Genomic DNA, 57,253 nt, shown 5'->3' on the forward strand with positions numbered 1-57,253 from the left:
AGCAGGTCGTCGTCGCCGCAGGTGTTGCTACCGTCGGTTCGCCCGTCCCCGCATCCGTGCTCGACCGCGTTCCGCAGCAGGTTCTCGACGAGCTGGCAGAGCCGGCTCTCGTCACCGACGATGATCCGGTCGGTCTCGACGTCCAGCCTCGCCACCTCCGTCCGCACGTTCCGCCAGCACCGTTCGACCAGCACCCGCAGGTTCAGCGGCTCCTGGACACTTATCGTCTCGTTGGCGCGTGCCAGCGTCAGGAGGTCCACGATGAGCATCCGCATCCTGTCGTGTGCCATCGCGACCTCGGCCAGTGCCTCGCTGTCGTTCGTCTCCCTGGCGAGTTCGAGGTAGCCCTCCGCGACGTTGAGCGGGTTCCGGAGGTCGTGCGAGACGGTGGCCGCGAACTCCTCGAACCGCTCACCCGTCCGGCGGAGGGTCTCCTCGCGATGCTTCCGGCCCGTGATGTCCGAGATCGTCCAGAGACGCCCGTACCGGACGCCGGTCTCTCCGCGGACCGGGCCGGCGTAGACTTCGACGTGCCGGCCGTCGCGCAGCTCGTACTCGTCGTGGTGTTCCAGGGTGGGATTCGCGGTGAGGCGCACGGCCATCTGTCGGAAACGGGTGGACTCCACGACCGCCTCTGCAGCCGCCTCGAGGAGCCCAGAGCTGTCGATCCAGTCCCCGGGGCGGGTCCCGTGGAGATTCAGAAGCGCGAGGAACTGCGTGTTACACTCCAGAACGCCCCCGTCGTCGCCGACGACCGCCCGACCGTCGACCGTCGACTCGTTCATCGCGAGCAGGAGCGCCAGTCGGTCGAGCTCCGGGCCGGACGATGACGGGTCGACGGCCGTCCGTTCCACGGGGTCCTCCCGTCGGGGGGTACCGACACGGATCGCCTCGTGGTACGCGACCGCTCTCGTGATGCGATTCGCCAGCTTCGCGAACTGGGTCTTCCCGACGCCCTTCGTGACGACGTCCCAGACGCCCTTTTCGAGGGCATCACCGACGACCTCCTCGTTGCCGGTGAAGAGGACGAACGGCACCGACCCGTCCAGGGACCTGACGTGCTGCAGGAACTCGAGCCCGTTCTGGCGGGGCATCTCGTAGTCCGAGACGATGCAGTCCACCTCGTGGCTGGCCAGTAGCTGCACCGCCGCCGTCACGCTCGTCGCCTGGAGCACCTCGATGTGGTCGAACTCGCGTTCGAGCATCGCGGTCGAGACCGCGAGGAGGTCGGGGTCGTCGTCGACGTGCAGGACGCGTATCGGGTCGTTCCTGGTCGCCTGCGCCGCACGCTCGTTCTCTTCGGACGAGCCCCCGTCCGTCGAGTCCCCACCGTCGGTCGTCGCCTGCTCGGGCATCGGCGAGTCACTCGTCGTCATGGTCAGTCGTGGGCAGCGTAACCGAGACGGTCGTCTCGTCGGTCGAGTCGATTCTGATGGTCCCACCGAGGAGCGTCACCACCCAGTGGACGATCCACAGACCGAGTCCGTCGCTGTGATGCAACGGCGTCTCCTCTCCCTCCCGGAAGACCTCGACGAGGTCGCCGGGGATACCGGGACCGTCGTCCCGGATACGGACCTCCACGTGTCCGACCGTCTCCGGGGCGGCCCGAACGGTGACGGCCACCGTCGGTCGCTCGCTGTCGTTGTGGACGACGGCGTTCTCGAGCAGCTCGAAGAACGCCTCGTCGAGACAGTTCCCGACGACCTGCCACGGGCCGTCCTCGACGTCGAGGGTCAGCTCCGCCTCGGGATGCTGCTCCGCCATCTCCTCGAGCAGTGCAGTCAGCAGGTCGTCCACGAGCACCGGCCGGTGGCCCCCACGGCACCGGTCCAGGGTCCGCTCGGCACGAGAGACCGCGTCACCGAGCTTCTCGAGCTTCTTCGCAGCCGCCTGGATCTCCTCGAGCGGCGCCAGAATCTCGTCGTCCTCGGCGCGCTCGAGCAGGATGTCGGCGTACCCCTCGATGACGTTGATGTCGTTGGAGAGGTTGTGCCGCATCACCCGGTTGAGGACCGCGAGACGCTGCTCTCTGACCTTCTCGTCCGTGACGTCGGTCTGGAACCCGACGTAGTTCACTAGTCGGCCGTGTTCGTCGTACACGGGGGCGACCTCGACGCGGTTCCAGAACCGGGTGCCGTCGTGTCGGTAGTTGACGAGTGTCGTATCCACCGCACGCTCCTCCTCGATTCCCTCCCGCAGCGTCGTGACCGACGATTCGTCGGTCGCCGGTCCCTGCAGGAACCGCATGTTCCGACCGAGCACCTCGGTGCTGTCGTAGCCGGTGATCCGCTCGAACGCCTCGTTCGCGTACACCGTCGGGTTGTCCTCGCCGGTGGGGTCGGTGATGGTGATACCGACTGGGGCAGCGTCCATCGCTCGCTCCTTGCGCTGGAGCTCGGCGACCGTCTGCTCCAACGTCCGCTCTCGCTCGGCGAGCCTGGTGCTGGTCTCGCGACGCTGGAGCAGGTTCGCCAGTCGCGCTCTGAGGTCCGACTTCCTGACCGGCAGCTCCACGATGTCGTCGACGTACTGCCAGACCTCGAATCGCGAGCCGAGGGCGGACATGTCCTCCGCCAGCAGCAGTACCGGGAAGAACTCCCGCTCCGCCAGCTCCTTGCGTCGAACCAGGCGCTCGCGTTCCCGTCTGAACGTCTCCCCGTCGACGAGACAGCAGTCGACGGTGCCGTCGGCCGCCTCCGGCCCGCCACCGATGACGAGCTCGTAGTCGGGCTCGAGCAGCTCGACGAGCAACCGTCTGTCCTCCCCCTCCGTCATGAACAGATGGAGGCGGGGCGGCTGGTCGCCGTCGGCGGCGCCGACGTCCTGTGACGCGGTTGGCGGCGTCATGGGGCGGCTCACCGGTCCACGGCCGACCCGTCGGGCCGACCGTCATCGACGAACTCCGGTGCCCCGCTCAGGATCCCCCGCAACCTCGAGAGCGGTTCACCGACCTTGATGCCGTGTTCGGTGATCTCGAACTCCCTGAGTGCGCGCTCGAAGTCGCTGGTGCGTTTCTTGAGGATACCGATGGCCTTCCGCAGCTCGCCCTCGATCTCCAGATAGCGGAGGAAGACGATGTTGTCGGCGAGGTAGCTGACACCACCCTGGGTGGGCTGGAACTCGCCCGTGACGCCGTCGACGGAGTCGACGAGGATGACCGCCACGCCCATGTTCTTGAGGTACCGCCCGAGGCTGTTGAGTTCGCGTTCGAGGTCGTCCCGCTCACCCTGCATCGAGAGCCGATAGCCGTCGATGCCGTCGATCATGACGATCTGTGCGTCGTTTGCCTCGACCTCGTGGCGGACCATCGAGGCGAACTCGGCCGGTGACTTGTCGAGTGGCTCGACCTGCTCTATGGCCAGCGTCCCCCGGTCCACCATGGTCTCTGCGGGGATGTTGACCGAGCGACACCGCTCGAGGAGGGTGTTGCGACTCTCCTCGAACAGATAGGCGACGGAGCGCTCGCCTCGACCGGCCGCCTCCTTCATGAACTGGACCCCGAGCGTGGTCTTGCCGACGCCGGTCGGCCCGCTCACGATGGTGATGGTGCCTCGCTCCAGCCCTCCGTGGAGTATCTCGTCGATCTCGGGCACGCCAGAGGAGACGACCTCGCTCGTGAAGGACCGTTCGTGGCTCTCGGGCGTGAGGACCGGGAAGACGGCCATCCCCTCGTCCGTGATCCGGACCGTGTGCGCACCGCTCTTCGTGGCCGAGCCGCGGAACTTCGAGACCGTCAGGCGGCGACCCCGTTCGCCGTGTTCGAGTTCGATGGAGCCGTCGCTGATGAACTGCAGGTCGTCGTCCGGCTCCCGCGCCGTCGCCTGCGACGTGAACACGGTGGTCGCGTTCTGGGACGTGAGGAACCGCATGAAGCCGTTCACCTGCTTGCGGAACTGGTAGTCGTCCGGGGAGAGGTTCCGCAACTGCGTGAGCGGGTCGACGAAGACCCGGTCGGGCTCCATCGACAGGACGCGCTCCGAGATGTCGTCTGTGACGTCCTCCCCCTCGACCTCGTCCGGGGTGAAGATCCCGTACTGCTGGCCAGCCGTGAACACGTCCGGTGTGGGTGCCAGGTCGAGGAACTCGACGCCGTCGAGGCTGAGCCCCAGTGTGCTGGCGTTCGTCCGGATGGCCGACTCCGACTCCTCCAGATTGATGTAGAGGCACGACTCGCCGGCCTCGATGCCGGCGGTGAGGAAGTGGAGTCCGATGATGGTCTTCCCGGTCCCCGGTCGACCCGACACCATGTAGCTACGGTTCGGGATGAATCCCCCGTTGAGGACGGTGTCGAGGCCGTCGATACCGGTCGTGGCCCGGTCAACGATCTGGTCGGTCATTGCCGACACCTCCGCCCGGGGGCTGACGCCCGAACAACGTGGCCGGGCGGCCTAGGGTCGTCAGCCTGGTCGTTCAGCATTCGGCGGCCCCGCTCAGGCATCGCTCCAGTGTCGCTCGTCGGTTCCTGCGGGCACGTCCGGAACGATGCGCACGTCGCCACTGGAGTGAATCGTGATCGTGTTCCCGGAGTACCTGAAGGCGAGCTCGCCAGCGTTCTCCCCGTCCGGAATCGACGTGAACAGCTGATTGAGCGCCTCCGGATTGACCGCCTCCGAGATGGGTTCCAGCGTGGTGACGTCCTCGCCGGTGATCTCCTGCAGGGCGAGGACCAACTCTGTACTCAGCTCGGTCGCGTCGTCCCAGTCGTGCTGGAGACGATACACCGACCGTTCTCCGACGTTCTCGGTCGATACGTTCGCAGTCATCGTATCTATATATCAGGCACGCCTCCCGCATACGGGTAATCGCCATTCACGTAGAGAGGCGTCGCGCCCGCCTCTAGTCCGCTAGAGGTCGAACCCACCTGGGGGTTCCAGGACGCCGTTCACGAGCGTCCGCTCAGCCGCCCGCAGGTGGTACTGGTAGGTCGAGGACGCGATGCTGAGCATCTCGGCCAGCTTCTTGCTCTTGATTCCCCGTGGCCACTCGTAGAAGCCGCTGTAGGCCGCGATCTGTATCGCCTGTCGCTGGCGTTCCGTGAGCCTGTCGAGCAGTCGCTCTCGGAACAGGACCCTCGTTTCGACCGGCTCGGGCCCCTGCCGACGCGCGACGAGCTCCGTGTCCGGGTACTGTCCCCGCACCTGCTCGTACAGGGTCCGGACGCCGAGACCGGTCGGCAGGATGCAGACGAGGGTCGAGACGCCGTCCGCCGCCGTGAGTGAGCTGATCCGCACGCCGTGGCGGTCGAGGAGTTCCACGAGCGGTGACTCCGATACAGAGATGTGGTACAGACCCGCACCGCTGTCGGTCGAGAGAGGTCGCACGTCGGCCACCGTCTCGAGCGACTGCAGTCGTTCCTCGATGTCGCCACTGGCCACGTCCGTGAGGTCGATGAAGAGGTGGAGTGCGTCGTCGTCACGGGGGACCGCGCCGACGAACTCGATGCTCGCGTCCAGCTCCGCCGTGATCCGGTTCGTGATCAGTCGGTCGTCCGCCAGCGAGAGCTCGGCCTCCGTCAGGGGACCGGACTGCGAGCCGGGCGACTGGTCGACGGTCCGGAGCGCGAACCCGAGCGTCCGACCCAGCTCGGCCAGGACCTCACGTTCCTGCTCGTCGAAGATGTCGGGGTCGCTCGCGTGGATGACGAGCACGCTGTCGACGTAGTCGCCGGTGCTGATCGGGACGGCGGCGACGGACTGGAAGCCGTAGCCGATGGCCTCGCTCCGTGTCGACTGCCAGTCGGGGTCGTCGAGGATGTCCTGCGCGACCCTGACCTCGTTCTCCCTGAATGCCGCCTCGGCCAGTCGTCGCAGCGGCGTCTCGGCGGGGGATGACCCGATGTGGTCGATGTACTCCGCGTCGACGCCCGTCCAGTACTGCGGGACGGTGCGGTCCTCCGTCCCTGCGTCTTTCCCGATCCAGGTGAACGTGTACTGTTCCGCGTCGGTGATCTGCTCGCACGTCTCGTGCAGGATCTCGGACCGACTCGTCGCCTGGACGAGCGTCTGGTTTATCTCCCTGATGATCTCGTTCAACCGGTTGAGCTGTTCGAGCGCCTCGTTCTGTTGCTCCAGCCGTCTGTCCCGCTTCCGGAGGTCCTGTTCCTGCTCGAACCGGTCGAAGGCGGCGGTCGCGCTCTCGGCGACCAGGTCGAGAATCCGTCGCTGGGCGGTGCTCGTGGTGCAGTCGGTCCCGCCGACGAGCGCGAGGACGCCGTGGTTCTCGAGGGGGACAGCGACGACGGCGTACTCCCCGTCGACCGTCAGCCCCCGGACCGGCTCCCCCTCGACGGTCCGTTCCTCGCCCTCGACGAACGCCTCCCAGAGGACGCCCTCTCTGGCGGCCTCGACCGGTGGTTCGTCGCTTTGCGCCGATTCGAACCCGGCCCAGGCCAACGGTTCGAGGCGGTTGGTCGGGTCGAACTCGTACACACAACAGCCGTCGATGTCGAGGAGGTCGGCAGTGGTCCCGGCCGCGATCTGGGCCGCGCTCCCACGCGTCTCGGCCCGGGTCATGGCCTGGGTCCGTTCGTGGAGCGTCGTCAGCATCTCCTCGAACTGGTGGCGGTCGGTCACGTCCTGGATTATCGTCAGGACCGCCGGCCCGTCCTCGTACGCGATCTGGCGGCCCGTGGTCTCGACGACGCGTTCGGCCCCGTCCAGCGTGACGACGGTCCGTCGTCTATCCGTGGGTGTGTCCTTGCCTCGCTGGGTGCGTGCGGCGACGTCCGCGACCTCGTCGTAGTCCTCCGGCGGCACGAACGTGTTCACGTGGCTCCCCACGACCTGCGTTTTCGTCTCGGCACCGAGCAGTTCGACGAGCGCGTCGTTCGCGTACACCACCTCGCCGTCCCGGTGGACCATGATCGAGTGCGGTGACAGCTCGACCAGGGTCCGGTACCGCTGCTCGTTCTCGCGGAGCTCCCGCTCCATGCGTCTCCGTTCGGTGACGTCCCGGCCGATACCGACGATGCGGTCCGACTCGCCGGGGTCCTGCAGGGGTGAGCTCTTGAACTCGTACCGTCGGTGGTCGCCGTCGCCCGTCAGCAGGTCGGCCTCGACGAACGTCGTTCCGTCCTGGAGCGTCGATTCGAGGGCGTCGAGGATGCGCTGCTGGTCGTCGGGACCGAAGAAGGAGGAGATCTCGGTTCCGGTGAGCTCGTCGGCCTCGGTGCCCGTGACCTCGGGAACCCGGGCGTTCCAGCGCTGGAGCTTGCCACCGTCGTCCACGACGTAGAACAGGTCCCTGAGTTCGTCCAGTGCGTTCCGCACGAAGTCCCGTTCGGACCGGAGCTCCGCCTCCGTCTCGTGCAACAGTGTCGTGTCGAGGACGACCGCCTGTCCGATGGGCTCGCCGTCGAACCGACCGGGGGCGGTCGAGACACGGATCTGCCTGCGTTCCCCGTCGTCGGTCCGGAGCTGCATCGACGTCGGTCCCTTGCGCTCCCCCTCCTCGACGACGTCCCGCATCTCCCCCTGTGCGAGTGCGTGGTCGTCGGTCTCGATGAACTCGAAGATGGAACGGCCGACGAGCTCCTCGCGCTCGTCCAGTCCGAGCAGGTCGAGCGTCGCATCGTTCCCCCAGACGATGGTGCCCTCCTCGTCGAACAGGTTGATGGGGGCCGGCGACGTCTCGATGAGGTTCCGGTATCGCAGCTCAGACCGCGTGAACCGGTCCGTCATCCGGTCTGTCAGGATGAACACGACCGCCGCTGTGAGAAAGACCTCGAAGATTGCGAGCGCGAGTCCGGCCGACTCGGTCGGTGGGAGCCACCCGAACAGGCTCGGGAGGAGCGTCTCGGTGGCTGCTGTCAGTGTCAGACCGAACAGGACGTACAGGGCGGTGATACGACGGGGTGTCAGAAGTTCGGGGTCGAGAGACGAATCAAGGGAGGAATAGTCGGTTGTATTCATGGGTCGTTCATCTCTGTCGGGTCGTCCTAGTTGGTCGTTCCGCCTAAATAGCAGTTCCGTTACCTGTGAGATATGATACATCCCGTCGAGACGAACACCGGGGAAACACCTGGGACTCGGTCACCACCTTCCGACGACTGACGGTCGGCTCGACCCCGTCGGCAGCCGCTCCGTCGACGACCCGTTCGTTCGGTATCACGTCTCGGCCGTTGAACACCGACCGACCACTCCGCTCGGATGGAGATGACACACGATTCAGACCCGTCGGCGTTCGCTGCCGCGACACCCGCACGACTCGATGGTGACCCGGGACCGGTGGCCCCGATGGAGGTCGACGAGAAGAACATGCCCATCGAGGAGGCGCGGTGCTGGCTGCTCAACGGGACCAACCGCGACATCGACATCTACGTCAACTACGACGACCAGCCGCTCGTCACCGACATCCAGTCGCTGAGCATCGGCCCGGTGCTCACCCTCGACGGCACCGTCGACCGGCCGTACGGCACCTACACCCTCGAGGCCCGCGACAAGGGTGACCCGGACGGGCCGGTGCTCGCCTCGGCCTCGGTGCCGCTCGAGGAGGGAGACAGCTACTCCGCCGCCCTCCATCGTGTCGGCCAGGAGGAGTACCAGCTGTCCATCTTCACGAACGACTACTCGCCGTCGGAGGACGCCAGGCTCGTGGCCCGGCACTGTGCGTACCCCGAGGAGGTCGACTGGGAGATCTCCCAGAACGGCGAGACGCCGGAGATACCGGACGACCCGCGGAGCGGCACGCTCGAACGGGGCGAGTGGCAGACGGCGACCGACGTGACCGAAAGCGACTACCTGTTCGAGGTGTTCGTCGACGGCGAGCTGGTCACCGTCGAGGTGAACCTCGAACTGGAGGTGGAGACGACGTACGCGGTCCACATCGTGGGCGAGCCCGAGCCGCTCGACATCGAGTCGTACGAGGAGGCCGAGGACTCGGCGCTCGACGAGGCGAAGTGGCTCCTCGTGCAGGCGTTCGAGGTCGTCCCCGGCGAGGACGTCCTCGACACGGTCACCGCCCCCGCTCCGCCGACGTCGACCACCGACGAGAACGAGGGAATCGAGTTCGACTGCGACCCCGTCGACGTCTACCAGTCGAACCTCGTCGAGCAGGAGGTCTCTGCGACCGATCCCGACGGTTACGTGACGGGGCTCGCCATCGGGGAGGTCGACCCACCGACGGACGGCATCACCATCGTCGACAACAGCGTGGACCGCGCGCAGGTCCTCGGCGACGAGACGACCGCGACGCTCCGCGTCGGCCCCGACGTGCCGGACGGGACCTACGACGTCGAGCTCGTCGCCAACCCGGAGAGCCTGAACGAGCGGGCGACGTGCACGCTGACGGTCGACGTGGACCCGGTGCCGGCGGAACGGCTCTACGACCTCGTCGACGAGTTCCAGCTCTCGGACGACGTCGACCCGGACATCGCCACCGACCTCAACACGCTCGCGCACTCGGCTGGCGTCCACCGCGAGGAGGGTCAGACCACGGAGGCCTGCGCGCTACTCACGGAGTTCCTCGACCTGGTCGGCTCGAACAAAGGCAGCGGTATCAGCGAGGCGGCCCACGACGATCTCCAGGCCGAGGCCCAGTCGCTCCGCGCCGACATGGGCTGCGAGTGATCCCGTAGACGGCACCGGGACCGTCCAGCCCGCTAACAGGGTTCGCCCCCTCTTCTTGCGGTGGGCCGACCCTTCGAGCACGGATGACGAACGAACGACCCATCGAGGACGCCCGCTGCTGGCTGCTCGACACGTCGGACAAGGAAGTTGCCGTCCACGTCAACTACCACGGCTCGCCACTGACGACCATCAAACCCGAGGAGGACCAGCCCGCCTTTACCATCGACTCGGACGCGAGCGGTATCTACGGCACGTACACGTTCGAGGCGGTCGAGAAGGACGACCCCGACGACACGGTGCTCGCCTCGGTTTCGGTGTTGTTCGAGGAGAACGACAGCTACGCCGCCGTCTTCCGACAGGTCGACGACGCCGAGTACGAGTTCTCCATCTACGAGAACGACTTCTCGCCGTCGGGCGACAGCCGCTTCGAGATACGCCACACCGGGTTCGCCGAGGAGATCGACTGGACGCTGGAGCCGAAGCCGGAGGCCGACCCGCGCATCCCGGACGACGACCGGAGCGGGACGCTCCAGCGCGGCGAGTGGCAGCAGGCCATCGACGTCACGGAGAACGAGTACCGACTCGAGATACTCGTCGACGGCGAGGTCATCGCGTTCAGACAGGACCTCGAGCTCGAGGCCAACCGGATGATCGTCGTCTACCTCGTCGGCGACCCGAAGCCGTGGATGGGCTCCGACGAGAAGGAGGGCCACATCTTCCGGCAGGAGTACCAGATACAGACCGGCGAACGCCGCGAGGACGAGGTGACACCGCCGGCGGACCCCTACACGGAGACGGACGACAACCAGACCATCGAGTTCGACCTCGACCCCGTCGAGCTCTACCACACGAACCGCACCGAGGTCGAGATCGCCGCGACCGACCCGGACGGCATCGTGAACGACCTCGCCATCGAGAGCGCGGAACCGTACTCCGACGGCTTCACCATCCCGGACGAGAGCGTCGACCGCGCGTTCGCCATCGGCGGCGAGACGACCGCGACGCTGCTGGTCCAACCGAAGGTCCCGCCCGCCAGCTACGAGGTGGACATCGTCTCGAACCCGGCGAGTCTGGGCGAACGGGCCGTCGCCACGCTCCCGGTCGAGGTCGAACCCGTCACCGTCGACCGACTCCAGGTGCTGGTCGACTCCTACCACGCTGCAGACGAGATGACGGACGCCATCGCGAGCCAGCTCACCGACGACCTCGACCACGCCGGCGAGCACCTCCAGGACGGCGAGACCGCAGCCGCGTGCAGCGACCTCAAGCAGGTGGTCGACACGGTCGGCGAGTACAAGGACGAGGGGATCAGCGAGACGGCATCGCTCGACCTCGAGACGGAGACGAAGGCGCTCCGTGCGTACCTCGGCTGCGGGTGATGCCCCGCCGGCGGCGAACCGGATAGCCCGCTGACCGATTTCGGCGGTTCTTCACGGCGACGGGTCTCGGTCGGGTATGGCACCGCGAACCCACACTTCCAGAGACCTGACTGTCGATGCCGGTCCCGCCACGACGGAGGACGGTGGCGGATGACGGGCGACACCGACGGCCTCGGCGTCGACCGCCCACGCTTCGGACGCCTCACCCACCGCGAGGCGCACCTGTTCGAGCTCGGTATCTGGCCCGGCGCGTCGGTCGCGCTCGCGCTGCTCGCCGGCGATTACCTCCTTGCGCTGGCGACGGTCTCGCTGATCCGCCGACGGATGCAACGCACCGACCGCGAACCCAGCAGACCACCGGAGCGTCCCGCGCTGCTGCGGGCCTACGTCAGGGACGCCTGGTACTTCGCCGTCGGTGCCCTGACGGGGTTCGCCGTCGTGTTCGCCGCCGGACTGGTCGCTGGTGGGGCCGTGCAGCCGTCTGGGTGACCAGCCGCCGCCCGGTCGAGCAGCTGCGACAGTTCTCCACTGCTGCTGTTCTCTGGCCCTCGCTCCGATGGTTCGACATCAGCGAGGCCGGGTGACCATCTTCGCGCGGTTCGACCGTTCTGGGCCGTCATCGATGGTTCGACGCGTCGAAAAAAGGGGGTCTGCCAGCGGAGGTGTGGTCCGTGCGGCTGGGCGGTTCAGTCCGCGCCGCCGCCGCCCTTGCCGCTGTTCGACAGGACCCAGGTGATCGCCACCACGACGATGGCGACGACCACGATGCCGATGAGGAGGGTGGGACTGATGCCACCGCTCGATTGGAGTGCGGTACCGCCGAGCGACGCTGCCATGGACGTGATCATGTCGATCACATCCGTACGGAGGAGACCGGGTGATAAACCTCGGCGAGACTGTCCACGATTGTAGCACGATGGTCGGTCTGCGTGACGCCGCCGCTACCGGTGGAACCGTTCTGGAAGGAGGTGTGGGACGACCTGCAGCCTGTCACTCCGTCTCGGCGACGGCGAGTGCGGTCTGTACGTCCGCGAGGAACTGCTGGAGTTCGTCTACCTCCTCGCCCTCCGCTGCGTTCTCGTCGACGGCCTCCGAGAGGCGTTCGACCTGCTGGAGCGCCGTCTGCACGTCGGTGGTCTCTGCCATAGCGTCCGGTGCGAGGTGACACACGGATAAACGTCCCCAGAGTGTCCAGCTCGATGGACGGTCCCGGGTCGTCAGCCCTCACGTCTCGGCGCGTACTGTCTCGGGAGCACCGCCACGGGGTCACCGCACTGCTCGACCAGCTCCGGCGGGTGTCGGTCGCTGCCCGACTCGTGGATCCGCTCGATGGTGGCGTAGAACCGCCACTCCTCCACGTAGTCGAACAGGAAACAGAGCTGTCCCCAGCGGTCGAGCCCGAGCGACTCGATCGTCATGTCCCGTGCGTCGACGACGTCCTCGTCCCAGCGCATGGAGCCGCCGCTCTCGAACGACTCGAACTCCCCGGGCGACTGGTACTTCACCGGGCTCGCCCAGTAGTCGCGGTCGGTCCCGAAGAACCACCGCCGATCCCCGTCGAACTCGAGCGCAGCGACGATGGCCTCCTGGAACTCGAACAGCGACCGCTCGCCGCCCACGTCGAAGGTCCGCCAGAACGTCTCCGTCGACCGCTCAGGAGTGAGGCGAAGTCGGTAGGAGGACACGCCGTCGACGATGCGCCCCGAACCTGTCGTTCTTTCGATTCAGGGGATGGCCGGGCGGGTCGGTTCCACTCCCTGACCCGGCACCTCACTCGTCGACCCGGCGCTCGCAGTCGGGACAGCGTGGCTCGTCGGGGCTGCTCGCCTCGAGGATGCCGGAGACGAGGATGCTCGACGGGACGGCGGCGACCCCCACCCCGAGGAAGGAGACCACGACGCCGACCAGCCGGCCGAGCGGTGTGACCGGGTAGACGTCGCCGTAGCCGACGGTGGTGATGGTGACGCCGGCCCACCAGAGCGTCGCCGGGATGCTCGAGAACGTCTCCGGCTGGGCGTCGTGCTCGGCGAAGTACATCGCACTCGCTGCGAGCACCCAGAGGACGCCGGTCGCCAGCCCCGAGACGGCGAGGTCGCTCCGCTTGCGCCGGACCACCTGTACGAGGAGGTCCACACCGTCGACGTACCGGACGAGCTTGAGGAACCTGAGGACCCGACCGAAACTGGACGCGTGCAGGCCGCCGATTCCGACGGCCAGGCCGACGTAGAACGGCACGATGGCGAGCAGGTCCACGAGCAGGTAGGGGTCGCGCAGGCTGGCGCGGTCGTCGATCTCGAGCATCCTGCCGGCGACCCTGACCGCGAACTCGACCGTGAACAGGGCGACGGCGACGTACTCGACGGCGTCGAGCAGGGGTCCGTACGTCCCAGCGACGCTGTCGACCGACTCCAGGACGACGGCGAGCGTGTTGGCCACGATGAGACACAGCACCACCGCCTCGACCGCGCTCATCTCCCCATCGCCGTCGAGGCCGGCGGAGATGTCCACGACCAGGCTCCGGAGACGACTCACGAGTAGGTCCCTCCGGCTGTCTCGGTCGTCGGTGCTGGTCCGACCGCCGCCCGTCGCTCGCCGCCCGACGCACGTAACTTCCGTAACACGTCTCGCGGGTACTTCACCCGTTCCTCGCTCCATCCGGTATGGTCTGGGACCAGCTGTTCGGGGCGAGCCTCAGCGCGGTCGCCGGCGTCACGATGGCGTTCACCACCGCCACCCTCGCCGAGCACCGCGAGAAGCGGCGCTGGCTCCGACGGAAGGTGTACCAGCCGCTCTACGGGGAACTCACCGACGCGATCTCCGGCGAGATACCGTCCGACGACCGTGGGTACGCCTCCCTCTGGGCCGGGGTCGACTACTACAAGACCCACCGGGTGGACTCCGAGCTGGCCGAGGCGCTCGACTCCTACGCGAGCGACGTGAACGAGCTCTCCGGGGTCGAACACGAGACCGACCTCGCCGCGTTCGCCGACGCCCTTCCTTCGTCGATCTGCGAGGACGGGAGCACCGTCGCTGAACTGCCCTCGGGTCGACGGGTGGACGTCCACACCTGGCTCCGCCGGAACCTCCTCCTGCTCGCGACGAGCGAGCGGCTCGCGGACCGGGCGTTCGCCGTCGAACCGACGGACCTCGACTACCTCTGGCTGGAGGTCACCGACATGAGCCCTGCGCAGGTCCGCGCCGGCCAGTTCGACACCGCGGCGGCCCTGACGAGCGTCTCGAAGGAGTTCAACTGGGGGTACGAGGTGTTCTACCACCAGTGGGACGACGGCTGGGTCGACGACCTCGCCGAGGCGTTGCTGGCATCGGGCCGACAGTCTACCGACGGTCTCAGGCCGGTGGTCGAACGGCGTCGCGACATCGGTCGGACCGCCAGCGGACTGAAGCGGGCCATCCGACGGCGGACCGAGCGTGGCTTCTACCGGTCGCTCCTGGACCACCTGACCGGGAACTGGATACGGTGACTCCGGCACCGTCTCGACGGTCGTGCTGTCCATGTCGAGAGGTCCCGATTCGCCCCGAAGAACCCGCGACACGCTCCATCTCCCGAACACATCTGCGCCGACGGTGCGGGAGAGATGGCCGCTAACCGTCTACATTCGCTTCACTTCTCGGGCTGTCATTACCACCCTCGGTCTACGAATCGGTACGAGCCACCGGCCGTCGTCCTCCACCGGCCGGGACACGAACAGCATCACCGAGACCCCACCGCTCGCCCCCACAAGTCTTGCACCCACGCTTCCCACTGCCGTTCGACACCGCACGACCGATCGAGTACCTCACCTTCGGTCGGAAGTCCTGGTTGCTGTTCCGGGTCTGGCTGCTCCAGATCGTCATCCTCTTCTTCGAGGTGCAGATCCTCCGGAGCGTCCACCCATCCGTCCAGCGCGGGCTGGGCTCCTCGGAGGTGGTCGAGCTCTACCTGGCCATCTCGCTGTTCGCGCTGCTCGTCCTCACGTCCTTCGCCCGACGCATGGGGCGGCTGACGTTCGCGCCGTCGTTCAGGCATCCCTTCCACGTCGGGCTCTCCGTGTTCGGCTACCTCGGTATGGCCGGCGTCCTGGTCCTCCCGGTGGTGACACTCACCGGAGTCCCGCCCGAGCTCTCACACGGCGTGAGCACGGGCGACGTCGCACTGGTCCTGCTGGTGACGACGACCCTCGCGGCGTTGCTCATCGTGGAGTTCTACGCGCTGTTCGACCTGGAGGACTACCCGTCGAAGCGGGAGATACGGCAGTCGACGCGTGGGTGGGTCAGGACACTTGACTGGTGGGAGGAGCCGGACGGCTCGCGACGCAAGCGCGAGCGGTACGAGGAGTTCCGGCGCCGCACCGACGAGGTGTCCGCGCTCCTCGAGTACGCCGCCACCCGCGAGGGGCGCGAACTCAGAGCCGACTTCGAGGACTGGGTGGACGACTTCGAGCAACAGAGTCTCCTCTCGCAGGAGGCCATCGTCCGCGGTGACACCCGGAACGAACGTCTGCAGGCCAAACATCGGTCCCTGCAGGCCCTCGTCGACCGGTTCGAACGCATCAGCGATGCCTGAACCACGATACCCACTGCAGATACCATGATCGATAGATACGACACCCCCCACGAAGCGCTCCCCCACGAGACGACCGTTCTCGTGGTGTCCCAGGAGAAGACGTGCTTCGGCCGCGAGTTCACGGCGCTCTTCGACGAGATCCGGTCCAACAACGTCTGCGACCACCTCATCATCGAGGAGCAGTACCACACGGTCGACGAACTGCCCGACTACGACACGCTCATCCAGTACGGGGTGTGGGTCGTCCACTACAGCGCGCTGCTGGCCGACGACTCGGACGCGATACGGTCGTACCTGGAGGACGAGTCCGTCCCGGACGAGACACAGATCGTCGTCGTCTTCGACACGAACGACGACCAGCTCGCCTCCGACGCGACGAAGAACCTCCAGGGGGAGTACAGCGACGACCTCGTCGTCACCTCGACGGAGACGGAGCTCGTCTACTACCTCCTGGGCCACTTCAACACGGCCAGTCCCTGTACTGCCGCCGGTCTCGCGTACCTGGTCTCGTGGAACAACATGGTCGCCGACCTGGTCGGGCCGTTCCGCGACGCGGACTGAGACAGCGCAAGCTCCGGCGCGCCGGGTACCGCCGAGTGCCCGGTCACAGAGCCGTGATGGCTCACCTTCACGGCTCCACGTTCGTCCACGTCACCGGCGAACACCGCTCGGGGCACGAACACGGGAGCGGATACACCGTACGGGTCGCTGGACGGACCGTCGGGCGAATTCGAGCCTCTCAGCGCCAGTTGGGGAGCGACGCCGTCGTTGTCTGGGTCATCCCCAGCCAGGCGTTCGGGCGGTCGGGGTCGGCGACGATGACCCAGACCGCTCCGTCGACCTCCTCGCGCAACGAGACGAGCTCCGTGCTGTCGGACATACGCGGTCCTTCGACGGTCGAAGAGAAGTACCGACGAAACTGTCTACACTGCAGATGCGTCTCGCTCCGGGCAGTTCTGGTAGCGAACTGGAGAGTCTCGGCCGTCTTTCACGACGGGTCGCGTCTGTCAGGTGATGTCCCGCTGGACGACAACCCGACCCCGGAGGGGCCAAGCCACTTCGACATCCCGAGGGGACGGACCGTCGTCCGCGCGACCCGCGCCACGCCGACGGAGGACCCCCAGATGAAACTCACCGATACCTTCCCGTTCGACCTGTTCAGTACCGGCGACGACGAACCCACCGACTCGACGGAGTCCGCGACGGACGGCGACCAGCCGACAGATGGCACCGACGGGTCGCCCACGGCGTCGTCGACCGCGAACGCGACCACGACCGAGGATTCGACGGGCGAGACCGGGGCCGACACGAGCTCCGAGGACGTGAAGACGGACGCGACCGCCGACACCGAGGATGGGTCGAGTTCGACGACGAACGCCGACGACGGGTCACAGCGGACGTGCGATCCCAGCACGAAGTGGAACGACGAGAGTGCGGGGTCGGCCGACGACGAGTCGGGCGACTCCACCGACGATGGCTCCGCTCAGCCGGGCGGCGACGACGGAGCACGCGCCTCGGGCGACAGCGAGTCCGGGGACGACGGTCGCTCGGGCAGCGCTGAACCACGGGTCGTGACGGTCGAGAGACAGCCCGGTAGTGGCGGGATGACGAAGACGCTCCCGCCCACGGGGCCCGAGACGACGTCGACCGCCCGGGCTGAGGCCCAGCAGGGCGAGGGACCCGCAGCCAGCAGTGCCAGCACCTCCGCGACGAGCGACGGTGACTCGGCCGCGAGCTCCGTCTCCGTCGTCGTCGGCGAGAACGGCGCGGCGGCGGCCTCGGACATCGGCGTGGTCTCGGTGGGCCCGGACGGCGCGGCGGCCGCCAGCGAGGTGGGCGTCGTCGCCGTCGGTCCCGGTGGCGGAACGGCGGCGAGCAACGCCGCGAACTCGACCGAGGTCGAGGCGAAGAGCAGAGACGACTGAGTGACTCAGTCGGCGGACGAGGGATCCCAACCGGCGGACCGCGTCGGTCGACCGTTCCTGTTCCGACCGTGGTGTCGCCCCCGGTGGCCAGTGCGGTTCGGTACCACCGGCTGCCACGGCGGCACCGCTCAGCGCTCGTCTGCAGCGAGGAGGTCGTCGCCGACGTACTCCGCTGCCCAGTCGATACCTGCCTCGATGTTCTCCGCTTCGACGTAGTACTCGCTGTCGTCGCTCAGGAGGTGGTCTCCCGCCTCGTCCGTGAACGACTCGAAGCTCCGGTCGGTGTCCTCGAAGAGGGTCCGCAGCTCGGACTCGTCGACGGTGGGGGAGCCCGCGAGGTCCCGTTCGTAGGCGTACCGGCGACCGAGCACCGTGAAGAACGCCCGGGCCATCGGGTCGAGGTCGTCGACCAGGAACTCGGTCCGCCCGTCTTCGGTGATCTCGAGAACGTCCCGGATGCGCTGGCGCTGTGCGGCGAGCGCCGCCCAGCCGGAGTCGCCCGCCGAGGTGGGGACCTTCCGCCGGTCGCTGTCGCCCTCGGTCGCTTCGTCCTCGTCGTCCTCGCTGCCTGCCAGTTCGAGTCGGCGGATGGGCCGGTTGATCTCCTCCGCCAGCGTTCCCCCGGCTCGCTCTGTCGCGTTGAACAGGTCGTCTATCATGTCCTGCCGGCCGTTCTCGAGGATAGCCACCTTGTCAGCGACTGAGCGGTACTCCTCGACCGTCTCGCGCAGCGCCGTCTCCTGCTCGGACGTCAGGTAGATGTCGCTGACGACGATGGCCTGTTCGAGCGCGTCGATCTCGGCGTGGATCTCGGTGCGGACGCGCTCCCAGCTGTAGCCCGTCGGGTTCTCGAGCGCGGAGCCGAGGGTGCTGTAGCACTCGGTGAGCTCAGTGTGGACCGTCGACAGCGCGTCCACCTTCTTGTCGAGGTAGAACTCCGCGAGCCGACGCTGGTTCTTCGACCGGAGCCGTCGTCTCGTGGTGACGTAGTTCACGCCCGCTGTCAGTCCTGCACTCGCGATACCGATCGCGCCGCCGACGATCGCGCCGGCGACCTCCGGAGAGAGGTCCATACCGGACCCCTGTGCCTTCTCTCGGTTGCGTCTCCCAGACGTTCCAGCCCGATGGCAGTACTCCCCGGTAGAAGTGACCCCGACCCCTCACGGGGACGAACGGCCCTCGGTCCGTCGCTCCGGGAACGTGTCACCGAGCCCGAATGGATAGCTGGATTTAATATATCCGTTACTTATTGCCTATGGCAACTAAGCGACGGTGATGCCCGACACAGAACCGGTCGCCGATACGGCGCTGGACCCACAGACGCTCCAGTTCCTCGACGGCCAGGCGGAGTCGCTCGGCACGACACGTGAGGACCTGCTCACGCGGCTGGTGGCACACTACCAGACCGCCTGCGAGAGCGGCCTCACGTGCCCGCACTGCAAGAACGAGATACTCATCGACATCTGACCATGGCGCTCAAGAAACCAACCCCCGACACCGACCCGCGAGACGAGAAGCCCACCGCAGCCGACGCAGACCCCCGGTCGGCCGACACCACCTCGACGGCCAAGGCCGAGGCCGAACAGGGCAACGGCCCCGCAGCGAGTAGCGCGACCACCTCCGCGACGAGCAACGGCCACTCCGAGACCAGCTCGGTGAGCGTCGTCGTCAGCGAGCACGGTGCGTCCGCGGCATCGGACATCGGCGTCGTCACCGTCGGTGCCGAGGGTGCGGCCGCCGCCAGCGAGGTCGGCACAGCTGCCGTCGGTCCCGAGGCAGGGGCCGCCGCCTCCAACGCCGCGAACTCCACCACCGTCGAGGTCGAGAAGCGCGACCGGCCGGCCGGCTGTGACGGCTGCACGACCGCCGCAGACGAACCCCTGGTCGACGACGACCACGGAACCCCAGACGAGACCGAGACCCCCGAACGGACGGCGGAGCTGGACGACACCTGAAGCGCCGACGGTCCGCAGTCACCCGAGCTTCGGACAGGGCCGACACACGTCGGCCGGTCACCAGACGACTGCCCACGACCCATGAGTTTCCATCAGACCAAGCCACGAACGCAGACGGATCGTACGGACGCCACGGCGAACCAGTGCCCGGAGTGCAGCGGACCGCTCGTGAGCGACCCACAACGGGGGGAACGGAGCTGTTCGGAGTGTGGGCTGGTCGTCGCCGAGGACAGGATTGACGAGGGGCCGGAGTGGCGCAATGCGGACGCCACGGACCGTTCCCAGCCCTCGCGCGTCGGCCCCCCGGTCACCAAGACCCAGCACGACGACGGCCTCTCGACGACCATCGACTGGCGGAACCGCGACGCGAAGGGCAACGCACTCGACGCCCAGCAGCGAGAGCGGATGCGTCGCCTCCGCACGTGGAACAGCCGGTTCAAGACCCGCGACTCGAAGGAGCGTGGGCTCAAGCACGCGCTCGGGGAGATCGACCGGATGGCCAGCTCGCTCGGCCTGCCCGATGACGTCCGGGAGACGGCGTCCATCATCTATCGACGGGCCTCGAGGGAAGATCTGCTCCCCGGCAGGTCCATCGAGGGCGTCTCGACGGCGGCCCTGTACGCGGCCGCCCGGCAGTCGGCGTTGCCCCGGAGCCTGAAGGAGACGGCGACCGTGAGCCGCGTCGACCGGCGCGAGGTCGTCCAGACCTACCGGTACCTGCTCCGGGAGCTGGGGCTCGGGGTCGAACCCGCAGACCCCGAGCACTACCTCGTCCGGTTCGTCTCGGAGCTCGACCTGGAGAGTGCTGTCGAGTACCGGGCCCGTGAACTCCTCGACGCGGCCCGGGCCGACAACGTGACCGTCGGCAAGAGCCCGGTGAGCCTCGCCGCAGCCGCGGTCTACGCGGCGGCACTCGTCGTCGACGACGCCGATCGACTCACGCAGGAGACCGTCTCCGAGGCCACGGAGGTCGGTGAGGCCACGATCCGGTCCCGCTACCGGGACCTCCTGAAGGCGGACGAGAGCTGTCCGCTCTGAGCCGGATGCGCTCGACTACCCATCCCGTGGACCGAGGGTCGGTGGAAAGAGCGTCGGCTCGCAGCTTTATTTATTTCAAATATCTGTGGATAACTTTTACATTATTATGCCGAGGTTACTCTGGACAGTCCAGAATGGGCAGACTAGCGGTGACGACCAACAGCCCTCGAGATGGGCTGACGGCTTCCCCCGCCGGCAGCACGATGGGCAGTGACGGCATCTCGTGGGCCCTGTGACCGAACCCCGACAGACCAGCAGTGAGGCAGGTCGGTCTCGAGAGGGGCCCGACCGCCAGCGCAGCAGCGAGCAACCACAAATGGCAAACAACGAGACAGACAATACGGCTGAACGCAACGACCCGTCGGAGACCGACGAGACGGAGGAACAGCACGCTGAATCGATGCCCCGGCCCCTGACCGATGGGAGCCCCAGTACGGAGGACCGTCTCAGGTGCCCACACGGGGACACGATGTGGGTCGAGCTGACCGGCTTCCAGCGCGACCTGCTGGCCTGCATCCGGCGGCTCGACGAGGAGACGACGATCCCGACGGGGACGACCATCAAGGAGTCCATGGAGTCGCTCTACGGCGAGACGATCAACCACGGTCGGCTCTACCAGAACCTCAACCACCTCGCCGAGAGCGACTGCATCGACAAGGTGGTGGTCGACGGCCGGACGAACGCCTACTACCTGACGGACGGGGCGATCGAGATGTTCGACGAGACGGTGCGGCATCTCGTCTCGACGTGTGGGCTCCAGCAGTCCATCACGGAGTCCTGACGGCGCGAACCGGGAGACGGACCGGCAGATCGCCCGGCCAGGGAACCGCTCACTTTCCTACCACGAGTCGAACACAGTAGTTCGCCCCCAGTCTCGTTCCGGTATGCACCGCGCCGACCTGATACTCCTCCTCATCCCGGTGACGTACGTCCTCGTCGGGGTCGGTCTGTTCATGCTCGACGTGAACGTCTACAACGCGTCGGTGTACGCGTCAGCAGTCGTCGGTACGATCATCGGCCAGGCACTGTTCGTCGATCCGCCGGTCTGAGGCGCCCTCGACTGCTCGCCCGAAGCGTCCTCCGGGGAGCATCGAAGCGGTCGAACGATGATACCGAACTATCGCTTCTCACCGGTACTTCCCCCCTCGGAGCCATCTCACGAGTGGGTTCCAATGAGTATCGCCCACCTACTCCGACCGACCACGTTCGCACGCACAGCACTCCAGACATCGACCTCCGGCGGCTCCGGGGGAACTCCCTCGTGGGACTTCCTCCTGCTCGCCGTCATCGTCGGGCTGGTCATCATCAGTCTCGCATGGCTCCTCTCGGGCGGCTCCCCGTCCTCCTCCGACTGAGGGCCACGTCGCGGCGCGAGAGAGTCGAACGTCCCTTCGCCACCTCGGTCCTCCCCTCAGATAGCGCGCCACTCGGCGGCGCCTCCTCCGAGGAGCCACCGGTACTCGTACCGGCCGTCGACCGCTCTGACCTCCATGACGGCGTCGAACAGCGGGGCGAGTCGGATGGCCTCGTCGGCGTCCCACGGCAGCGGGAGGTGGAACTGACCGCTCCCGCCGACCCGCCGAATCTGCCCGGCCATCGTGGTGACGAACCGGAACACGGTTTCGCGGTCGTGCGAGGCGAGCAGGTCGGTCAGCGAATCGACACAGAGCCGGAGGTCGACCTGCCCGTCGAGCGGACGCCTGAACTCGAGTATCCGCCTCGAGACCGTCGTTCCGAGCGACGTGAGTCGCCCGTCGACCACGTCGGTTCCCTCGGTCTCGGTCCGCGGTTCCTGGGCGGGTGCCGGCTCGGGACGGTAATCGATGGTCTCGACCGCCGGGTGGCGGGTCTGACCCGATTCCCGCGCTCGTGTCGAGACCAGCAGCTGCAACCGACCCTGGCCACCGTGGGTGAACAGCAGACGGTTCGCGACGACGGTCGCGGCGTCCGACGCCTCGCCGACGACGAGTATCGTCTGCCCCCCGTTCGTGTCGGGCACCGTCTCGACGACCGGGACCCCGTCGGCGGCCTCGTCCGGGGGGTAGGTGACCATCTCCAGTGTCAGGTGTTCGTCCCGAGGTGTAGAAAGTGTGCCCAATCCTTCTTGGGAGGGCCCGAGGGCTGACCGATGCCGACCTGGGCCGGATTCTCCGGTAATCTGACCGGTTTCACCTGTTCTTGCCGGTCGACGGACTCGGTCGACTGATGCCCCGTTCCTCGAACCCGGACGTCGGTCGCGCCCGTGACGGGCGGACAGCACGGCTCCCACACGTCGACATCAGACCGCGCACCCACTGCCTCGCCGAGTTTCCCCACGACACCTGCGAGGTCGATCCCGACGGTGACCCGGACCGCGTCTTCCCCGCCTCGGTCGCCAGCGGCGGGCCGACCCCCACCGGCGTCATCCTCTGGACGCGTGTCGCGCCGTCGGCGTACCAGGCGGGGACGCCGCTGTACCTCGCCGTCGCAGAGGACCCGGAACTGGAGACCGTGGTCGCACAGCGACGCTTCCCGAGCGCGCAGTTCGACGGCCGGCACGACCACACCGTGCGGATCGACCTCGACGGCGAGCTCGACCCGGACCGGCACTACCACTACCGGTTCGTCTACGACGGTGTCGCCTCCCGGACCGGTCGCTGTCGCACGCTCCCGGCGCCGGACGACTCCCCCGAGAGTCTCCGGCTCGGCGTGGTGAGCTGTCAGCACCACCAGAACGGCTACTTCGGCGCGTTCGACCAGCTGGCCGGTGAGGACCTCGACTACGTGCTCCACCTCGGCGACTACGTCTACGACGCCGCCGACGACCGCTATCGCTCACCGTTCGCCGACGAGTATCCCGGTCGCGATGTCTCCCTGCCGAGCGGGAAGGACGTGGCCACCAGCCTGGAGGACTTCCGGGCGCTCTACCGGACCTACCGCCGTGACCGGTCGCTCCAGGCCGCCCACGAGCGCCACACGTTCCTCCGGACGTGGGACGACCACGCCGTCACGAACAACCGGTACTGGGACTACGAGGCGGACGCGCCGGCGGCGACTGACCACCCGCGCGGCGACGATCCCTCGTTCATGCGGCAGCTCACGGCGGACGGAATCCAGGCCTGGTGGGAGTACACGCCCTCCCGGGTCGACTACGACGCCGACGCCGACCATCTGCACGACGCGTTCCAGCTCTGGCGCTCCGTCGAGTTCGGCGAGCTCGCGACCATCGCCCTCACCGACGAGCGCTTGTACCGGACACAGAATCCCGGCCACGTCGGGAGCAGGCTCTTCGCCGGCGACCCCGACCGGACGATGCTCGGCGAGCCCCAGCTCGAGTGGCTCCTCGAGACGCTCCGCTCCGACGATGCTCGCTGGACCGTCTGGGCGAACGAGGTGCTCTCGATGCCGTTCCGGGTGGGGACCGGTCCGGTCTCCATCGCCGCGAAGCCGGACACCTGGTCCGGCTACGCCCACGAGCGCGACCGCGTGTTCGCGGCGCTCGGGGAGGCGGAGAACGCGGTGACCCTGACGGGCGATCTACACACGGCCCTGGCGGGCTACCAGCAGCTGCCCGACGGCTCGCGGGCGGGTGTCGAGCTGATGACGCCCGCCGTCACCAGCGTCAATCTCGCAGAGGCAGTCGGCATCGATGGAGGGCTGCTCGGGCGGGCGACGCGACCGTTGCTCTCCGGCCTGGCGACACTGATGAACCCCCAGTTCGAGTACTTCGACAGCCACCACTGGGGCTACGCCGTCGCCGAGTTCACGACGGAGGACTGCACCTTCACGGCCTACAGCGTCGACAAGGAGGTCCCCGGTCCTGCCGCCGACAGCGAGCCGCTGGCCCGGTTCAGGCTGCCGGCCGGCCGGACCGAGCTCCACCGGCGGCCGTGCCGACCGCTGGAGTAGGACGGCCCCGGAACCATCGCGCTCAGCGCCAGCGGGACGAGAACTCGTCGAACGACCGACGGAGCGTCCCCACGAACGAGGGCCCGGACAGGGTCCGGGTGTCCTCGACCGTCGGCCAGCCGTCGCCGGCCGCGTCGATGCTCACCCGGCAGCGGCGGTCGCCGACCTTGTCGAAGACGGAGATGGTGAGCGTCCCGTCCTCGACCCGTGCCTCCCCGAAGTTGTAGAACTCGCCGTACTCGTACTTCCCGCCCTCCTCGTAGTGGACGTTCGGCCCGAACGTCGGGTCCGGAACCCCTGGCGCCCGGGGTGCGGCACCCATCGGACTCGCGAGCGCCTCGTACAGCTCCGGACGGCCATCGTCGTCGATGTCGAACGACGCGACCCTGGCGAAGTGCCTGTCGCCGGTCAGCCAGACGACCGTGCTGTCCACCTCCTCGCGGATGTGCGAGAGCAGCCCGGCCAGCTCGTGCTCGAACCCGGTGTCCGCGTCGCCGTCGGCCCACGAGTCCCGTGCCCCGGCCGCGCTAGACGGGCTCGAGAGCGAGACGCTGCTGGCGACCAGCGCGAACGTCGCGTCGCTCTCGGCCAGCCCCCGCTGCAGCCACTCGCGCTGTTCCTCGCCGAGCATCGTCTTCTCCGGGCCGTCCGTCTCGGCGTTGTCGTCGCGGTACTGCCGCGAGTCGAGGACGAACAGCTCGAGCTCGGACCCCCACCGGAACGAGCGATAGAGCCGTCCCCCGTCCTCGCCGGTGACGGACTCGTGGCGGTCGACCGGCCAGTACTCGAGGAACGCCTGCCGTGCCTCCGGGAGCCGTGGCTCCTCGGTCCCGGCCCAGTCGTTGCCGACCTCGTGGTCGTCCCAGATGGCGACGGTCGCCGTCGAGGATAAGAAGTCACGCAGGTTCGGTGCCTCCGCCCGCACCTCCCGGTACTTTGCCCGGTAATCATCGACGGTCTCCGGGTCGCCGTCGGGCAGCGCGGGCGTCCCGTGGTCGGCGTAGATGGTGTCGCCCAGGTAGAGGAAGCAGTCCGGGTCGCGGTCGGCCATCCGCTTCGGGATCTGGTACGGCGGGCTGCGCCCCTGTCCCCACGTGTCGCCCGTCCAGACGAGCGAGACCGGACTCGACTCGTCGGGTGCCGGTGCGGTCCTGAACCGACCCGTCGTGGCCTCGCCTAGCGGCTCGGTGATGGCGCCGGCGCCGAAGCCCGAGGCGGCCCAGAGGCGGTACTCGTACTCGGTGTCCGGCCGCAGGTCGGTGAGCCTGAACCGGACGGTGCAGTCGTTCGCCTCGACGCTCCCCCGGGGGGAGGCACGGCCGCCATCACCCGCCGAGTCGGCGCGTGAGTACCTCAGGTGGACGACCGCCGGGCCGTCGGTTCTCGTCCAGATCACCGCGGTCTCGGCGGTCGCGTCGCCGGCGACCGCGCCGTGGTCGAGCGACACCCGTTCGAGGTCGTCGGGGAACTCCCCCGGATGACAGCCGTCTTCGAGGTTCGTATCCGGTTGCATCGTACGGTCTCCCGTTCGCGAGCAGCGGGAAAGAGGGGTCGAGGCAGTCCGGTTCGCTGACGAATCCACGTCGACCCGGCCGCCTCGAAGCCGGACCGCTTATGGTCACCGTCCGAGCAGGGAGACGATGTGCAGCGAGCCATACTCTTCGACCTGGACGGCACGCTCCTCCATCTCTCTCGGGGGTACGGCGAGCTCCTCGCCGAGACCTTCCGGACCGTCGAGGGCGAGTGCCGCGACGAGTGGCTGGAAACGTACGACGAGGCGTTCTTCGAGGCGTTCACGGCCTGCGAGCCGGAGCCGTGTCGGAGCGCGTTCGCCACGGTCAGCGACGATCCGGATGCCCTCGCGACGAAACTCCTCGAACTCGAGGCCGAGGCGAACCGCGTACCGGAGGGCACCCACGAGGACCTCGCCGCCCTCTCGGACCGCTACCAGCTCGGTGTCCTCACGAACGGGATGCCCGAGTGGCAGCGCGAGAAGCTCCGGGCGAACGACCTCGACAGCCTGTTCGATGCCGTAATCACGTCCTACGAGGCCGGCGCACACAAGCCCGAGCCGGCTCCGTTCGAGGCCGCCGAGTCGGCACTCACCGCCGACGCGTTCGGGATGGTCGGTGACTCCGACGCCGACGTCGACGGTGCAACACGGCAGGGCTGGGCGGCGCTGCGGTACGACGGGCAGCGGTTCCGCGAGGTTCCGACGGAGTTCGGCTGGGAGTGAGAGACGTCCTCTGCCCCCGGTAAGCTGTAACTGCATTTCCGACGTGCCCACGTGTGTTTGCCGGTATGGGGACACGTTCGACCGACCGAATCCGGGGCATCGCCTTCCTGGTCAGCGGCATCCTCGCCGCAGCGCTCATCGTATACCTGCTCGTCTCCCCGGAAGCATTCACGGCACTCCACCCGATTCCGTTGCTTGCACTGTTGCTCCTGACGATGGCGGTCGCGTTCTGGCAGGCACGGGAGATTCTCCGCTGATACTTCACCGATACATTCGCAGACAGGAGCTACCGAGTCGAACGCAGGACTGCAGCAGGTAGCGGACGACGCGTAATCCTCCCTTATTCACAGGTGACGACGTCGAGCAGTTGGTAGGAGTTCTGTTACGGACATCGAGTTTCTCATTAGAAGACCGATAGCTTACTGGTTACAAAACCCCCTGAGCCTGGACTCGCTACGTATGACGTTCAGCGTTCGGAAGGAGTCGACAGTCGCGGTACTACTCTCGATCATCATGGTGGCGTCGGTCGTCGCGGCCGGGGCCACCGGTGCCTTCGCGGCCCAGGACCCGATACCGGGTGCGGGTGACGCGACAGCGACCGACGCCACCACATCAGCGAACACGGACGTGACCGTGGCGGCGGTCGGAGAGGTGCTCCACCAGGCGAACGCGGGCGGCGGGTTCACCGAGTCCGACGGAACCCAGTGGAGCCCGCTCACAGACTATCTGGTCGCCGGGGGTGGATCGACGTCCTCGCACGGCCAGCCGTCGAGCATCGACAGCTCCGTGCCACCGGGGACACCGTCTCAGATATGGGAGACGGAGCGATGGGACCCCGCCGGTGGCGAGGAGATGCAGTACGAGTTCCCCGTGCCGGCGGGTCAGCAGGTCGAGGTCCGGCTCTACTTCTACGACGGCTACTCGGGGACGAGCGAGCCCGGGGACCGCGTGTTCGACGTGAGCGTCGAGGACCAGACCATCGAGAGCTTCGACATCATCGACATCTACGGCGACGACACCGGCGCGATGGAGTCGTTCACCGTCACGAGCGACGGGACCATCGACGTCGACTTCGCCCACGTCGTCGAGAACCCACAGATCAACGCCATCGAGATCGTCTCGGTCGAGTCATCACCGGGGGAGCTCGGCGCCCCGAGTTCGACCGACTTCGGCACGGTCCTCACGAACGACACCGAGACGCAGTCGGTGACGCTCACCAACCTCGGCAACGCGAGCAACGCCTCGCACCCCGACATCACCGTCGACGGCGTCTCTGTGACGGGCACCGACGCCGGCCAGTTCTCCCACGACTTCTCGGGGAGCACGACGCTCGCCCCCGGCGAATCGACGACGGTGAACGTCACCTACAGCCCGGACGAGGCCCAGCCCCACGAGGCCGCGCTCGCGGTCAGTCACACGGGGACCAACTCGCCGGTCACCGTCGACCTCACCGGCGAGGGGACGAACACGGCGCAGGTCGGCTTCGGCAAGAGCCAGCTCGGCGGCTTCTCGCAGGGACAGCTCACGGCACTCGAGTTCGGCCCCGACGGGCGGCTCTACGTCGCCCAGCAGAACGGGATGGTGTACGCGCTGAACGTCAGCCGTGACGGAGAGAACTCCTACAGCGTCACCTCCCAGGAGGCCATCGACGCCGTGCAGGACATCCCGAACCACGACGACCTCGGAAACCACGTGCCCGGCGAGACCACACGGCAGATCACGGGCCTGACCGTCGGCGGGACCGCAGCACAGCCGGTCGTCTACGTCTCCTCCAGCGACCCGACCATCGACGTGGGCACCGACGACGACGACACCGACACGAACTCGGGAGCCATCTCTCGGCTGACGTTCGACTGGAACACCGACGGGAGCCTCGCGTCGGTCGACCACGAGGTGATGGTGCTCGGACTGCCGCGCTCCGAGGAGAACCACGCGACGAACGGCCTCGACCTGAGCGACGACGAGGGCACCCTCTACGTCGCTCAGGGTGGCCACACGAACAAGGGCGCACCGAGCAACAACTTCGGTCACACGCCCGAGTACGCGCTCTCTGCGGCCGTGCTCTCCATCGACCTCGACCAGATCGAGGCGAACTACTCGGTGAACAACCTCCAGAACTACGACACCGACTACCCCGACCTGCCGTTCTACTACGGCATCCCGACCATCCAGAACGAGGATTCGACGCCGGGCGACGACCTGCCCTTCGGTGGTGCGAACGGGACGAACCAGGCGATGTGGGTCGCGGACGGGCCGGTGCAGGTGTACTCCTCGGGCTACCGGAACCCCTACGACCTCGCGCTCTCGGAGGACGACCAGCTCTACGTCATCGACAACGGGCCGAACGGCGGCTGGGGCGGCCAGCCCGTGAACGAGGGGCCGGGTGGAACCTGTACGAACGCGCCCAGCGAGGCTGGCGACTACGGCACGGGCGACCAGCTCCACCTCGCCACCGAGGGCAGCTACGGCGGCCACGCCGCGCCCATCCGGGGCAACCCGACCGGCGCCGACATCTACGACGAGAACGGCAACGTGGTCCTCGACATCACCTCGTCGAACAGCCCGGTTCCGGCGTCCGAGGTCGACCCCGTCGAGTGCGACTACCAGGACCCGAGCGAGGACAACTCCATCGGCGGTACCTTCGGCTGGACCGGCGGCATGGCGGAGTACACCGCCTCGAACTTCGGCGGGCAGATGCAGGGCGACCTGCTCGTCGTCGTCGGCGCCAGCTCGGTCACCCGGGTCCAGCTCAACGCGACCGGCACCGGCGTCACCGACCAGCAGGACAACTTCTTCAGCGACCTCAGCGCGCTGGGCATCGCGACGCAGGGAGACGAGGGACCGTTCCCCGGCACCGTCTGGACCGCCCGGGGCAGCATCACGGTCTTCGAACCGGACGACTACGGTGACGGGGGTGGCGGCGACACCTGCACCGGCGCGGACGACCCGAGCCTGGACGAGGACGGCGACGGCTACGACAACGCCGACGAGATCGACGCCGGCACCGACCCGTGCTCGGCGGCCTCGACCCCGCCTGACTTCGACGACGACTTCATCTCGAACGTCAACGACCCCGACGACGACAACGACGGGGCACCCGACACGACGGACCACTTCGCCGTCGACGCGGCCAACGGGACCACGACGACGCTCCCCGTCCAGATGGAGTTCTCCGAGACGGCGCTGTTCGCCGACGACAGCCAGGGCTGGGACGGCCTGATGACGAACGGGCAGAACTACCAGGACCTCTACGACACGTCACAGATGACCGTCGGCGGCGCGGCACAGGTCCTCACCGTCGAGAACGTCCCCAGCGGCGACGCGGTCAACAACCAGAACGCACAGCAGTTCGCGTTCCAGCGCGGCTTCGTCGCGCCCGACCAGCCGTTCACGGTGTCGACGACCGTCAACGGCTACCCCGAGACCCCCGAGAACTACCAGGGGCTCGGCTTCTACATCGGCAACGGCGACCAGGACAACTACATCAAGCTCATCGTCTCGGCCAACGGCGGCACGGGCGGCGTGCAGTTCGCCGAGGAGTTCGACGGGAGCTTCGCCAACGTCGCCCAGCCCGACGACCCGGCGGTCACGGGCCCGGGCAACAACACGGACCTCTCGATGACGGTCTACCCGAACAACAGCACCGTCAGGGCGTTCTACACGCCGACCGGCGGCTCCCAGACGTTCGTCGGCGAGACGACCGTGCCCGAGGCGTGGCTGAACACCTCCGACGGGAACGGGCTCGCGATGGGTCTCATCGCGACCTCCTTCAATGCGGGCTCGACGTTCGACGCCACGTGGACCGACCTGACCGCGGAGTACGTCGACCCGCCGGCGAACCAGCCGCCGGTCGCCGACGCCGGCGCCGACCAGACGGTCGACGAGGGGACGACGGTCCAGCTCGACGCCTCCAGCTCGACCGACCCCGACGGTGACGACTCGCTGCTGGGCTACACGTGGACGCAGACGGCCGGCCCGACGGTGGCCCTCTCGTCGTACGACGCGGTGAACCCGACGTTCACCGCCCCGGACGTCGACGGCGAGACGACGCTCACCTTCGAGGTCAGCGTCTCCGATGGCCAGGCCAACGACACCGACACGGTGAACGTCACGGTGCAGGACACCGACACCGGCACCGGGAACGTGGTGTTCGCCGTGAACTCGGGCGGTTCGGCCTACACCGCGACTGACGGCACCGAGTACGTCGCCGATACGAACTTCGTCAGCGGCAGCACGTACAGCAACTTCTCGGTCGAGATCGGCAACACCGAGGACGACATCCTCTACCAGACCGAGCGCTACGGCGACCCGTTCGGCTACGACGTGCCGCTCCCGAACGGCACCTACGAGGTCACGCTCCAGTTCGCGGAGATCTACCAGGGCGTCGCAGCCGGTGACACGGTCGACTCCTCGGGCCCCGACGACGGCACGAACGAGAACGACCGGGTGTTCAACGCGAGCATCGAGGGCGAGCAGGTCATCACGAACCTCGACCTGTTCGCGACGGTCGGCCCGGCCAACGCCACCCAGCAGACGTTCACGGTCGAGGTCACCGACGGTCAGCTCGACGTGGACTTCGAGGCGCTGTACGACAACGCGAAGCTCTCGGCGATGACCGTCACCGAGGTTCCGACCGACCAGCCCTACGGCGTGGAGACGGACCCCGCGACGAACGTCGGGGCCACGTCGGCGACGCTCAACGGCGACCTCACCGGCCTCGGCGACAACGACAACGCGACCGTCTACTTCCAGTACTGGGAGCAGGGCGCGAAGGACTCGACGCTGACGTGGTGGACCGGCAGCCCGCAGTCGAGTCCCGGGCCGTTCAGCGCGACCGTCGCGCTCGAACCCGGCACCACCTACGAGTTCCAGGCGTACGCCCAGAGCGACGAGGGCGAGTGGATCGCCGGCGACGTGCAGACCCTGACGACCGACGCGACGGGCGGCTACGGCGTCCAGACCGGCACCGCGTCGAACGTCACCACCCAGGGCGCTGACCTCTCCGGCACGCTCTCGCTCGGCGACAAGAGCGAAGCGACGCCCTACGTCCGGTTCTGGGTGCAGGGCCAGCCCGAGGAGACGTACTGGTACACGGGCAGCCCGACGACCGAGTCCGGCGAGTTCACCTTCGACGTCACGCTCAGCCCGAGCACCACCTACGAGTGGCAGGCGCTCTCCCAGAGCGGCGACGGCCAGTGGGACGCGGGCGAGGTGAGCTCGTTCACGACGCCGACCGGCGAGTTCTTCGGCGCGACCACGCATCCGGCGACCGACGTCGGGGTCGAGTCCGCGACGCTCAACGGCGAACTGCTCAACCTCGGTGACAACGACAACGCGACCGTCTACTTCACCTACTGGGAGCAGGGCGCGAAGGACTCGACGCTGACGTGGTGGACCGGCAGCGTGCAGGAGACCACCGGGAACTTCAGCGCGACGGTCGGCGTCGACCCGAACACCACCTACGAGTACCGGGCGTTCGCCCAGAGCGACGAGGGCGAGTGGAAGGCCGGCCCCGTCACGACGTTCACCACGCAGGACGGTGCGGTGTTCGGCGTCGAGACGGACCCCGCGACGAACGTCGGCTCCTCGTCGGCGACGCTCAACGGGAACCTGACCGGGCTCGGCGACCACGACAACGCCACGGTCTACTTCCAGTACTGGGTCACCGGCCAGCAAAGCTCGACGCTGACGTGGTGGACCGGCTCCACGCAGACCGCACCCGGCCCGTACAGCGCGACGGTCGACCTCCAGTCGAACACCAGCTACAGCGTGCAGGCGTACGTCCAGAGCGGCGACGGGGTCTGGAAGGCCGGCGACGTGGAGACGTTCACGACCGGTACCGAGGGCGAGCTCTCGGTCGAGACGCTGCCGGCGACGAACGTCACCGAGACGACGGCGACGTTCAACGCCGAGGTGTTCAGCTTCGGCGCCGACTCGCTGGAGAAGGCGCACTTCCAGTACTGGATCCAGGGCCAGGAGGACTCCACGAAGCAGTGGACCGCGAACGAGGTTCCCTCCGAACCGGGTGTGTTCAGCATCGACGCCAGCGGCCTCCAGAACGACACGACGTACGTCGTCCGGGCCCACGTGCAGAACTCGGACGGCGAGTGGGCGAACGGCGGGACCGAGACGTTCACGACCGGCGCACCCGTCGAGAACCAGCCGCCGACGGCGACGTTCACCGTGAACGACAGCGCGCCGACGGTGGGCGACCCGGTCGGGTTCGACGCCGCCGCCTCGAGCGACGGTGACGGCTCCATCACCAGCTACGAGTGGGACTGGGACGGCGACGGGGTCACCGACGCCACCGGTGCGCAGGCCACCCACACCTTCACCGCGGCCGGCGACTACCAGGTGAGCCTGACCGTCACCGACGACGACGGCGCGAACGACACCGCGACGCAGACCGTCTCCGTGTCCGAGGCGCCCACCGTGAACAGCTCGGCGACGCTGACCATCACGCCCGACTCCGGCATCGAGGCGTCGACGTACGGCGGCGGCTCGTACGAGGTGACGAACACCGGCGAGTCGAACATCACGAGCGTCACGCTCGACCTCTCGACGGCCAGCCTGCCCGACGTGGTGTTCGATCCGAACGGGACCGCCGGCGACCAGGCCGCGAAGGGACTCAACATCGACGGCCAGTCCGGCGACGGTGTCGGCGTGGTCAGCACGGCCGACGGCGACGTTTTCAGCCAGCCCCACAACGGGGTGAACGGCTCCGACGGCTACGACGTACTCACCATCGAGTTCACGGACTTCGAGCCCGGTGAGACGGTCTCGTTCTCGGCGGACAACGACCCGACGAGCATCAAGGGAGCGACACTCGCGTCTCAGGAGGCCGGCCCAATCTCCGGGCTGGAACTCGCGCGCTCGACGTTCACGGTCGCGTACGGCGACGGCACCACGCAGACCGCCCAGACCATCGGCGACGGCAGCGCCGGGGGCTCCGAGGCGACCGTCGACTCCTCGGTGCCGGCCGCCCCGACCATCGACGCACAGGGCGTCAGCCTCGACACCGGCGCGCTCGACCCGCGCCACTCTGCCGCGACGGTCGCGAACGCCAGCCAGACCATCACGGTGTCCGGGCCGGTCGGTGCCGAGGTGACGCTGGTCCGCGTCGAGGGCGAGCTCGAACTGAGCAACGTGCCCGACTACGACGGCACCCCCGGCTACGACATCGAGGAGTTCGAGGCGAACAAGGCCGAGGTCGTCGAGTACTACTCGGCCACAATCGGATCCGACGGCACCGTCGACGTCCCGGTTACCCTGACGAATTCGACCGACGTCGGCGGCCTGAACTACTTCGTGGCGAGCGTCACCGACGCCGCCGGTGCCGGGATGGGATCGAACGTCGTCGTGTTGGAGTACGCGCAGGACGACGGCGGAGCGGGTGCCGACCAGCCCGTCTACGCGGTGAACACTGGCGGCAACGCCTACACCGCGGCCGACGGCACCGAGTACGTCGCGGACGCGTACTTCGATCAGTCCGCTGGCACCGCGTCGACGAGCGAACCCATCGCCAACACCGTCGACGATACGCTCTACCAGACCGAACGCTACGGTGACCCGCTCTCGTACAGCTTCCCCGTCACGAACGGCACGTACAACGTGACGTTGCATCTGGCGGAGATCTACCACGGCGTCTCCGACGGGAACCCCGGCGGGGGAGCCGGTGACCGCGTGTTCGACGTAATCATCGAGGGGCAGACGGTGCTCTCAGACTACGACATCTACGCGGATGTCGGGCCGCTGAACGCGACCCAGGAGACGTTCACCGTGACTGTCAGCGACGGGACGCTCGACGTCGACATGCCCGCAGCCGTCGACAACGCGAAGGTCTCGGCCATCACGGTGACGAACGCGAGCGACGGCGGCGGTGGCAACACCGCGCCGACCGTCTCGACCATCGACGACCAGACCGTCATCAGGGGCGAGACGGTCACCGTCCCCGTCTCGGCCAGCGACGCCGACGGCGACAACCTGACCCTCTCCGCGAGCACGCCCGGCTTCGTCACCTTCACCGACGACGGCGACGGCACCGGGACGCTCACCATCGCGCCGCAGTCCGGAGACACCGGCACCACAACGATCTCGGTGACGGCCGACGACGGCGAGGCACAGACGACCGAGAGCTTCCAGCTGACCGTCGACGCCGGCACCGACACGACCGCCGGCACGGCGACCCACCGCGTCAACGCCGGCGGGAGTACCATCACCGCGACCGACGGCGGCCCCGACTGGACCGGCGTCACCGGCACCGGTTCGCCGTATCTCGTCTCGGTCGGGAGTTCTGGCGTCGGAAACTACTGCGGCGGCGCGACCATCACGCCGACGAGTGCGGTGCCCGCGAGCACGCCCGACGCGGTCTACGACTGCGAGCGCTACGGCACGATGGAGTGGACGTTCTCGACCGACGGGGGCCCGGTCGAGGTCCGGCTCTACATGGGCAACCAGTTCTCGGGCACCAGCGCGGTCGGTCAGCGCCAGTTCAACGTCTCCGTCGAGGGGTCGCAGGTGCTAGCCCAGTACGACCCGGTCGCGGACGTGGGCCACGCCAACGGCACGCTCAAGACGTTCACGACCAGCGATTCGAACGGCGACGGCAACGTCACGGTGACGTTCGAGACGGGTGCCGCCGAGAACCCGCAGGTCAACGCTATCGAGGTCGTCGACACGGACGACGGCTCCGGTGGCTCCGGTTCGGCTGCCGCGGCGTTTCTCGTCAACGAGAACGGCGGCATCGACGCGAGCACCTACAACTCCGGCTCGTTCGAGATAACCAACACCGGTGACACCGCCATCCAGTCGGTCACCTACGACGTCGGCGAGTCGATGTTCCCCGACATCGTGTTCGACCCTGAGGGGACCGCGGGCGACGCCGGCTCGAAGGGATTCACCCCGGACAGCGGCGCGAGCACGACCGGGCTGGTCGGTGGCTCCTTCGCGAGTCCCCACAACGGCGTCGACAGCGAGGACGGCTACGAGGAGCTGACGGCGACGTTCGACGACTTCGACCCCGGCGAGACGTTCACGTTCTCGGTCGACATCGACCCGACGAGCATCAAGGACGCGTCCAGCACCGGCTCGGCGGGCTCCGTCTCGGGACTCGAACTTTCGGCGGCGACGGTCACCGTCGAGTACGCCGACGGCTCCACGCAGACGACGGCGCTGTTCGGCGACGGGAGTTCGGGCGGTTCGGCGGCGACCGCGACGTCGTCGGTCCCGACCGCCCCGTCCATCGGCGTCGCCGGCGTCACGCTCGATTCCGGCGCACTCGACCCGCGCCACTCTGCCGCGACGGTCGCGAACGCCAGTCAGACCATCACGGTGAGCGGGCCGGCCGGCGCGACGGTCCAACTGCTCCACGTCGAGGGGCAGCTCCAGCTCGACCAGGCCACCGGCTACGAGCTGGAGCAGTTCGAGGCCAACACCGCGGAGAACGTCGACTACCAGACCGTCACGCTCGACTCCAGCGGCCAGGGGACGGTCCCGGTGACGCTCACGAACACGTCCAGCAGCGACGCCGAGGGTGGGTTCAACTACTTCGTCGCCACGGTCACCGACGGCGACGGTGACTCGGGCTCCCCCTCGACGATCGTCGTGCTGAAGTACAACGAGACCGCCTGAGCCGCGCTTGAGCACCTGCCTTCAACCATCTACAACCCATGATCTGGAGCTCACTCGTCTCGGCCGTCCAGTTGCTCGGCATCCTCGTCGGCGTCGCGTTCACCGCGATGGTCGGGCTCGGACTGCTCGCGTCGACGTTCTACCGCACCGAGCGTGCGGACGAGCCAGTCGAGAACCTGCGCCTGGTCATCCCGACGGTGGCGGCCGAGCACGTTCGCCCCGCCCTCGTCGAGACCATCGAGCACACCGTGTCGACGTTCCCCGACTACGAGGTGTACTGCGTCCTCGACGAGGGGAGCGACCTCGCGGACGAACTCGTCGCCCGCGACGACGTCTCGACGGTGGTCGTCCCCGATGGGTTCGACTGCGAGGCAGTCGCGAAGGGCCGCGCCATCCAGTACTTCATCGAGCAGGTTGTGGCCGCTGAGCCCGAGCACTGGTACGGCTTCATCGACGACGACAACCGCATCCTCGACGACACGTTCACCTACGAGATCCCCCACTACGAGGCGCGTGGTTACCGCGCGATGAACCCCGTGCTGATCCCGCGCCCGGGCCGGTCCACCCTGACGTTCATGACCGACCACATCCGGTACGTCGACGACGTCTCCATCTACCGGCTGTTCAACGGCGTGCTCGGGCGGCCGTACCTCGGGTTCCACGGCGAGCTGCTCTGTGCCCGCGGCGACGTGCTCACCGACGTCGGGTTCGACCGCGACACCATCGTCGAGGACTTCGCGTTCGCGCTGGAACTCGCAAAGCGGGACGTGCCGGTGTGGCAGAGCGCGACCCGCGTCAGCGTCCTGAGCCCGCACGACGTGCGTTCCTTCCTGGACCAGCGGGCCCGCTGGTACCTCGGCATCGCGCGGTACCTGCCGCGGGCACCGCTCGCCAGTCAGGTCGTCGTCGGACTCCGAATCGCCATCTGGACGGTCGCGGTCACCTCGAGCTGGGTGTTCCTCCCACTCTGGCTGCTGGGGCACGGACTCGCCCTCCCGGGCTGGTTCGTCGTCCTGCTCGCGCTCGGGAGCCTCCTGTACGTCGGCACAATCGCCATCGGCGCGAGACGCATCGGCGGGCTCAGAGGCACCGCACTCCTCGTGCTGACACCGGTGTACGCGTTGCTGGAGCAGGTGGTCCCGCTCTACGCGCTCTGGACCGGCGAACGCGACTTCGTCGTCATCGAGAAGTGAGCGATGCCCCCCGGACTCCTCTCAGCTGGTCGGCAGTTGGAACGTACGCTTACGTCCGTCACGGCCGAACTGTCGGGTAGCAACCGATGGTTCGGCGCGACATCGACCGTCGGCGACGCTCGCTCCTCGGGGCCGTCGGCGTCGGCCTCGCGACGGCAGGGTTCGCCCGTCGAGCACAGGTTCGGTCGCGCAAGACTCGAACGGAGGACCCGGCCGTGAGGCAGTCGAGCACCCTCGCTGCCCCGGACTTCGTCGTCTATCGGGGGTCGGGGAGCACCCGTGTCGAACGTCGCGGCGAGGACGCCCCGGTGTTCGACGGTGCCGCCGCCGACGCGCTCCAGTACGCCGTCGATGCCGGCTCGTCGGGTGGCACCGGCACCGCCATCGGACTCGCGCCCGGGACCTACGAACTACACCGACCGGTGCGACTCGCGTCGTCGACCTGGCTCGCCGGGAGCGGCACAGCCTCGACCATTCGGGCCGGACCGGACCTCGACGAGGACCTGCTGCAGGTGCCATCCGGCACGGAGCACGCCCGACTCTCCGACCTGCGGTTCGACGGCAACCGGAGCGAGAATCAGGGCGGGGCTACGACCGACACCGGGGCCGCCGTCTCGGTCACTGGCTACAGCTGGCGGGTCGTCCTCGACGGCCTCGTCGTGCGCGAGCCCCCGGGGGACGGCATCCGGTTCGAGCCTGGACCCGACGGCGAGTACTCCTTCGAGCCCGTGCTGTCGGACATCGACGTGGCCCGCTGTGGCGGCGACGGGTTCGTCTTCGGCCACGTCGGCGACCTGTTCGGGACGAACCTCTACGCCGAGGGCTGTGCCGGTCACGGGTTCACCATGGCCGCAGCGGGGAGCACGGTCGTCCACCCGCACGCCTACGACAACCGCGGCGAGGCCGGGGTCCGCGTCCTCGAGAGCGCGGTCGACCTCGACCTGCTCGGCGGTCACTTCGAACGCAATCGCCGGCACGGCGCGCTCGTCACGGGCGAGCGAGTGGCGATCCGGAACGCGTTCGTGGCCGACAACTCCCGCGACGCTCCCGGCTCGTACAGCGGGCTCGTGCTCGACGGCGCCCGGGATAGCCTCGTCTCCGAGTCGACGTTCGTCAACGACGTGGGCGGCGACCGACCACAGCGCCACGGACTCGTCGAGACGGCCGGGTCAGACGCGAATCGAGTGACGGCGAACCTGTTCCGGAACCACGCCAGCCGCGCCGTCGAGAGGCCCGCCTGCTCGTCCAGCTCGGTCTACCGCGACAACGTGGGCTACACGACCGAGAATGGGGGCACTGCGACGGTGCGCGACGGCGACGATGTCCCCCACGGACTCGACGAGACGCCGACGCAGTACTGGGTGCAGTCGAGCGCTTCCCGGACGATGGCGCGGGTCGTCGACGTGAACAGCACCGACCTCACGGTGTCGGTCGTCGAGGTCGGCAGCTGGTCGTCCGTGACCGACGCGGTCGACGTGACCTGGGGTGCGTCGAACGTCGGCGGCCGGTGAGACGGCGGATGGCGACCGGCGATACTGCCCGGTCAGGGACTCCCTTCAGTCGTCCCTGACCGGAATCTCACCGGCGGGAACGATCTCGCACTCGGGCAGGTCGGCCAGCACGTCCTCGGGTCCGGGTGGGGCGTACACCGCGAGGAGCTGGAGCGTCTCCCAGCCTGTGTTGGTCGTCCCGTGTTCCACGCCGGCGGGGATGTACACCATCTCTCCAGGGCCGACCTCGCGCGTCTCTCCCTCGACTGTCTGCTCGCCCTCTCCGGCGATGAAGTAGAGTATCTCGTCGCTGTCCGGATGGGTGTGCAGGTCGTGCCCCTTGCCGGGTTCGAGGTTCACGACGCCCGCGCTGAGGCGCTCCGAGCCGTTGACCTCGGGCGTCGCCATCCACTTCAGGCTGCCCCAGTCGAACAGCTGGGTCGATACGTCATCGCTGCTCACGAAGAACTCCTCTGGCATGACTACACATATCACTCCATCCAGCGGAGTATAACTGCACCGAGACCTGTCAGTTATTACGAAGGAGTGGCTTTCGGCACCTCGTCGCCTGGTTCCCGAGGCCTGGTACTCGACGGGGATCGGGGAGGCTTCGGGACTGTTCCCGATTCCTCTCCCACAGCTTCAATATCTGTCCGATAGATGGTACCAATTGGCATATGAAGTTCACACGTTCCGAGTCGCTCGCACGGCTCAGAGACGTCGCGTCGAGCGGGGAACCCATAATCGGAGCCGGTGCGGGGACAGGCATCTCGGCGAAGTTCGCCGAACGGGGGGGCGTCGATCTGCTCATCATCTACAACAGTGGCCGGTACCGCATGAACGGCCGGGGGTCGCTCGCGGGGCTCCTCCCCTACGGCGACGCGAACGAGATCGTCGTCGAGATGGGCCACGAGGTCATCCCGGTCGTGGAGGACACGCCGGTGCTCGCCGGGGTCAACGGCACCGACCCGTTCCGCCAGATGGACGTGTTCATCGAGGACCTGAAGCGCCGGGGCTTCTCCGGCGTCCAGAACTTCCCGACCGTCGGACTCATCGACGAGGATAGCGGGTTCCGGCAGAACCTCGAGGAGACCGGGATGGGCTACGACAAGGAGGTGGAGATGATACGCGAGGCCGCCGAGCAGGACATGCTGACCTGTCCGTACGTCTTCACCGAGGAGCAGGCCCGCGCGATGGCCGAGGCGGGGGCCGACGTCGTCGTCTCGCACATGGGGCTGACGACCTCCGGTGACATCGGGGCCGAGACCGCGCTGGACCTCGAATCGGCCGCCGAGCGCGTGCAGGCCCACCACGACGCGGCGAAGTCGGTGAACGAGGACGTGCTGGTCATCTGCCACGGCGGCCCCATCGCCTGGCCCGACGACGCCGAGTTCGTCCTGAACAACACGGAGGGAGTGGTCGGCTTCTTCGGGGCGTCCAGCATCGAACGGCTGCCCACCGAGGAGGCGATCCAGAACCAGGCGCGGGAGTTCAAGGAGATCGAGTTCTAGCATGGCCGTCGTCATCATCGGCACGCTGGACACGAAGGGAGAGGAGATCGGGTTCGCCCGGGACGTCATCGAAGCACAGGGCGTCGATACCCACGTCGTCGACGTCGGCGTCATGGGCGACCCGGAGTTCACACCGGACACGTCGGCCAGCGAGGTCGCCAAGGCTGGCGGCACCACCCTCGACGCGCTCCGCGGGGACGGCGACCGTGGCGAGGCGATGGAGGCGATGGGACGGGGAGCCGCCGCCGTCGCGCAACGACTCCACGACGAGGGCGTCCTCGACGGCGTGCTCGGACTGGGCGGCTCGGGCAACACCTCCATCGCGACGACGGCGATGCGGGCACTCCCCGTCGGAGTCCCCAAGTTCATGGTGTCGACGATGGCCTCCGGCGACACCGAGCCGTACGTCGGGTCCCGTGACATCGCGATGCTCTACTCCGTCGCCGACATCGAGGGACTGAACCAGCTCTCGCGGCGGGTCATCGCCAACGCCGCCCTCGCCATGGTCGGGATGGTGGTCAACGACCCGGACGTGGCGGTCGAGGACCGCCCCACAATCGGCATCACGATGTTCGGCGTCACGACCCCCTGTGTCCAGCACGCCCGCGAACTGCTCGAGGACCGGGGCTACGAGACCATCGTCTTCCACGCGACTGGCACCGGCGGCCGGGCGATGGAGTCGCTCGTCGAGGAGGGCATCATCGACGGCGTCCTCGACGTGACCACGACCGAGTGGGCGGACGAACTCGTCGGTGGTGTCCTGAACGCGGGCCCCGAACGGCTGGACGCCGCCGGCGAGGCCGGCATCCCGCAGGTCGTATCGACGGGCGCACTCGACATGGTGAACTTCGGACCGCGGGACTCCGTGCCGGCCGAGTTCGAGAGCCGGCAGTTCCACGTCCACAACCCGCAGGTGACGCTCATGCGGACGACACCGGAGGAGAACGCCGAACTCGGTCGCATCATCGCCGAGAAGCTGAACGCTGCAACCGGGCCGACGGCGCTCGCGCTTCCACTCGCAGGCGTCTCGATGATCGACGTCGATGGCGAGGACTTCCACGACCCGGAGGCCGACGCGGCCCTGTTCGACGCCCTCCGGGAGCACCTCGACGCCGAGGTGGAACTCCTCGAACTGGACACGGACATCAACGACGAGTCCTTCGCCGAGGCCATCGTGGACCGGCTCGACGAGTACATGCGCGAGGCTGGACGCGGACCGTCCGAGTGACGGTGTCCGGCAGCCGCTCCACGATATCGTGGAAAACGCGACAGCAGCCTCAGTAGGCGTAGCTGGTCTCGGCGACGCAGAGTCGCCCCCCGTCCGTCCGGGCAAGGGGCGCGTAGCGGTCGTCCTCGATTCCGTCGACGTACGCGGCGAACTCCGACCGGAAGTCGGTCGGCGAGTCATCCCACAGGTCGACTGCGGACGACACCAGTTCCCCCGCCGAGACGGTGTCCTGGTCGCGGTCGTGTGTCAGCCCGTAGAACGCGCTCGCGGCCATCTCGCGTCGCAGGATATCCGGCTCGGCGCAGTACATACAGTCGTCGAACGCGTCGTGGTACTGGACACCGCGTTCACCGTGTTCGGGACAGTCGAACCGATTCAGCGTCCCGATCTCGCGCATCTCAACGTCTAATGGCGGCTCGTCGGTCACGTCGACGAGGAAGTAGCCGCCGTAGGACTGCTCGCCCGTCTTCCGGTGGGTGCACTGGAGGAACGCCGAGTTGAGCCGACGGCCCTTCAGCCGACCGAGGTGGGTGTTCCCGCAGAAGTGCGCCCGCCCCTCGAACTGGTCGAGCAGCCGCCACGTCTCCATGTGGGTCACCAGGATGACGTCCTCGGCCACGGCGTCGGGCGAGTTCGTGAACCGCTGGCCACCAACGGTGACACAGCCAGCCGTGGGTATCTCCGTGCCCACGTCGAGCGTCGCGTCGAACTCCCCGAACGTGTCGCGGTTGCCCCACACCCAGACGAGGTCGTGGCGGGCGTGGTCGGCGAGGTCTGCGAGCAGGGGTTCGACCTCGCGTAGCTGGCGGGATGCCGTCTCTCGCCCTGCCCGCATCGCGTCCGTGAAGTCCCCGACGTGGACGACGAAATCGAACGTCTCGCCGTCGACGTCGTCCAGCACACGCCGGAGGGATTCCGTGTCACCGTGGTGGTCACCGAGGACGAGGTATCGGTCGCCCATGTTCCAGAGTCGACAGAAGGACCACTTAGCCGTTTCCCCGGGCGTCCCGCCGCGGTCGCTGCCACGGCCGGCCCCTGGCGTCCAGTTCCGGAGGCTTGAAGCCCCCATTGCGGCCAAGGTACGGTGTGAACGTTCGCAACGCCGCCGCGACGCTGGTCGGGTTCGCCATCGCGGGCGCCGTGTTGCTCGGGCTGGCGTACCTCGTGGGGACCGGCGAGATACTCGACGCCATCGGCAAGGCGAACCTGGGCCGTGTCGTGCTGGTCCCGCTCGCCATCTTCGCCTGGCTCTGTGTCTGGGGCGTCGCGCTACGGGTCATCCTCGCAGCGGTCGGCGTCGAGATCTCGGCTGTCGACGCGGTGCTGGTCCACGCCGGTGCGGCGTTCGCGAACCACATCTCCCCGTTCGGGCAGGCCGGCGGCGAACCCATCGCCGCGTGGCTGGTGACGGAGACGAGCGACGCGGAGTACGAGCGGGCGCTGGCGGCGATGACGAGCTTCGACACCATCAACGTCGTCCCGTCGCTGCTCTTTGCGCTGATCGGGCTCGGCTACTACGCGGTCCAGGCGGTCCTCGTCCAGCGCATCCAGTACCTCGCGGCCGGACTGGTCATCCTGGCGGTGACCCTGCCGGTGCTCGGCGGGCTCGCCTGGCGCAAGCGCGAGGCGCTGGAGCGGCGACTTGTCCGTGTCCTCGTCCCCCCACTTCGGTTCGCCGACCGGGTGCTCCCGAAGGTCTCGGTGCCCGGTCGCGCGGCTGTCGAGCGGATGGTCGGGGAGTTCTTCGTCGGTATCGAGCGCATCGCGACGGACCGGCGCCGGCTCGTCATCGCTGTCGTGCTCTCGGCGTCCGGCTGGGCGCTCCAGGCGGCCGGGCTCTGGTTCGCGTTCTGGGCGCTGGGCATCGTCATCCCACCGTACATCCCCCTGTTCGTCGTCACCCTCGGGGCGTTCGCCGGGGCGCTCCCCACGCCCGGCGGTCTCGGTGGGGTCGAGACCCTCCAGATAACGCTGCTGGTGGCCACGACGTCGGTCGTCGCACCGACCATCACCGCCGCCGTCGCCATCTCCCGTGTCGGCGGGTTCTTCTTCACGACCTCCGTCGGCGCGGCCGCTATCGGTATCCTGAAGCTCAGGGCGCGGGCGGTCTGACGGACCCGCTGCGGTCAGCGGTAGCCGAGCTGTTCGAGCCGACTCGCCACGTCGGCATCGACCGCTCCGTCACCGTCGACGAGGTCCCCCGCCTCGACCGGGTCGTACGTCCCCTCGTCCGTCGCCGTCGTGACCGACCACGGGACCGTTCGGAGCTCGGGCAGTGCGATGCCGGCGGCGTGACCGAAGATGCCATGCTCGCCCATGGCGTTCCCGTGGTCTGCGGTGATGACGACCCGGTCACCGTCGAGGTTCGAGAGCAGGAGCTCGACGTCCTCGAGGACGATCTCGAGGTTCGCGCGGTAGGCCGCCCAGACGTCATCGTAGCTGCGGTTGCCGAAGCGGAAGTCCTCCCAGACGGAGAGCGACTCCTCGCCGAAGTCGTCGAGTGCGATACCGTCGTCCCGGTCGTCGGCCAGCGACGGGAAGTGGGGCTGCATGTAGTGGACGACCAGCCGGTCTGCGTCCCGTGTCCGGGCGGCGTGCACCGCTGCCGCGGTCACCTGACGCGGGCGCGTCGTCCCCACGTCGTCGTCCCAGCCGTCGCGCCAGACCTCCTCGACGAAGGCGAAGTCGTCGTGGTCGACGTGCGACGCGCTGTAGGGGTTCGCCGTGACGTAGCCGACGTCCCCCAGCTCGTCGGCGCTCCGGGGACCGAACACGGTGCTGAGCCACTCCGTCGAGGTGCCGCCTGGGGAGATGCGGGACTCGCCGGTCGGAAGGCCGTGGTCGCCGGCCACCTCGTCCCAGAGGTCCGCCCGGCAGGCGTCCAGCACGACGAGCACGTCCCAGTCCGCGTCGAACATCTCGTCCGACTCGAGGGTCCGCGCGTACCGCAGGTACGACCGCGAGACGAGCTCTCTGACCGCACCGAACCCCGCTCCGCGGAGGTTCTTGACGCTCTCGTCCACGGTCGAGCGAAGCGAGTTCATACCCCGACGGAGGGCGGTCCCGCGCATAGTAACTTCGGAACCGACCGAGCCCCCGCGTCGCAGCCGGCGCCGACGAGCCGCTGGTCCCGAGACGGACGACGCTCAGGGACCCTCGACGACCGTCTCGAAGAGGTCGGGGTACTCCTGCAGCTTCAGCCGCCCGATCAGCGCGTAGCAGTACGCCTGGACGCGCTCGTGCCCGAGGCTCCAGTCACCGTCCCCGCTCCCGTCGACCTCCGCCACCTGCAGGTCCTCGATGGCCCGCGACGCCTGCCGCGTGAGCAGCGGCGGTGGGTCCTCCCCGATGACCGACTGGTAGACCGAGCGGGCGCGGCGCTTCGCCGTGATGAGGTGCCCAGAGTCGAACCCGGTCTGACCCTGCTCCAGTACGAGTTCGTCGACTGCCCGCTCGTACGCTCGTGCCTTCGCGACGCCGGTCGAGAAGGCGACCGCCGTCGTGACCCGGAGCTCCCGGTCGACGTCGACCGTCCACGGTGAGGGGACACCCGAGGGGATGCACCACCTGGCGAGCCGTCGGTGGGCGAAGGCGTACAGGTCGTCCTGTTCACTGTCGCCGAGCCCCTGTCGGGCGAGCGCCGCCTCCCGCGTCGGTGTGTCCGCGAGCGACGTCCTGAACGCTTCTGTGGCCGCCTGCAACCGCTCGGAGTACGGCGCCGCGTCGTCGCCGAGCCGGCGCTCCAGATGTCGCTGGAACCGTTCCGCGCTCTCGATGTGCACCTCGGACTGGAGGAGGTTCGCCGTCAGCTCGCCGACCGACCGCGCGTCGACGCCGGCCGTCGCGGGTCCGTCCTCGTCGTCCACGCCGTTCGTCGCGTCCGCGAAGCCGCGCAGGTCCGCGAGCTGCTCCGCCAGGATGGCCTCCTGCTCAATCTCGAGGTACCAGGCGAGGTCCGTCGCGGGGTCCGAGACCCGATACGGTTCGAGGGCCTCGGCGACACGTGCGGCCCGCTCCTGAAGTTCGGTGCCGCGTGTCGCCAGCGCCTGGAGGTCGCCTCGGCCGGTCTCCCAGCGCGCCCGTCCGAGGTCCTCACCGGCGAACTGGAGGCCGTAGGTGGCCTGCCAGAGCGCCTCGTGGTGGTCGCCGTTGCGCAGCGCGGACTCGGCGTCGTCCAGCCAGCCACCGTCGCCGACGAACCGTCGCTCGGAGTCGAACTCGCTCCACAGCGATTCGGCACGGCTCGTCGTCTCGGTCAGCAGGTCGACGGCGAACGCGGCGTGCTCCTCCGTCACCGTGGGTCGCCAGTGGCTGGTGACCTCGGGCGGTGTCGGGTACTGTCGCGATGCGTAGTCGGTGACCTGGTCGGGCAGGGCCGTCGGGTCGCGCATGCCGAGCCCGACGGTCACGCCTGTCCCGAGCATGCCGAGGCCGGCGAGACCGCCGATGAGCCGTCGTCTCGTGAGGGAGGGGAGATCGGGGACCATCTCGTGTCCGGCCACTACTGCCCCCGGGCACTTAGTTTCCGACACCACGGTTCTCGTTCAGAAGTGGGAACGGGCCGGCGTCCCTGGACGGAGGACCGGTCAGTCGGAGGGTCCGGTCAGTCGAGGTCCGCGCGCTCGAACAGCATCGTCCCGATGACCAGCGGACCGACCGTCCACGCGAGCAGGACCACCGCGAACGCCCAGGGTTCGACGTAGAACGGCACCGAGCCCCGCACCGCCGTCGTCGCCGTGGGGTATGCCGGGTCGACCGCGTTGATGGCCGACATGACGAGTGCGCTGTACGCCCCGGAGGGACTGAACCCCTGCAGGAACACGAACCACGCCGGCACCGAACCGCCCGGTGGACTCCCGACCGTCGCGAGGTACGCCCCCTGCGGGACGAGGTCCCAGAGGACGGCGAGCCCCAGATAGAGGGCGATGCCGACGGTCATGGCCCGGGACCGCGTCGCGACGGCGGCCGAGACACCCACCGCGATTCCGACGAAGGAGACACCGAGCACGGCGGTCAGCACGACGACCGCGAGGAACGCAGTCACCGGCACCGTCCCGTACACCGCGACGGCGACGACGCCCGCGAGGACGAATCCGACGAGGAGTCCGACGACGACGACCGCGCTTCGGCCGAGGAACTTGCCAAGGACGACCGTGGTGCGACCCGGTTCGAGTCCGAGGAGGATGCGGAGGCTCCCAGACTCCCGCTCTCCCGCGATGGCGAGATACGCCGCGACGAGGGCCACGATCGGGACCAGCATCGAGGCGAACTCGCTGGCCCCGCCGAGTGCCGCGAGGACGCCGGTGTCCATCGCGGGCACCAGCAACGGGAGCAGGAAGCTGAGGCTCACGATGGCGGTGACGAACGCGACGACACCCCAGAGGAGACGCGACCGCATCGCGTCCTCGAACTCCTTGCGCGCGATGACGGCCACGTTCATCGCTGCACCTCCATCGGCGGCGTCTCCGGCCCTCGATGGGTGTAGGCCGAGAACAGGTCCTCCAGGGAGGACTTCCGGGTGTCGAAGTCCAGGATCCGTGTCCCGCCCGCTCTGAGCTGGTCGAGGACGGCGAGCTTGGCCGCTGGTTCGGTGCACGTCACCTGAATCTCGTCACCCTCGACGTGAACCCCGGAGACACCGGCCAGCGAATCGAGGTCTGGACGGACGGGTGGTTCGTCGACGGTGACCGTGATGGTGGTCCCGGTCCCGAGCGACTCCCGCAGCCCGTCGACCGTATCGACCGCCACCAGCCGGCCATCGTCGAGGATGCCGACCCGGTCACAGACCGCCTCCACCTGGCTCAGGATGTGTGACGAGAAGAACACCGTGCCGCCGTCGGCAGCGTGCTGCAGCGTCAGCTCACGGATGTCACGTATCCCGTCGGGGTCCAGCCCGCTCGAGGGCTCGTCGAGGATGAGGAGGTCCGGGTCTCCGACGAGCGCGATTCCGAGTGCCAGCCGTTGGCTCATCCCCTTCGAGTAGGTACCCGCGGGACGGCTGCCGGCGCGCTCGTCGAGGCCGACCCGGTGCAGCAGGTCGTCGGGGTCGTCGTCGCTCCCTTTGAGACGGATGGCGTACTGGAGATGCTCGCGGCCACTCAGCCGGTCGTACAGGCTGTAGCCGTCCGGCAGGATGCCGACCCGGTCGTGAATCTCGTCGGCCTCAGCCTGGGCATCGAACCCCAGGACTGACGCGGAGCCCGCGGTGGGTCTGACGTAGTCCAGCAGCATGTCGATGGTCGTGGACTTCCCGGAGCCGTTCGGGCCGAGGAAGCCGAACACCTCGCCCTCCTCGACCGTGAGGGAGAGCTCGTCGACCGCGTAGACGTCGTCCCCGAAGCGCTTCGTGAGCCCGTCTGTACTGATAGCTGTCACGGTGACCGGTAGCGCTGCCCCGGGGATAAATATTGTTGAGAATTTTATATATTATCGGGGATACTACTCAAAGATCCTTGAGCAACGTCACCGAGAGGTCGGTGTCGACGGACGCCACCAGTCTCTCACCCTCGTGGACGACCGTGACCGTGAGCGGTAGCGGCTCCGAGCCGTCCGGTTCGACCTCCCACGTCTCGACGAGCGGGAGCAGCCGCCAGAACGGGAGGCTCGTCACGTCGACGTCGTGCGACCAGAAGAACGAGACGACGCCCGGGTGGTACAGCAACCGGGCCTCGACCGGGGCGAACAGACAGATACCACACTGCGAACAGTCGGCCCGGCAGCTGTAGCCCGCCGGCTCGTCGGTGCGCTCGACCGAGACGGCCATGAGCCCCCCGCAGGTCGGGCAGGTCCCCTCCAGCGCGACCGCGAGGTCGTTCCGTGCACGCCGGTCGCAGGCGGCGAGGACCTCCTCGCTCGTCCGGTCCTCCGTCGCGGGTGGCGGCAGGTCGTAGGTGACCACGATCGCGTCGCAGTCGGCACAGGCGACGGTCAGCAGCCGCTCGCGGTAGGATACCGAGAGCGTCGTGCACGCACAGCGAGGACACGCACCCTCGACCGTGATCGGCTCGAAGGTGGGCTCCTGCTCGTACGTCCCCGACCGGACCGCCCTCACGACCCGGTCGCCGGCCTGGGTGAGCGCGTAGGTGTCGTCCGACTTCCTGACGAACCGGCCGTCCAGCTGGTTCAGGTGGTACGAGAGCTGGGAGGTGCTATCGATTGCGAGTTCGTCGTACAGCTCCGTGAAGGACAGCCCGTCACGCTCGGCCTCCGCCGCCGCTGCCAGTCTCCGGAGGATGGTGAGCCGCAACTCGTTCCCGAGCGCGGCGAACGCGACACCTGGGTCCGCATCGGACTGACGCCCCATGTACGTCACCAGGGAGACGAACTGACCGGGTAAGGGTTTCGCCATCGTCGACGCCGCCGGTGTGGCCCCCAGACTTTTGACAGGGCGAATACAGGATTGGTCCATGTCCGATAGACGGCGCCGTGACCTGCTCCGGTCGGCTGGGCTGTTGGGGGTCGCGACGCTCGCAGGTTGTCAGGGAAGCGGTGGGGACCAGCCAGCGGAGAGCGAATCCACCGGGACACCGACCGAGGGGGCCACAACCCCGACCAGTACGCAGGTGACCACCGACCCTGGCGCCGAGGTCACCGTCTCCCTCGATACTGCCAGTGAACTGGGAACGGATGCGAGCCAGCTGACGGTGACCGGGACGGTCGAGACCAGCAACGCGATCCGGACGGTCACGGTGACGACAGCGGGCCAGCAGACGAGACTCGACGCCGGTGAGGGGGACCGGTTCGAGTTCGAGACCACCTTCGCCGTCGAGGGTGGCCAGCGATACGACGCCACCGTCACGGTGGTCGACGGTTCGGGGGCAGCGGCGTCGACCAGCGTCCGGACCGGACACGTCCCGGTCCACGTCGACCCGGCCGAGACCGACCGACTGGTCGGGACGCACTACTACCCCTGGTACGGGACGCCCGGACACGAGAACTGGACGGACCGGATCGTCTCCGAACCTGTCCTGGGGGAGTACGCGGGGAGCGACCCGGCCGTGGTCGACCAGCACCTCAAGTGGTGCCTCGAACACGGCATCCGCTGGCTCTCGCTGAGCTGGTGGGGACCGGGCACCGGGACAGACGACGTCATCCAGCGGACCCTGCTCCCTCGCGAGCGATTCGCGGACGTGGAGTTCTCGATCCTGTACGAGACCAAGGGGCGACTCGAGGGGCAGGACTACGACCTCGACGACTCCATCGGTCGCGGCATCCTCGTCGACGACTTCCGGTACCTCGCCGACGAGTACTTCCACAGGGAGAACTACCTCCACCTCGACGACAGACCCGTCGTCTTCGTCTACCTCGCCGACAGCCTCCGCGGGGACATCGCCGCGGCCTTCGATGCGGTGGAAGCCGAGATCGGGGTCCGGCCCTACATCCTCGCCGATGTGGCGTTCGGCGGCGCACCGGGAACGTCTCCCATCTCCGACGTCGCAGACGGCTACACCGCGTACAACGCCTACAGCGCACGCCAGGACATCGAGTCGGTGTTCCACGACCACTACGAGCATGGGAACGAGGTACTGGAGCTCGGGGCGAGGGCGCTCGACGCAGACCACGTCCCCATCGTCATGCCCGGGTACGACGACACCGGACTGCCCGCCTCGATCCGCGAGGACAATCCCGTCCTCTCGTCCTCTCCGGAGCGGTACGAGCGTGTCCTCGAGCAGGTGTCCCCACATCTCGCCGAGGCCCCGGCGGTGCTCCTCACCTCGTTCAACGAGTGGTACGAGGACACCCAGGTCGAGCCCGACGAGGAGTTCGGAACCGCGTATCTGGAGATCACTCGCGACCAGCTCGCGACCGGCACGTCGAGCGGTTTCGACCCGACCGGCTCGACGTTCAGGCTCTCGTTCAACACGACGGTGGTCCCCGCTTCGATCAATCCGGACAGCGACGACGAGCGCGAGCTCGCCTTCATGGCGTACGAGCTGTCGTTCCAGTCCGGCGACGAGACGGTCCTCACCTACGACATCGGGAGCCAGCGGTCGGAGCCGCTCTTCCTCCGTGGGGTGTTCGGCGCCTCCGAGGACAGCGACGGGTCCTGGCGATGGTTCGGGGGGTCAGACGCCGAGACGGTGGTGTTCGCCGATACCGATCTCTCCGGCGTCGACTCGGCGGTGCTATCGGGCATGCCGATGGCCTCCGAGCAGATCGAGGCCGACGTGTACTTCGGTGGCGAGCGCACGGACCACGTTGTGTTCGACGGGTCCGGTCGGACCGAGTACGAACTCTCCCTCGAGACGCCGAACGACCGCTGAAAGAGACCGCGGAATCGTCCAGACGACTGTACGGTGAGGTCGCCGCGAAAGGACCAGCAGCCGGGGCGCGCAGACCGACGGCCCGGCGTCACTCCGTACGGTCTACGCCGACATCCTGGTGGCGGTGGTGCGAGAACAGGATGACCGTGACCCGCGCGACGCTCTGCCGTGACCCGACCGCCGACGAGGCGTCGGTGCAGGGCGGGGCCTTCCTCTCCTCGGTGATCGACCGTGCCAGAGACCGGCTGCTCGGCGCCGTCGAGGACCCAGCGGAACGGGACCGGCTGGCCGCGCTGTTCGACGCCGTCCTCGACGGGGGCCACGCCATCGGTGAGCGGTCGTCGGCACGTACCGAACGTGTGATGCGTAGATGATTGTCGAATCTAATTTCCAATATATTAACACAGTTTTGGATAGAATTTTGAGTCTGGAGGCCTAATCGACGGACGAACCGAATGGAAGTCAGTTTTCAGCACGCGAACCCTCACTCCGGTGCCGAGTCCGTCCTGCTTCGGTTCCGTGGGGACGTGACCGACCAGACGGCGTGCATCCTCGTCGACGCCGGCACGGGCGTCGACGTCGACTCGCTCCTGGGCACGGACGAGTACCTGACGGCAGTGCTGCTCACACACGCACACCTCGACCACTACGCGACGCTCGGCGAGAACCTCCGTGACGGCGCCCCCGTCTACGCCTCGGAGCCGACCGCGGCCATCCTCGACGACGTCCTCTCCGAGGCGTCATCCAACTACGACATCTCCGACGTCGACCGCGTCCGCGACGCCCTGGAACCCGTCGACGACTGGACGACCGTCATGGGCGAGATCGGCATCAGACCGGTCCCGGCAGGGCACGCACCCGGGGCCGCCGGGTTCCTGCTCCGCTTCGAGGACGCTGGCGATCGCGAGACGGTGCTCGCGACGGGCGACTGGACCCGACGGGAGGTCGCCGGCTTCCCGGGGCTCCCCCTGTCGCCGTCGCCGTCGGCGCTCCTGTTGACCGGCGCGACGGACGACCGGTTCGAGGACACGCTGACCGACGCCATCGAGTCGATACTGGCCAGGACACGGGCCGGGTCCTCGGTCCTCGTCACGGCGAGCGGTCTCGCCGGCGTCCACGTCGCCACACTCCTCTCAGCTCTCGAGGACGAGCTGGACGTCCCGGCCGTCACGCTCGTCGGGCACGCAGCCAAGCTCTACGAGACGCTGGGCTACGACCACGAGACGGTCACCACGGTCCCGACGTACAGCGAACCGACTGGACTCGTCGAACCGGGCACCGTGACCATCGCTGGCCCTGAGGTGCCGGTCGAGGGCAGCTCGAAACGGCTGTTCGACCTGGTGGCGGACGACCCCGGGGCGACGCTCGTCCAGCTCACGAGCGGTGGGGTCTCGCCGGTCGAGTCAGCCGGCTGCACGGTCGAACAGTACCGGTATAGCAACCACCCGACGGAGGAGACCGTCGACGAACTCGTCGAGACCATGGCCCCCAGACAGGTCGTCGTCACCCACCAGTCGGGGGCGGGGCTGTCCCGGTACAAGGACCGCTACGACAGCTTCGTCTGGGCGACGACCGACCACGACGAGTACACGCTCTACCGGGACGGCACGTGGGTGGCCCCGCCGTGGGTCAACGACCACGTCGCCCGGCGACTCCGGAGCCGTCAGTACACGAACGGCGGCCTGGATGGGCTCACAGGGGAGACGGACTCCCTCCCCTCGGTGAGTCCAGGGGAGGTGACATCGTCGGCCGAGGGGCTCGCCGTCGGAGGACTCGTCGACCGCTTCCAGCCAAGCGATCCGACGCCCCCCGCAGAGCACGGGGAGGATGCCGACGGGGCGGACGAATCCGGTGGGTCCACCGTCGAACCGGTCCCGAACGCGACGCTGACCGAGATCAGGTCACAGCTCGACCGACTCGAACGGGAACTCGTCGACGACGACGTGCGAGAGGAGTGTCTCCGGGCACGGGTCGTCGATGCGGGCGACGGTGACGTCCTCCTCCGGCTGCTCGACGCGAGCGAGACCCAGACGCTCGACCACGGCGAGGTGGTAACCGTCACCGTCGAGCCGGGGTCGCAGTGACGACGTCGGCTCCCCGTCAGACCGGCTGAGTGACACGCCCGGTGCAGCAGTGTGAAGCGCGCCCGCCGAGTGCGACGGTACGGCCCCGGTCGGGCCGGCGCGGTGGCTACAGGTCGCCGCTCCGGAACCGCCGGTAGCCGACGACGAGGGGGACGACCGCCCAGAGCACGAGCAGCAGAACTCCCATCCACCAGTCGACGTAGAACGGGGTCCCGGCACCGAGGTAGAGACCCGCCCCACCGCCGTCGAAGCCGAACTCGAGCACCCGATAGTACGACTGTCCGGGCTCGAGCAGGCGGTAGAGGTACGCCCAGTCGGGGAACTCGCTGGGTGGGACGGGCTGCCGGTGGAGCACCAGCAACGTCATCCCGTGGAGGAGTCCCCAGAAGTTCACCAGCAGCAGGTAGCCGCCGAGGGCCCCGAACGTGATCCAGCGGTCCACGGCCGTCGACATCGACAGTCCGACGGAGAAGCCGACGAACGCGAGGCCGAGCAGTACCGTCGCGAAAAGGAACCACGGGTACCACAGGAGGCCCTCGGTGCCGTAGAGCACCGCGGCCACGCCGCCGGCGACGACCATGGCGGCGAGCGTCGGGACGAGCAGCACGACGGAGCGTCCGACGAAGGTGCCCACGGCGAGGTCCTTGCGGTCGTGGGGCATCGACAGCGTCAGCTTCAGGCTCCCGCTGTTGCGCTCGTGGACGACCGACTTGTAGCCGAGCATGATGGCGAGCAGCGGGACGACGAGCGCCAGCACGCCGGCGTAGCCGTTCACGAAGGCGGTGAACGTCTCCTCGCCGACGTACTGGTGCAGGACCGCATAGCCGACCGAGAGCACCAGCAGGATGGCGACGAGCAGCCAGATGGCCTTCGAGCGCCCCGCGTCGTTGACGTCCTTGTACGCGATGTCCTGCCAGCTCATGAGAGGTCCACCCCCGAGAAACGGAGGTAGCTGAGCCCGAGCGGGACGACGAGCCAGCAGAGGAAGATGGGGATGGCGACCCACTCGCTGAGGTACCACGCCCCGTCGATGCTCGCACTCGGGTCGAACAGCCCCGTCGTGATCCGGGTGAACAGTCGCCCCGGCTCCAGTCCGACGACGAACTGGAGGGGATCGGGGAGCTCGTCACCGATGAGGTCGCTCGCCCGGAGCGCCAGCGCCAGCGCGCCGACGACGGTGTCCCAGACGATGACGAGCAGGAAGAACACGGTGACCGCGAGGACGAGCGCCCGCCGTTTCGTCGAGACGAGCAGGGAGGACGCGAGACCGATGCCGGTCCAGATCGCACCGTACAACACGGTCAGGACCACGAAGCCGAGGAACGGCAGCAGGTCGAGCGTTCCGTACGGGTAGACGACGAGGAAGCCGGCGATGGCCATCGTGCCGACGATGGTCGCCCCCAGCAGCCCCGTCCGAGAGGCGTACTTCCCGAGGACGACGTCCTCGCGGCTGATCGGGAGCGAGAGCGACAGCAGGAGCGACCCCGACTCCCGCTCGCCGACGACCGCGCTGTAGCCCAGCAACACGCCGACCAGCGGGACCAGCGTGGTGAGCCAGCCGGTCGCGTAGGTGGTGAACGTGCCGGTCGTCACGGCTGCCCGCTCCCCCGGCGGGAACGTGATCGGGTAGATGTAGCCCGCGAGCAGGATGGCCAGGGCGACGAGCGTCAGCAGCACCCGTGTCGAGCGCTGGTCCGCGGTGTCCTGCCAGTCCTCCTCGGCGACGAGTCGCCAGCTCATCGCCCTCTGGAGCCCGTGTACTCGATGAACATGTCCTCGAGCGAGGCCTCCTCGGTCTTGAAGTTCATCACCTCGATGCCGGCCTCGTGGAGGGCGACGACGATGTCCATCTTCGCGTCGTTCGTACACGTCACCTCGATGGTGGAGTCACCCTGCGAGACGACGGTCTCGACGCCGTCGATGGTCTCGATCTCCGCGAGCGTGCTGTCGCGGAGCTCGTCGAGCGTGAGCACGAGCTTCGTCCCGCCGCCCATCGAGCTGCGGAGCCCCTCGATAGTGTCGACGGCGACGAGCTCGCCCCGCTGGAGGATGCCGACCCGGTCGCAGACGGCCTCGACCTGTTCGAGGATGTGGGAGGAGAAGAAGATCGTCGCCCCGCGTTCGTTCTCCTCGCGGAGTATCTGGCGCATCTCCGCCGCGCCGTTCGGATCGAGACCGGTGCTCGGCTCGTCGAGCAACAGGAGGTCGGGCTCGCCGACGAGTGCCATCCCGAGGACGAGTCGCTGGGCCATCCCCTTCGAGTAGCCACTCGCCTTCCGGTCGGCGGCGTCGCGGATCCCTACCCGGTCGAGGATGTCGAGCGGGTTCGTGTCGTAGGCGTCCTTCGAGCGGATGGCGTACTCGATGTGCTGGCGGCCGGTCAGGCGCTCGATGACCGAGTAGCCCTCCGGCAGCACCCCGATCCGCTCGCGGGCCTCGACACCGTTCCGCTGGCAGTCGGTCCCGAAGATCTCGACGTGGCCGTCGCTCGGCTTCGCGAAGTCGAGCAGGACGTTGATGAACGTCGACTTCCCGGCGCCGTTCGGGCCGAGGAAGCCGAACGTCTCGCCCTCCTCGACCGTGAGGTCTACCCTGTCGAGGGCTGTGGTCGACCCGTAGTGTTTCGACACGTTCGTCGCATCGATAGCATTCATACACCGACCATCTGACGGCAACCTTATAATCCACCCCCTCTCGTTTCAGGGGCTGAAAACCTGCGAGACGGTAGCATACCTCTCGAATCCCGGAGGGGCCGCAGTCTGTCGTGCCGGCTCGGTGCGACTCCTACTGGTCGGAGCCGCCGATGCTGCCCTGCGGTGGCTTCTCCGCGCTCCGTGCAGAGGTCAGGAGGATTCCGCCGAGCAGCACGCCGAGCGAGACCCCCGCCACCGCGCCGACGGCCGCGGCGTTCGCGACCACCGCGTCGAGCGACCAGCCGACCAGCAGGCCGAGCGCGGTGCCGACGAGCAGACCGACGAGCACCGCGACGCCGATCACGCGGCTCGCCCAGTCGTCGGCCCCGCTGTAGGTGCCAGCGAACTGACCGACGATCGCGCCGGTGAGCAGGCCCCCGGAGACGCCGTAGCCGGCCAGCAACGCGAGGTCCGCCGAGTGGCCCGTGACGACGGCAGCCGTGCCGCCGATACCCGCGCCGAGCGGGATGCCGATACCTGCGCCGTAGTTCCGTAGCGTCGAGGACATGGTTTCTGATAGGTCAGCTGGCAGCTTATAACCAGAGCCCGTCTCTCTCTTCCCGAGAACCAGCCGACTCGTCCACCGGGAACGATGGGGCTTACACCGTGGAACCGGAACTAGCGGTATGGACGTCATCGCCGTCGCGGCTGTCAGCGAGAACGGTGTCATCGGGGACGGACCGACGCTCCCCTGGAGTCTGCCCGAAGAGGTGCAGCGCTACCGGGAGCGCGTCGCCGACGATCTGGTGGTCATCGGCCGCCGGACCTTCGAGATGTTCGACGACCCGCCGGGCGCGGCGCAGCTCGTCCTGAGCCGCAGCGACCGGGCGTACGACGACCCGGACGTGACCCACGCCGGGAGCGTCGCGGATGCGGTCGCCATCGCCCGGGAGCGAGGCGCATCGGTCCTCTACGTCCTCGGTGGCAGCGCCATCTACGAGGCGTTCCTCCCACACTACGACCGGATGCTCCTCAGTCGCATCGAGGGCGAGTACGACGGCGACGCATACTTCCCCGAGTTCGACCGCGACGAGTGGGACCTGGTCTCCGAGACGCAGTTCGACGGCTACGTGCTCGAGGAGTGGGTGCCCACGTTCGAACGGGAGTGAGACGAGTCGACTCTGGGCCCCCACCGACGACTGTTGGACGCCAGCACCGCTGTGAGAAGGCCGTACCGGCAAGTAGTTTTATCAATTTCTACTGATAACTCGAGCTATGACAGAGCGAGGTCGATCCTCGATCGGTGGCGCGTTCCGGACCACAATCGGACTCTTACTCGTTGTGTGTCTCGTCGCATCGACAGCGACTGCATCGACGGTCGCCGTGGATACCGGAGCGTCGTCCAGTTCTCCCGTCGACACAGGTACCGCATTGGACCGTCCAGACGGTGACAACACCACGATGTGGGCCCCGGAAGGCACCGTTCTCGAAGACGTCGACCGATTCGCGATGACCAACGCCGATGGCGATGGTGTACTCCGCATCGCGTTCACGCGAGGCGAGGAGATACACCTTGCCAGTGTCACGACGCATGGCGAGGTCGTCGGCACTTCACGGGTCACGACTGCTGTGAACGAAGTCACCAAGATCGATGTTGTGGCGTCTGAAGA

The 57,253-nt window shown here is 68.0% G+C and carries 51 protein-coding genes (2 of these 51 only partly in view); 27 read left to right on the top strand and 24 right to left on the bottom strand.

Annotated elements, in window-relative coordinates; all coding sequences use genetic code 11:
• The 5 genes from ACSG06_RS17870 to ACSG06_RS17890 form a co-directional block, all read right to left on the bottom strand.
• A protein-coding gene (locus ACSG06_RS17870) for an ATP-binding response regulator (RefSeq protein WP_440991648.1) crosses the window boundary here: on the bottom strand, window positions 1-1,376 show its 5' portion. The gene continues 238 nt to the left of window position 1, outside the view; 1,376 of the gene's 1,614 nt are visible here — the first part of the coding sequence; the start codon lies at window positions 1,374-1,376; the stop codon falls past the left edge of the window.
• Window positions 1,363-2,847 (bottom strand): PAS domain-containing protein, encoded by a 1,485-nt coding sequence (locus ACSG06_RS17875; protein WP_440991649.1) that lies wholly within the window; start codon window positions 2,845-2,847, stop codon window positions 1,363-1,365. The genes ACSG06_RS17870 and ACSG06_RS17875 overlap by 14 nt, the downstream gene beginning before the upstream one ends.
• A gap of 8 nt (window positions 2,848-2,855) precedes the next feature.
• Complete coding sequence (locus ACSG06_RS17880; protein ID WP_440991650.1) at window positions 2,856-4,337, bottom strand: ATPase domain-containing protein; 1,482 nt, start codon at window positions 4,335-4,337, stop codon at window positions 2,856-2,858.
• Between the two features lie 93 nt (window positions 4,338-4,430).
• The gene (locus ACSG06_RS17885) at window positions 4,431-4,763 is read right to left on the bottom strand and encodes a HalOD1 output domain-containing protein (RefSeq protein WP_440991651.1); all 333 of its coding nucleotides are present in this window, start codon (window positions 4,761-4,763) and stop codon (window positions 4,431-4,433) included.
• An 81-nt stretch (window positions 4,764-4,844) separates the two neighbouring features.
• Window positions 4,845-7,910 (bottom strand): PAS domain S-box protein, encoded by a 3,066-nt coding sequence (locus ACSG06_RS17890; protein ID WP_440991652.1) that lies wholly within the window; start codon window positions 7,908-7,910, stop codon window positions 4,845-4,847.
• A 243-nt stretch (window positions 7,911-8,153) separates the two neighbouring features.
• Here ACSG06_RS17890 and ACSG06_RS17895 point away from each other — a divergent pair, with 243 nt between their 5' ends.
• From ACSG06_RS17895 to ACSG06_RS17905, 3 genes are all read left to right on the top strand, one after another.
• A complete protein-coding gene (locus ACSG06_RS17895) occupies window positions 8,154-9,566 on the top strand; it encodes an FIMAH domain-containing protein (RefSeq protein ID WP_440991653.1) in 1,413 nt (470 codons plus the stop codon).
• Window positions 9,567-9,649: 83 nt separating this feature from the next.
• Window positions 9,650-10,945, top strand: coding sequence for an FIMAH domain-containing protein (locus ACSG06_RS17900; RefSeq protein ID WP_440991654.1), 1,296 nt, complete (start codon window positions 9,650-9,652; stop codon window positions 10,943-10,945).
• Window positions 10,946-11,095: 150 nt separating this feature from the next.
• Complete coding sequence (locus ACSG06_RS17905; RefSeq protein ID WP_440991655.1) at window positions 11,096-11,434, top strand: hypothetical protein; 339 nt, start codon at window positions 11,096-11,098, stop codon at window positions 11,432-11,434.
• A gap of 197 nt (window positions 11,435-11,631) precedes the next feature.
• Here the strand turns inward: ACSG06_RS17905 and ACSG06_RS17910 are convergent, their stop codons facing one another.
• From ACSG06_RS17910 to ACSG06_RS17925, 4 genes are all read right to left on the bottom strand, one after another.
• The gene (locus tag ACSG06_RS17910; RefSeq protein WP_440991656.1) at window positions 11,632-11,802 is read right to left on the bottom strand and encodes a hypothetical protein; all 171 of its coding nucleotides are present in this window, start codon (window positions 11,800-11,802) and stop codon (window positions 11,632-11,634) included.
• Between the two features lie 133 nt (window positions 11,803-11,935).
• Window positions 11,936-12,091: a hypothetical protein gene (locus tag ACSG06_RS17915; RefSeq protein ID WP_440991657.1), complete on the bottom strand. Its 156-nt coding sequence runs from the start codon at window positions 12,089-12,091 to the stop codon at window positions 11,936-11,938.
• Between the two features lie 71 nt (window positions 12,092-12,162).
• Window positions 12,163-12,630 carry an IS1096 element passenger TnpR family protein gene (locus ACSG06_RS17920; RefSeq protein WP_440991658.1) on the bottom strand — a complete coding sequence of 156 codons (468 nt, stop codon included), beginning with the start codon at window positions 12,628-12,630 and terminating at the stop codon, window positions 12,163-12,165.
• A gap of 85 nt (window positions 12,631-12,715) precedes the next feature.
• Entirely contained in the window at window positions 12,716-13,477 is a 762-nt protein-coding gene (locus tag ACSG06_RS17925) for an ion transporter (RefSeq protein ID WP_440991659.1), read from the bottom strand.
• Window positions 13,478-13,605: 128 nt separating this feature from the next.
• On the opposite strand from ACSG06_RS17925, the gene ACSG06_RS17930 reads away from it, so the two are divergent.
• The 3 genes from ACSG06_RS17930 (at window position 13,606) to ACSG06_RS17940 (ending at window position 16,070) form a co-directional block, all read left to right on the top strand.
• Window positions 13,606-14,427: a hypothetical protein gene (locus ACSG06_RS17930; protein ID WP_440991660.1), complete on the top strand. Its 822-nt coding sequence runs from the start codon at window positions 13,606-13,608 to the stop codon at window positions 14,425-14,427.
• A gap of 263 nt (window positions 14,428-14,690) precedes the next feature.
• Window positions 14,691-15,509, top strand: coding sequence for a hypothetical protein (locus tag ACSG06_RS17935; protein WP_440991661.1), 819 nt, complete (start codon window positions 14,691-14,693; stop codon window positions 15,507-15,509).
• 24 nt (window positions 15,510-15,533) lie between these two features.
• Window positions 15,534-16,070, top strand: a complete 537-nt coding sequence (locus ACSG06_RS17940; RefSeq protein ID WP_440991662.1) for a hypothetical protein — start codon at window positions 15,534-15,536, stop codon at window positions 16,068-16,070.
• A gap of 178 nt (window positions 16,071-16,248) precedes the next feature.
• Here ACSG06_RS17940 and ACSG06_RS17945 read toward each other — a convergent pair whose 3' ends face one another.
• Window positions 16,249-16,389 (bottom strand): DUF7556 family protein, encoded by a 141-nt coding sequence (locus tag ACSG06_RS17945; RefSeq protein ID WP_440991663.1) that lies wholly within the window; start codon window positions 16,387-16,389, stop codon window positions 16,249-16,251.
• Window positions 16,390-16,633: 244 nt separating this feature from the next.
• Between ACSG06_RS17945 and ACSG06_RS17950 the strand changes: the two genes are divergently transcribed.
• A complete protein-coding gene (locus tag ACSG06_RS17950) occupies window positions 16,634-17,434 on the top strand; it encodes a hypothetical protein (RefSeq protein WP_440991664.1) in 801 nt (266 codons plus the stop codon).
• Between the two features lie 128 nt (window positions 17,435-17,562).
• Here ACSG06_RS17950 and ACSG06_RS17955 read toward each other — a convergent pair whose 3' ends face one another.
• Entirely contained in the window at window positions 17,563-18,507 is a 945-nt protein-coding gene (locus ACSG06_RS17955; protein ID WP_440991665.1) for a hypothetical protein, read from the bottom strand.
• A gap of 202 nt (window positions 18,508-18,709) precedes the next feature.
• On the opposite strand from ACSG06_RS17955, the gene ACSG06_RS17960 reads away from it, so the two are divergent.
• From ACSG06_RS17960 to ACSG06_RS17985, 6 genes are all read left to right on the top strand, one after another.
• The gene (locus ACSG06_RS17960) at window positions 18,710-18,901 is read left to right on the top strand and encodes a hypothetical protein (RefSeq protein WP_440991666.1); all 192 of its coding nucleotides are present in this window, start codon (window positions 18,710-18,712) and stop codon (window positions 18,899-18,901) included.
• 2 nt (window positions 18,902-18,903) lie between these two features.
• Window positions 18,904-19,389 carry a hypothetical protein gene (locus tag ACSG06_RS17965; protein WP_440991667.1) on the top strand — a complete coding sequence of 162 codons (486 nt, stop codon included), beginning with the start codon at window positions 18,904-18,906 and terminating at the stop codon, window positions 19,387-19,389.
• Between the two features lie 81 nt (window positions 19,390-19,470).
• Window positions 19,471-20,427, top strand: coding sequence for a transcription initiation factor IIB (locus ACSG06_RS17970; protein ID WP_440991668.1), 957 nt, complete (start codon window positions 19,471-19,473; stop codon window positions 20,425-20,427).
• A 316-nt stretch (window positions 20,428-20,743) separates the two neighbouring features.
• Window positions 20,744-21,208, top strand: a complete 465-nt coding sequence (locus ACSG06_RS17975; protein WP_440991669.1) for a PadR family transcriptional regulator — start codon at window positions 20,744-20,746, stop codon at window positions 21,206-21,208.
• Between the two features lie 103 nt (window positions 21,209-21,311).
• The gene (locus tag ACSG06_RS17980; protein ID WP_440991670.1) at window positions 21,312-21,476 is read left to right on the top strand and encodes a DUF8015 family protein; all 165 of its coding nucleotides are present in this window, start codon (window positions 21,312-21,314) and stop codon (window positions 21,474-21,476) included.
• Window positions 21,477-21,599: 123 nt separating this feature from the next.
• Entirely contained in the window at window positions 21,600-21,782 is a 183-nt protein-coding gene (locus ACSG06_RS17985; RefSeq protein ID WP_440991671.1) for a hypothetical protein, read from the top strand.
• Window positions 21,783-21,838: 56 nt separating this feature from the next.
• On the opposite strand, the gene ACSG06_RS17990 is transcribed toward ACSG06_RS17985, so the two are convergent.
• Window positions 21,839-22,480: a DUF7504 family protein gene (locus tag ACSG06_RS17990; RefSeq protein WP_440991672.1), complete on the bottom strand. Its 642-nt coding sequence runs from the start codon at window positions 22,478-22,480 to the stop codon at window positions 21,839-21,841.
• A gap of 152 nt (window positions 22,481-22,632) precedes the next feature.
• On the opposite strand from ACSG06_RS17990, the gene ACSG06_RS17995 reads away from it, so the two are divergent.
• Window positions 22,633-24,315: an alkaline phosphatase D family protein gene (locus ACSG06_RS17995; protein ID WP_440991673.1), complete on the top strand. Its 1,683-nt coding sequence runs from the start codon at window positions 22,633-22,635 to the stop codon at window positions 24,313-24,315.
• A gap of 22 nt (window positions 24,316-24,337) precedes the next feature.
• On the opposite strand, the gene ACSG06_RS18000 is transcribed toward ACSG06_RS17995, so the two are convergent.
• Window positions 24,338-25,828, bottom strand: coding sequence for an alkaline phosphatase D family protein (locus ACSG06_RS18000; RefSeq protein ID WP_440991674.1), 1,491 nt, complete (start codon window positions 25,826-25,828; stop codon window positions 24,338-24,340).
• Window positions 25,829-25,957: 129 nt separating this feature from the next.
• On the opposite strand from ACSG06_RS18000, the gene ACSG06_RS18005 reads away from it, so the two are divergent.
• From ACSG06_RS18005 to ACSG06_RS18025, 5 genes are all read left to right on the top strand, one after another.
• Window positions 25,958-26,551 (top strand): HAD family hydrolase, encoded by a 594-nt coding sequence (locus ACSG06_RS18005; RefSeq protein WP_440991675.1) that lies wholly within the window; start codon window positions 25,958-25,960, stop codon window positions 26,549-26,551.
• A 65-nt stretch (window positions 26,552-26,616) separates the two neighbouring features.
• Window positions 26,617-26,808 carry a hypothetical protein gene (locus tag ACSG06_RS18010; protein ID WP_440991676.1) on the top strand — a complete coding sequence of 64 codons (192 nt, stop codon included), beginning with the start codon at window positions 26,617-26,619 and terminating at the stop codon, window positions 26,806-26,808.
• Between the two features lie 202 nt (window positions 26,809-27,010).
• A complete protein-coding gene (locus ACSG06_RS18015) occupies window positions 27,011-36,181 on the top strand; it encodes a malectin domain-containing carbohydrate-binding protein (RefSeq protein WP_440991677.1) in 9,171 nt (3,056 codons plus the stop codon).
• A gap of 38 nt (window positions 36,182-36,219) precedes the next feature.
• The gene (locus tag ACSG06_RS18020) at window positions 36,220-37,374 is read left to right on the top strand and encodes a glycosyltransferase family 2 protein (protein ID WP_440991678.1); all 1,155 of its coding nucleotides are present in this window, start codon (window positions 36,220-36,222) and stop codon (window positions 37,372-37,374) included.
• An 86-nt stretch (window positions 37,375-37,460) separates the two neighbouring features.
• Entirely contained in the window at window positions 37,461-38,885 is a 1,425-nt protein-coding gene (locus tag ACSG06_RS18025; RefSeq protein ID WP_440991679.1) for a right-handed parallel beta-helix repeat-containing protein, read from the top strand.
• Between the two features lie 45 nt (window positions 38,886-38,930).
• Here the strand turns inward: ACSG06_RS18025 and ACSG06_RS18030 are convergent, their stop codons facing one another.
• Window positions 38,931-39,344 (bottom strand): cupin domain-containing protein, encoded by a 414-nt coding sequence (locus ACSG06_RS18030; protein WP_440991680.1) that lies wholly within the window; start codon window positions 39,342-39,344, stop codon window positions 38,931-38,933.
• 197 nt (window positions 39,345-39,541) lie between these two features.
• On the opposite strand from ACSG06_RS18030, the gene ACSG06_RS18035 reads away from it, so the two are divergent.
• Window positions 39,542-40,375, top strand: a complete 834-nt coding sequence (locus ACSG06_RS18035) for a phosphoenolpyruvate hydrolase family protein (RefSeq protein ID WP_440991681.1) — start codon at window positions 39,542-39,544, stop codon at window positions 40,373-40,375.
• A 1-nt stretch (window position 40,376) separates the two neighbouring features.
• Window positions 40,377-41,603: a Tm-1-like ATP-binding domain-containing protein gene (locus ACSG06_RS18040; protein WP_440991682.1), complete on the top strand. Its 1,227-nt coding sequence runs from the start codon at window positions 40,377-40,379 to the stop codon at window positions 41,601-41,603.
• A gap of 49 nt (window positions 41,604-41,652) precedes the next feature.
• On the opposite strand, the gene ACSG06_RS18045 is transcribed toward ACSG06_RS18040, so the two are convergent.
• Window positions 41,653-42,564 (bottom strand): metallophosphoesterase, encoded by a 912-nt coding sequence (locus ACSG06_RS18045; protein WP_440991683.1) that lies wholly within the window; start codon window positions 42,562-42,564, stop codon window positions 41,653-41,655.
• A gap of 125 nt (window positions 42,565-42,689) precedes the next feature.
• Between ACSG06_RS18045 and ACSG06_RS18050 the strand changes: the two genes are divergently transcribed.
• The gene (locus ACSG06_RS18050) at window positions 42,690-43,715 is read left to right on the top strand and encodes a flippase-like domain-containing protein (protein ID WP_440991684.1); all 1,026 of its coding nucleotides are present in this window, start codon (window positions 42,690-42,692) and stop codon (window positions 43,713-43,715) included.
• 14 nt (window positions 43,716-43,729) lie between these two features.
• Here ACSG06_RS18050 and ACSG06_RS18055 read toward each other — a convergent pair whose 3' ends face one another.
• From ACSG06_RS18055 to ACSG06_RS18075, 5 genes are all read right to left on the bottom strand, one after another.
• Window positions 43,730-44,647: an alkaline phosphatase family protein gene (locus tag ACSG06_RS18055; protein ID WP_440991685.1), complete on the bottom strand. Its 918-nt coding sequence runs from the start codon at window positions 44,645-44,647 to the stop codon at window positions 43,730-43,732.
• A 102-nt stretch (window positions 44,648-44,749) separates the two neighbouring features.
• On the bottom strand, window positions 44,750-46,090 hold the full coding sequence (locus ACSG06_RS18060; RefSeq protein ID WP_440991686.1) for a hypothetical protein: 1,341 nt from the start codon (window positions 46,088-46,090) through the stop codon (window positions 44,750-44,752).
• A 116-nt stretch (window positions 46,091-46,206) separates the two neighbouring features.
• On the bottom strand, window positions 46,207-47,043 hold the full coding sequence (locus ACSG06_RS18065; protein ID WP_440991687.1) for an ABC transporter permease subunit: 837 nt from the start codon (window positions 47,041-47,043) through the stop codon (window positions 46,207-46,209).
• On the bottom strand, window positions 47,040-47,978 hold the full coding sequence (locus ACSG06_RS18070) for an ABC transporter ATP-binding protein (RefSeq protein ID WP_440991688.1): 939 nt from the start codon (window positions 47,976-47,978) through the stop codon (window positions 47,040-47,042). Before ACSG06_RS18070 ends, ACSG06_RS18065 begins: the two co-directional genes overlap by 4 nt.
• A 67-nt stretch (window positions 47,979-48,045) precedes the next feature.
• A complete protein-coding gene (locus ACSG06_RS18075; RefSeq protein WP_440991689.1) occupies window positions 48,046-48,906 on the bottom strand; it encodes a DUF7351 domain-containing protein in 861 nt (286 codons plus the stop codon).
• A gap of 103 nt (window positions 48,907-49,009) precedes the next feature.
• Between ACSG06_RS18075 and ACSG06_RS18080 the strand changes: the two genes are divergently transcribed.
• The 3 genes from ACSG06_RS18080 (at window position 49,010) to ACSG06_RS18090 (ending at window position 52,950) form a co-directional block, all read left to right on the top strand.
• Entirely contained in the window at window positions 49,010-50,866 is a 1,857-nt protein-coding gene (locus ACSG06_RS18080; RefSeq protein ID WP_440991690.1) for a glycoside hydrolase family 99-like domain-containing protein, read from the top strand.
• 140 nt (window positions 50,867-51,006) lie between these two features.
• Window positions 51,007-51,240 carry a hypothetical protein gene (locus ACSG06_RS18085; RefSeq protein WP_440991691.1) on the top strand — a complete coding sequence of 78 codons (234 nt, stop codon included), beginning with the start codon at window positions 51,007-51,009 and terminating at the stop codon, window positions 51,238-51,240.
• 81 nt (window positions 51,241-51,321) lie between these two features.
• A complete protein-coding gene (locus tag ACSG06_RS18090) occupies window positions 51,322-52,950 on the top strand; it encodes an MBL fold metallo-hydrolase (protein WP_440991692.1) in 1,629 nt (542 codons plus the stop codon).
• A 106-nt stretch (window positions 52,951-53,056) separates the two neighbouring features.
• On the opposite strand, the gene ACSG06_RS18095 is transcribed toward ACSG06_RS18090, so the two are convergent.
• From ACSG06_RS18095 to ACSG06_RS18110, 4 genes are all read right to left on the bottom strand, one after another.
• Window positions 53,057-53,872 carry an ABC transporter permease gene (locus ACSG06_RS18095; RefSeq protein WP_440991693.1) on the bottom strand — a complete coding sequence of 272 codons (816 nt, stop codon included), beginning with the start codon at window positions 53,870-53,872 and terminating at the stop codon, window positions 53,057-53,059.
• Window positions 53,869-54,690, bottom strand: coding sequence for an ABC transporter permease (locus tag ACSG06_RS18100; RefSeq protein WP_440991694.1), 822 nt, complete (start codon window positions 54,688-54,690; stop codon window positions 53,869-53,871). Before ACSG06_RS18100 ends, ACSG06_RS18095 begins: the two co-directional genes overlap by 4 nt.
• Window positions 54,687-55,604, bottom strand: coding sequence for an ABC transporter ATP-binding protein (locus ACSG06_RS18105; protein ID WP_440991695.1), 918 nt, complete (start codon window positions 55,602-55,604; stop codon window positions 54,687-54,689). Before ACSG06_RS18105 ends, ACSG06_RS18100 begins: the two co-directional genes overlap by 4 nt.
• A gap of 130 nt (window positions 55,605-55,734) precedes the next feature.
• On the bottom strand, window positions 55,735-56,151 hold the full coding sequence (locus ACSG06_RS18110; protein ID WP_440991696.1) for a hypothetical protein: 417 nt from the start codon (window positions 56,149-56,151) through the stop codon (window positions 55,735-55,737).
• 118 nt (window positions 56,152-56,269) lie between these two features.
• On the opposite strand from ACSG06_RS18110, the gene ACSG06_RS18115 reads away from it, so the two are divergent.
• Complete coding sequence (locus ACSG06_RS18115; protein WP_440991697.1) at window positions 56,270-56,752, top strand: dihydrofolate reductase; 483 nt, start codon at window positions 56,270-56,272, stop codon at window positions 56,750-56,752.
• Between the two features lie 106 nt (window positions 56,753-56,858).
• Window positions 56,859-57,253, top strand: the 5' end (the start) of a protein-coding gene (locus ACSG06_RS18120) for a hypothetical protein (RefSeq protein ID WP_440991698.1). The gene runs 1,300 nt beyond the window's last position; the window shows 395 of its 1,695 coding nt (coding positions 1-395); its start codon is at window positions 56,859-56,861; its stop codon lies off the right edge, out of view.

The sequence above is a fragment of the Haloarchaeobius baliensis genome, assembly GCF_052060055.1.
Classification (GTDB): Archaea; Halobacteriota; Halobacteria; order Halobacteriales; family Natrialbaceae; genus Haloarchaeobius; species Haloarchaeobius baliensis.

What these genes read in the sequence shown, in the direction of transcription:
- ACSG06_RS17955 (WP_440991665.1), bottom strand. Translation starts at nt 18,507, where the DNA reads ATGGACCTCTCTCCGGAGGTCGCCGGCGCGATCGTCGGCGGCGCGATC.
- ACSG06_RS17950 (WP_440991664.1), top strand. Translation starts at nt 16,634, where the DNA reads ATGAAACTCACCGATACCTTCCCGTTCGACCTGTTCAGTACCGGCGAC.
- ACSG06_RS18055 (WP_440991685.1), bottom strand. Translation starts at nt 44,647, where the DNA reads ATGAACTCGCTTCGCTCGACCGTGGACGAGAGCGTCAAGAACCTCCGC.
- ACSG06_RS17945 (WP_440991663.1), bottom strand. Translation starts at nt 16,389, where the DNA reads ATGTCCGACAGCACGGAGCTCGTCTCGTTGCGCGAGGAGGTCGACGGA.
- ACSG06_RS17905 (WP_440991655.1), top strand. Translation starts at nt 11,096, where the DNA reads ATGACGGGCGACACCGACGGCCTCGGCGTCGACCGCCCACGCTTCGGA.
- ACSG06_RS17875 (WP_440991649.1), bottom strand. Translation starts at nt 2,847, where the DNA reads ATGACGCCGCCAACCGCGTCACAGGACGTCGGCGCCGCCGACGGCGAC.
- ACSG06_RS18015 (WP_440991677.1), top strand. Translation starts at nt 27,011, where the DNA reads ATGACGTTCAGCGTTCGGAAGGAGTCGACAGTCGCGGTACTACTCTCG.
- ACSG06_RS18095 (WP_440991693.1), bottom strand. Translation starts at nt 53,872, where the DNA reads ATGAGCTGGCAGGACATCGCGTACAAGGACGTCAACGACGCGGGGCGC.
- ACSG06_RS17930 (WP_440991660.1), top strand. Translation starts at nt 13,606, where the DNA reads ATGGTCTGGGACCAGCTGTTCGGGGCGAGCCTCAGCGCGGTCGCCGGC.
- ACSG06_RS17970 (WP_440991668.1), top strand. Translation starts at nt 19,471, where the DNA reads ATGAGTTTCCATCAGACCAAGCCACGAACGCAGACGGATCGTACGGAC.
- ACSG06_RS18010 (WP_440991676.1), top strand. Translation starts at nt 26,617, where the DNA reads ATGGGGACACGTTCGACCGACCGAATCCGGGGCATCGCCTTCCTGGTC.
- ACSG06_RS18000 (WP_440991674.1), bottom strand. Translation starts at nt 25,828, where the DNA reads ATGCAACCGGATACGAACCTCGAAGACGGCTGTCATCCGGGGGAGTTC.
- ACSG06_RS17890 (WP_440991652.1), bottom strand. Translation starts at nt 7,910, where the DNA reads ATGAATACAACCGACTATTCCTCCCTTGATTCGTCTCTCGACCCCGAA.
- ACSG06_RS17975 (WP_440991669.1), top strand. Translation starts at nt 20,744, where the DNA reads ATGGCAAACAACGAGACAGACAATACGGCTGAACGCAACGACCCGTCG.
- ACSG06_RS18020 (WP_440991678.1), top strand. Translation starts at nt 36,220, where the DNA reads ATGATCTGGAGCTCACTCGTCTCGGCCGTCCAGTTGCTCGGCATCCTC.
- ACSG06_RS18110 (WP_440991696.1), bottom strand. Translation starts at nt 56,151, where the DNA reads ATGTCCTCGACGCTACGGAACTACGGCGCAGGTATCGGCATCCCGCTC.
- ACSG06_RS18090 (WP_440991692.1), top strand. Translation starts at nt 51,322, where the DNA reads ATGGAAGTCAGTTTTCAGCACGCGAACCCTCACTCCGGTGCCGAGTCC.
- ACSG06_RS17980 (WP_440991670.1), top strand. Translation starts at nt 21,312, where the DNA reads ATGCACCGCGCCGACCTGATACTCCTCCTCATCCCGGTGACGTACGTC.
- ACSG06_RS17885 (WP_440991651.1), bottom strand. Translation starts at nt 4,763, where the DNA reads ATGACTGCGAACGTATCGACCGAGAACGTCGGAGAACGGTCGGTGTAT.
- ACSG06_RS18100 (WP_440991694.1), bottom strand. Translation starts at nt 54,690, where the DNA reads ATGAGCTGGCGACTCGTCGCCGAGGAGGACTGGCAGGACACCGCGGAC.
- ACSG06_RS18060 (WP_440991686.1), bottom strand. Translation starts at nt 46,090, where the DNA reads ATGGTCCCCGATCTCCCCTCCCTCACGAGACGACGGCTCATCGGCGGT.
- ACSG06_RS18030 (WP_440991680.1), bottom strand. Translation starts at nt 39,344, where the DNA reads ATGCCAGAGGAGTTCTTCGTGAGCAGCGATGACGTATCGACCCAGCTG.
- ACSG06_RS18105 (WP_440991695.1), bottom strand. Translation starts at nt 55,604, where the DNA reads ATGAATGCTATCGATGCGACGAACGTGTCGAAACACTACGGGTCGACC.
- ACSG06_RS18065 (WP_440991687.1), bottom strand. Translation starts at nt 47,043, where the DNA reads ATGAACGTGGCCGTCATCGCGCGCAAGGAGTTCGAGGACGCGATGCGG.
- ACSG06_RS18075 (WP_440991689.1), bottom strand. Translation starts at nt 48,906, where the DNA reads ATGGGGCGTCAGTCCGATGCGGACCCAGGTGTCGCGTTCGCCGCGCTC.
- ACSG06_RS17895 (WP_440991653.1), top strand. Translation starts at nt 8,154, where the DNA reads ATGACACACGATTCAGACCCGTCGGCGTTCGCTGCCGCGACACCCGCA.
- ACSG06_RS18085 (WP_440991691.1), top strand. Translation starts at nt 51,007, where the DNA reads ATGACCGTGACCCGCGCGACGCTCTGCCGTGACCCGACCGCCGACGAG.
- ACSG06_RS17940 (WP_440991662.1), top strand. Translation starts at nt 15,534, where the DNA reads ATGATCGATAGATACGACACCCCCCACGAAGCGCTCCCCCACGAGACG.
- ACSG06_RS18040 (WP_440991682.1), top strand. Translation starts at nt 40,377, where the DNA reads ATGGCCGTCGTCATCATCGGCACGCTGGACACGAAGGGAGAGGAGATC.
- ACSG06_RS17990 (WP_440991672.1), bottom strand. Translation starts at nt 22,480, where the DNA reads ATGGTCACCTACCCCCCGGACGAGGCCGCCGACGGGGTCCCGGTCGTC.
- ACSG06_RS17965 (WP_440991667.1), top strand. Translation starts at nt 18,904, where the DNA reads ATGGCGCTCAAGAAACCAACCCCCGACACCGACCCGCGAGACGAGAAG.
- ACSG06_RS18045 (WP_440991683.1), bottom strand. Translation starts at nt 42,564, where the DNA reads ATGGGCGACCGATACCTCGTCCTCGGTGACCACCACGGTGACACGGAA.
- ACSG06_RS17915 (WP_440991657.1), bottom strand. Translation starts at nt 12,091, where the DNA reads ATGGCAGAGACCACCGACGTGCAGACGGCGCTCCAGCAGGTCGAACGC.
- ACSG06_RS18025 (WP_440991679.1), top strand. Translation starts at nt 37,461, where the DNA reads ATGGTTCGGCGCGACATCGACCGTCGGCGACGCTCGCTCCTCGGGGCC.
- ACSG06_RS17995 (WP_440991673.1), top strand. Translation starts at nt 22,633, where the DNA reads ATGCCCCGTTCCTCGAACCCGGACGTCGGTCGCGCCCGTGACGGGCGG.
- ACSG06_RS18035 (WP_440991681.1), top strand. Translation starts at nt 39,542, where the DNA reads ATGAAGTTCACACGTTCCGAGTCGCTCGCACGGCTCAGAGACGTCGCG.
- ACSG06_RS17900 (WP_440991654.1), top strand. Translation starts at nt 9,650, where the DNA reads ATGACGAACGAACGACCCATCGAGGACGCCCGCTGCTGGCTGCTCGAC.
- ACSG06_RS18115 (WP_440991697.1), top strand. Translation starts at nt 56,270, where the DNA reads ATGGACGTCATCGCCGTCGCGGCTGTCAGCGAGAACGGTGTCATCGGG.
- ACSG06_RS17985 (WP_440991671.1), top strand. Translation starts at nt 21,600, where the DNA reads ATGAGTATCGCCCACCTACTCCGACCGACCACGTTCGCACGCACAGCA.
- ACSG06_RS17880 (WP_440991650.1), bottom strand. Translation starts at nt 4,337, where the DNA reads ATGACCGACCAGATCGTTGACCGGGCCACGACCGGTATCGACGGCCTC.
- ACSG06_RS17960 (WP_440991666.1), top strand. Translation starts at nt 18,710, where the DNA reads ATGCCCGACACAGAACCGGTCGCCGATACGGCGCTGGACCCACAGACG.
- ACSG06_RS18080 (WP_440991690.1), top strand. Translation starts at nt 49,010, where the DNA reads ATGTCCGATAGACGGCGCCGTGACCTGCTCCGGTCGGCTGGGCTGTTG.